Annotated in this window: 50 protein-coding genes and 1 pseudogene (1 of these 51 only partly in view); 14 read left to right on the top strand and 37 right to left on the bottom strand. The window is 55.9% G+C overall.

Translation table 11 applies throughout. The features are described from left to right. The 4 genes in view from H7R58_RS07455 to cecR are tightly spaced (each overlapping or abutting the next) and all read right to left on the bottom strand, a layout consistent with a single transcriptional unit that may run on beyond the window. A protein-coding gene (locus tag H7R58_RS07455; protein ID WP_106924578.1) for an ABC transporter permease crosses the window boundary here: on the bottom strand, window positions 1–1,088 show its 5' portion. Its footprint begins 46 nt before the window's first position; 1,088 of the gene's 1,134 nt are visible here — the first part of the coding sequence; it begins with the start codon at window positions 1,086–1,088; its stop codon lies off the left edge, out of view. Continuing rightward, window positions 1,078–2,817, bottom strand: coding sequence for an ATP-binding cassette domain-containing protein (locus H7R58_RS07460; protein ID WP_106924577.1), 1,740 nt, complete (start codon window positions 2,815–2,817; stop codon window positions 1,078–1,080). Before H7R58_RS07460 ends, H7R58_RS07455 begins: the two co-directional genes overlap by 11 nt. Next, window positions 2,810–3,805, bottom strand: coding sequence for a secretion protein HlyD (gene hlyD / locus H7R58_RS07465; protein ID WP_106924576.1), 996 nt, complete (start codon window positions 3,803–3,805; stop codon window positions 2,810–2,812). The genes H7R58_RS07460 and hlyD overlap by 8 nt, the downstream gene beginning before the upstream one ends. Next, window positions 3,805–4,479: a transcriptional regulator CecR gene (gene cecR / locus H7R58_RS07470; protein ID WP_182929250.1), complete on the bottom strand. Its 675-nt coding sequence runs from the start codon at window positions 4,477–4,479 to the stop codon at window positions 3,805–3,807. The genes hlyD and cecR overlap by 1 nt, the downstream gene beginning before the upstream one ends. 229 nt (window positions 4,480–4,708) lie before the next feature. On the opposite strand from cecR, the gene rhlE reads away from it, so the two are divergent. The 3 genes from rhlE to ybiB all read left to right on the top strand — a co-directional run bounded on the left by rhlE (window position 4,709) and on the right by ybiB (window position 9,410). After that, entirely contained in the window at window positions 4,709–6,091 is a 1,383-nt protein-coding gene (rhlE, locus tag H7R58_RS07475; protein ID WP_106924574.1) for an ATP-dependent RNA helicase RhlE, read from the top strand. 96 nt (window positions 6,092–6,187) lie between these two features. Further along, a complete protein-coding gene (gene dinG / locus H7R58_RS07480; RefSeq protein WP_182928308.1) occupies window positions 6,188–8,341 on the top strand; it encodes an ATP-dependent DNA helicase DinG in 2,154 nt (717 codons plus the stop codon). A 100-nt stretch (window positions 8,342–8,441) separates the two neighbouring features. Next, a complete protein-coding gene (ybiB, locus tag H7R58_RS07485) occupies window positions 8,442–9,410 on the top strand; it encodes a DNA-binding protein YbiB (protein ID WP_182929249.1) in 969 nt (322 codons plus the stop codon). A gap of 189 nt (window positions 9,411–9,599) precedes the next feature. Here the strand turns inward: ybiB and ybiJ are convergent, their stop codons facing one another. From ybiJ to H7R58_RS07510, 5 genes are all read right to left on the bottom strand, one after another. Next, window positions 9,600–9,860, bottom strand: a complete 261-nt coding sequence (gene ybiJ, locus H7R58_RS07490; protein WP_106924571.1) for a DUF1471 family protein YbiJ — start codon at window positions 9,858–9,860, stop codon at window positions 9,600–9,602. Between the two features lie 457 nt (window positions 9,861–10,317). Continuing rightward, window positions 10,318–10,995, bottom strand: coding sequence for a PKHD-type hydroxylase YbiX (gene ybiX / locus H7R58_RS07495; protein WP_182929248.1), 678 nt, complete (start codon window positions 10,993–10,995; stop codon window positions 10,318–10,320). A gap of 206 nt (window positions 10,996–11,201) precedes the next feature. Beyond that, window positions 11,202–13,484, bottom strand: coding sequence for a catecholate siderophore receptor Fiu (locus H7R58_RS07500; protein ID WP_182929247.1), 2,283 nt, complete (start codon window positions 13,482–13,484; stop codon window positions 11,202–11,204). Between the two features lie 272 nt (window positions 13,485–13,756). Beyond that, window positions 13,757–14,005 (bottom strand): YdgH/BhsA/McbA family protein, encoded by a 249-nt coding sequence (locus H7R58_RS07505; protein ID WP_182929246.1) that lies wholly within the window; start codon window positions 14,003–14,005, stop codon window positions 13,757–13,759. A gap of 83 nt (window positions 14,006–14,088) precedes the next feature. After that, entirely contained in the window at window positions 14,089–14,712 is a 624-nt protein-coding gene (locus H7R58_RS07510; RefSeq protein ID WP_182928307.1) for a flavin reductase family protein, read from the bottom strand. A gap of 96 nt (window positions 14,713–14,808) precedes the next feature. Between H7R58_RS07510 and rlmF the strand changes: the two genes are divergently transcribed. Then, entirely contained in the window at window positions 14,809–15,735 is a 927-nt protein-coding gene (rlmF, locus tag H7R58_RS07515; RefSeq protein WP_182934687.1) for a 23S rRNA (adenine(1618)-N(6))-methyltransferase RlmF, read from the top strand. A gap of 42 nt (window positions 15,736–15,777) precedes the next feature. On the opposite strand, the gene glnQ is transcribed toward rlmF, so the two are convergent. From glnQ to rhtA, 5 genes are all read right to left on the bottom strand, one after another. Further along, window positions 15,778–16,500 carry a glutamine ABC transporter ATP-binding protein GlnQ gene (gene glnQ / locus H7R58_RS07520; protein ID WP_106924566.1) on the bottom strand — a complete coding sequence of 241 codons (723 nt, stop codon included), beginning with the start codon at window positions 16,498–16,500 and terminating at the stop codon, window positions 15,778–15,780. Then, the gene (gene glnP / locus H7R58_RS07525) at window positions 16,497–17,156 is read right to left on the bottom strand and encodes a glutamine ABC transporter permease GlnP (protein ID WP_106924565.1); all 660 of its coding nucleotides are present in this window, start codon (window positions 17,154–17,156) and stop codon (window positions 16,497–16,499) included. Before glnP ends, glnQ begins: the two co-directional genes overlap by 4 nt. A 79-nt stretch (window positions 17,157–17,235) precedes the next feature. Then, on the bottom strand, window positions 17,236–17,982 hold the full coding sequence (glnH, locus tag H7R58_RS07530) for a glutamine ABC transporter substrate-binding protein GlnH (protein WP_106924564.1): 747 nt from the start codon (window positions 17,980–17,982) through the stop codon (window positions 17,236–17,238). Between the two features lie 362 nt (window positions 17,983–18,344). Continuing rightward, entirely contained in the window at window positions 18,345–18,848 is a 504-nt protein-coding gene (dps, locus tag H7R58_RS07535; RefSeq protein WP_106924563.1) for a DNA starvation/stationary phase protection protein Dps, read from the bottom strand. Window positions 18,849–19,140: 292 nt separating this feature from the next. Beyond that, window positions 19,141–20,028 carry a threonine/homoserine exporter RhtA gene (rhtA, locus tag H7R58_RS07540; protein ID WP_106924562.1) on the bottom strand — a complete coding sequence of 296 codons (888 nt, stop codon included), beginning with the start codon at window positions 20,026–20,028 and terminating at the stop codon, window positions 19,141–19,143. A 354-nt stretch (window positions 20,029–20,382) separates the two neighbouring features. Between rhtA and ompX the strand changes: the two genes are divergently transcribed. Further along, the gene (gene ompX / locus H7R58_RS07545) at window positions 20,383–20,892 is read left to right on the top strand and encodes an outer membrane protein OmpX (protein WP_052284753.1); all 510 of its coding nucleotides are present in this window, start codon (window positions 20,383–20,385) and stop codon (window positions 20,890–20,892) included. 74 nt (window positions 20,893–20,966) lie between these two features. Here the strand turns inward: ompX and H7R58_RS07550 are convergent, their stop codons facing one another. From H7R58_RS07550 to mntS, 3 genes are all read right to left on the bottom strand, one after another. Next, complete coding sequence (locus tag H7R58_RS07550; RefSeq protein WP_182929245.1) at window positions 20,967–21,923, bottom strand: nickel/cobalt transporter; 957 nt, start codon at window positions 21,921–21,923, stop codon at window positions 20,967–20,969. Window positions 21,924–22,038: 115 nt separating this feature from the next. Continuing rightward, complete coding sequence (locus H7R58_RS07555; RefSeq protein WP_182929244.1) at window positions 22,039–23,619, bottom strand: phosphoethanolamine transferase; 1,581 nt, start codon at window positions 23,617–23,619, stop codon at window positions 22,039–22,041. Window positions 23,620–23,875: 256 nt separating this feature from the next. Next, entirely contained in the window at window positions 23,876–24,001 is a 126-nt protein-coding gene (gene mntS / locus H7R58_RS07560) for a manganase accumulation protein MntS (protein WP_106924559.1), read from the bottom strand. Between the two features lie 181 nt (window positions 24,002–24,182). Between mntS and mntR the strand changes: the two genes are divergently transcribed. The 4 genes from mntR (at window position 24,183) to H7R58_RS07580 (ending at window position 28,081) form a co-directional block, all read left to right on the top strand. After that, a complete protein-coding gene (gene mntR, locus H7R58_RS07565) occupies window positions 24,183–24,656 on the top strand; it encodes a manganese-binding transcriptional regulator MntR (RefSeq protein ID WP_106924558.1) in 474 nt (157 codons plus the stop codon). Continuing rightward, window positions 24,653–25,762, top strand: a complete 1,110-nt coding sequence (locus H7R58_RS07570) for an anion transporter (protein WP_106924557.1) — start codon at window positions 24,653–24,655, stop codon at window positions 25,760–25,762. The genes mntR and H7R58_RS07570 overlap by 4 nt, the downstream gene beginning before the upstream one ends. 210 nt (window positions 25,763–25,972) lie before the next feature. Beyond that, window positions 25,973–27,349: a glycoside hydrolase family 1 protein gene (locus tag H7R58_RS07575; RefSeq protein ID WP_106924556.1), complete on the top strand. Its 1,377-nt coding sequence runs from the start codon at window positions 25,973–25,975 to the stop codon at window positions 27,347–27,349. 15 nt (window positions 27,350–27,364) lie between these two features. Continuing rightward, the gene (locus tag H7R58_RS07580; RefSeq protein WP_106924555.1) at window positions 27,365–28,081 is read left to right on the top strand and encodes a GntR family transcriptional regulator; all 717 of its coding nucleotides are present in this window, start codon (window positions 27,365–27,367) and stop codon (window positions 28,079–28,081) included. An 88-nt stretch (window positions 28,082–28,169) separates the two neighbouring features. Here the strand turns inward: H7R58_RS07580 and ldtB are convergent, their stop codons facing one another. Then, window positions 28,170–29,090: a L,D-transpeptidase gene (gene ldtB / locus H7R58_RS07585; protein WP_146145694.1), complete on the bottom strand. Its 921-nt coding sequence runs from the start codon at window positions 29,088–29,090 to the stop codon at window positions 28,170–28,172. Between the two features lie 219 nt (window positions 29,091–29,309). Between ldtB and H7R58_RS07590 the strand changes: the two genes are divergently transcribed. After that, complete coding sequence (locus H7R58_RS07590) at window positions 29,310–30,905, top strand: ABC-F family ATPase (protein WP_182934688.1); 1,596 nt, start codon at window positions 29,310–29,312, stop codon at window positions 30,903–30,905. Window positions 30,906–31,069: 164 nt separating this feature from the next. Next, window positions 31,070–31,384 carry a hypothetical protein gene (locus tag H7R58_RS07595; RefSeq protein WP_146145688.1) on the top strand — a complete coding sequence of 105 codons (315 nt, stop codon included), beginning with the start codon at window positions 31,070–31,072 and terminating at the stop codon, window positions 31,382–31,384. Between the two features lie 174 nt (window positions 31,385–31,558). On the opposite strand, the gene H7R58_RS07600 is transcribed toward H7R58_RS07595, so the two are convergent. Both H7R58_RS07600 and H7R58_RS07605 read right to left on the bottom strand, forming a co-directional pair. Continuing rightward, window positions 31,559–33,925 (bottom strand): glycoside hydrolase family 31 protein, encoded by a 2,367-nt coding sequence (locus H7R58_RS07600; protein ID WP_182929243.1) that lies wholly within the window; start codon window positions 33,923–33,925, stop codon window positions 31,559–31,561. A 14-nt stretch (window positions 33,926–33,939) separates the two neighbouring features. Beyond that, window positions 33,940–35,241: an MFS transporter gene (locus tag H7R58_RS07605; protein ID WP_106924551.1), complete on the bottom strand. Its 1,302-nt coding sequence runs from the start codon at window positions 35,239–35,241 to the stop codon at window positions 33,940–33,942. Between the two features lie 298 nt (window positions 35,242–35,539). Here H7R58_RS07605 and H7R58_RS07610 point away from each other — a divergent pair, with 298 nt between their 5' ends. After that, a complete protein-coding gene (locus tag H7R58_RS07610; RefSeq protein ID WP_182929242.1) occupies window positions 35,540–36,643 on the top strand; it encodes a LacI family DNA-binding transcriptional regulator in 1,104 nt (367 codons plus the stop codon). Here the strand turns inward: H7R58_RS07610 and H7R58_RS07615 are convergent. From H7R58_RS07615 to deoC, 15 genes and pseudogenes are all read right to left on the bottom strand, one after another. Beyond that, entirely contained in the window at window positions 36,610–37,875 is a 1,266-nt protein-coding gene (locus tag H7R58_RS07615; protein ID WP_182929241.1) for a DUF1479 domain-containing protein, read from the bottom strand. The genes H7R58_RS07610 and H7R58_RS07615 overlap by 34 nt on opposite strands. 197 nt (window positions 37,876–38,072) lie before the next feature. Then, window positions 38,073–38,882: a Cof-type HAD-IIB family hydrolase gene (locus H7R58_RS07620; protein WP_106924548.1), complete on the bottom strand. Its 810-nt coding sequence runs from the start codon at window positions 38,880–38,882 to the stop codon at window positions 38,073–38,075. A 240-nt stretch (window positions 38,883–39,122) separates the two neighbouring features. Then, window positions 39,123–39,311: an integrase core domain-containing protein gene (locus H7R58_RS25600; RefSeq protein WP_182929240.1), complete on the bottom strand. Its 189-nt coding sequence runs from the start codon at window positions 39,309–39,311 to the stop codon at window positions 39,123–39,125. Window positions 39,312–39,429: 118 nt separating this feature from the next. Beyond that, window positions 39,430–40,950, bottom strand: coding sequence for a carbohydrate porin (locus H7R58_RS07630; protein ID WP_182929239.1), 1,521 nt, complete (start codon window positions 40,948–40,950; stop codon window positions 39,430–39,432). 163 nt (window positions 40,951–41,113) lie between these two features. Next, entirely contained in the window at window positions 41,114–41,449 is a 336-nt protein-coding gene (locus H7R58_RS07635) for an L-rhamnose mutarotase (RefSeq protein ID WP_197974842.1), read from the bottom strand. A 7-nt stretch (window positions 41,450–41,456) separates the two neighbouring features. Further along, window positions 41,457–42,368, bottom strand: coding sequence for a dihydrodipicolinate synthase family protein (locus H7R58_RS07640; protein ID WP_320108695.1), 912 nt, complete (start codon window positions 42,366–42,368; stop codon window positions 41,457–41,459). 18 nt (window positions 42,369–42,386) lie between these two features. Beyond that, window positions 42,387–43,544 (bottom strand): lactaldehyde reductase, encoded by a 1,158-nt coding sequence (gene fucO, locus H7R58_RS07645; protein ID WP_106924543.1) that lies wholly within the window; start codon window positions 43,542–43,544, stop codon window positions 42,387–42,389. A 77-nt stretch (window positions 43,545–43,621) separates the two neighbouring features. Beyond that, window positions 43,622–44,926 (bottom strand): MFS transporter, encoded by a 1,305-nt coding sequence (locus H7R58_RS07650; protein ID WP_182934689.1) that lies wholly within the window; start codon window positions 44,924–44,926, stop codon window positions 43,622–43,624. 74 nt (window positions 44,927–45,000) lie between these two features. Further along, window positions 45,001–45,867 carry an amidohydrolase family protein gene (locus H7R58_RS07655; protein WP_182929238.1) on the bottom strand — a complete coding sequence of 289 codons (867 nt, stop codon included), beginning with the start codon at window positions 45,865–45,867 and terminating at the stop codon, window positions 45,001–45,003. Continuing rightward, window positions 45,864–46,814: an aldo/keto reductase gene (locus tag H7R58_RS07660; RefSeq protein ID WP_106924540.1), complete on the bottom strand. Its 951-nt coding sequence runs from the start codon at window positions 46,812–46,814 to the stop codon at window positions 45,864–45,866. Before H7R58_RS07660 ends, H7R58_RS07655 begins: the two co-directional genes overlap by 4 nt. Continuing rightward, window positions 46,811–47,989, bottom strand: coding sequence for a mandelate racemase/muconate lactonizing enzyme family protein (locus H7R58_RS07665; RefSeq protein ID WP_182929237.1), 1,179 nt, complete (start codon window positions 47,987–47,989; stop codon window positions 46,811–46,813). The genes H7R58_RS07660 and H7R58_RS07665 overlap by 4 nt, the downstream gene beginning before the upstream one ends. Continuing rightward, a complete protein-coding gene (adhP, locus tag H7R58_RS07670; RefSeq protein ID WP_106924538.1) occupies window positions 47,986–49,047 on the bottom strand; it encodes an alcohol dehydrogenase AdhP in 1,062 nt (353 codons plus the stop codon). The genes H7R58_RS07665 and adhP overlap by 4 nt, the downstream gene beginning before the upstream one ends. Before the next feature lie 11 nt (window positions 49,048–49,058). Next, window positions 49,059–49,559, bottom strand: coding sequence for a D-ribose pyranase (gene rbsD, locus H7R58_RS07675; protein ID WP_106924537.1), 501 nt, complete (start codon window positions 49,557–49,559; stop codon window positions 49,059–49,061). After that, window positions 49,556–50,494, bottom strand: a pseudogene (locus tag H7R58_RS07680) (ribokinase). Before H7R58_RS07680 ends, rbsD begins: the two are co-directional and overlap by 4 nt. Before the next feature lie 66 nt (window positions 50,495–50,560). Next, window positions 50,561–51,262, bottom strand: coding sequence for a deoxyribose-phosphate aldolase (deoC, locus tag H7R58_RS07685; RefSeq protein WP_106924536.1), 702 nt, complete (start codon window positions 51,260–51,262; stop codon window positions 50,561–50,563). 246 nt (window positions 51,263–51,508) lie between these two features. On the opposite strand from deoC, the gene H7R58_RS07690 reads away from it, so the two are divergent. Continuing rightward, entirely contained in the window at window positions 51,509–52,405 is an 897-nt protein-coding gene (locus tag H7R58_RS07690) for a helix-turn-helix transcriptional regulator (RefSeq protein WP_106924535.1), read from the top strand. 193 nt (window positions 52,406–52,598) lie between these two features. Here H7R58_RS07690 and H7R58_RS07695 read toward each other — a convergent pair whose 3' ends face one another. Then, window positions 52,599–55,031: a formate C-acetyltransferase/glycerol dehydratase family glycyl radical enzyme gene (locus H7R58_RS07695; RefSeq protein ID WP_182929235.1), complete on the bottom strand. Its 2,433-nt coding sequence runs from the start codon at window positions 55,029–55,031 to the stop codon at window positions 52,599–52,601. Window positions 55,032–55,036: 5 nt separating this feature from the next. After that, window positions 55,037–55,939 carry a glycyl-radical enzyme activating protein gene (locus H7R58_RS07700; RefSeq protein ID WP_182929234.1) on the bottom strand — a complete coding sequence of 301 codons (903 nt, stop codon included), beginning with the start codon at window positions 55,937–55,939 and terminating at the stop codon, window positions 55,037–55,039. A 133-nt stretch (window positions 55,940–56,072) separates the two neighbouring features. Between H7R58_RS07700 and fsa the strand changes: the two genes are divergently transcribed. Next, window positions 56,073–56,735 carry a fructose-6-phosphate aldolase gene (gene fsa / locus H7R58_RS07705; RefSeq protein WP_182929233.1) on the top strand — a complete coding sequence of 221 codons (663 nt, stop codon included), beginning with the start codon at window positions 56,073–56,075 and terminating at the stop codon, window positions 56,733–56,735. Window positions 56,736–56,784: the final 49 nt, after the last annotated feature.

Genomic DNA, 56,784 nt, shown 5'->3' on the forward strand with positions numbered 1-56,784 from the left:
ATCACCGCCGAAGCGATTAAAAACAGCGTATTGATAATCAGCACGACCGGAATATTTCCCGCCAGGAACAGGCTTTGCAGCGTGCTGACGAAATAACGCGCCGGGATGATATAGGTCACCACGCGGATCGCGGCCGGCATACTGTCTATCTGGAAAATAAATCCGGACAGCATAATCGACGGCAGAAACGCCGCGTTCAGCGCCACCTGCGCGGCGTTAAACTGATTGCGGGTAATCGTCGAGATCAGCAGGCCCATGCCGAGGGTGCTGAGTAAAAACAGGCTGGTGATAAAAAACAACACCACCAGCGAACCGCGATACGGCACGCCGAGAATAAACACCGACACCAGCATGCACAGCAGCATGGCCAGCATACCGAGGAAATAGTAAGGAATGAGCTTGCACAGCAGCAGCTCGACGCGGGTGACTTCGGTTGAAAGCAGCGCCTCCATGGTGCCGCGTTCCCACTCGCGGGCAATCACCAGCGAGGTCAGAATTGCGCCGATCACCGTCATAATGATGGTAATGGCGCCGGGGATAATAAAGTGCTGGCTGATGGCCGCCGGGTTAAACCAGTAGCGGGTTTGTACATCGATGAGCGGTTCAAATTCCTGGCCGCGGTCTTCGGCGCGCTGTTTCTGCCAGATTTGCCAGATGCCTTCGACGTATCCCTGCACAAAGTTAGCCGTATTGGGCTCGCTGCCGTCGGTGATCACCTGAATGGGGGCGTTGTCACCCGCGCGCGCCATGTGCTTATCAAAATCAACCGGAACCACGATCAGGCCGCGGATGCGTCCGGCCTGCATCATCTCAATCAACTGATGACGATTATCGCTCACGGTGGCATCAATATAGGGCGAACCGGTTAAGGTGTGGGTGAAGTCGAGCGCTTCTTTGCTCTGTTGTTCAAGCAGTACGCCGACGCGCAGCTTGCTGGAATCGAGGTTGATGCCGTAACCGAAAATAAACAGCAGCAGCAGCGGGATCACCACGGCAATCAGCCAACTGCTGGGATCGCGGACGATCTGCCGCGTCTCTTTGACGCACAGCGCGCGCACGCGCCGCCACGATAGCCCTCTAGCGCTCATTGGCGTGCTCCTTATCCCAGTCGTTGATAAGCGTAATAAAGGCCTGCTCCATGGTCGGGTCCGGCTGCTGCGCGTCGGCGGCCTGAGCTTTTAAATCGTCCGGCGTGCCACTGGCGATAAGCTTACCGCGATACACCAGGCCAATGCGGTCACAGTACTCGGCCTCATCCATAAAGTGGGTGGTGACCATCACCGTCACCCCTTTTTCCACCATGCTGTTGATGTGCAGCCAGAACTCACGACGGGTGAGGGGGTCAACCCCTGAGGTTGGCTCATCGAGAAACAGAATGTCCGGCTCGTGCATCAGCGAGCAGGCCAGCGCCAGGCGTTGCTTAAAGCCTAACGGCAGTGAGTCGGTGGTGTGGCGAGCGATCGCTTTGAGGCCAAAGGCGTTGCTCATGCTGTCGATTTTGTCATTCTGCGCGCGGCCGCGCAGGCCGTACACGCCGGAGAAGAAACGGAGGTTTTGTTCGACCGTGAGGTTGCCGTACAGCGAAAACTTCTGCGCCATATAACCCAGATGCTGGCGCGCCTTACCCGAGCTGACCTTCAAATCCATATTCAGCACCAGCGCGTTGCCGGAGGTTGGCACCAGCAGACCGCACATCATTTTGAAGGTGGTGGATTTCCCCGCGCCGTTCGGACCCAGCAGGCCGAAGATTTCCCCGCGCTTGACCGCAAAATTGACGTGGTCCGTTGCGGCAAAGTCGCCGAATTTTTTGGTCAGCTGTTTGGCTTCGATGACCGTTTCGTCCGGCGAACCGTCAACGGTATGCAGAATGGCTCCCAGCGGCGATTCTGAGGTCCCCGCGCCGCCGAGCAGATCGATAAATGCATCTTCAAAGCGCGGCGTGGTCTCTTCTATTTCCAGCGTTGGCATGCCGGGTGCCCGGCGCAAATCATCGGCACTGGCCGATTTTTTGAGGATCACGCGCACCGAACGCCCCTGAATCATCCCGTCGCTGACCGCGCTTTGCTTCAACGCGCGCTGCAGCAGCCTGCGGTTATTTTCCTGCGGGCTGTGCATTAAAAAGCTGCGTCCGGCCATGGTACGGGTGAGGGCAGTTGGTTCGCCCTGATACAGGAGTTCGCCTTCGTTCATCAGCAGCACGTCCTGACACTGCTCGGCTTCATCAAGATAAGAGGTGCTCCAGAGGATCAGCATTCCATCACCCGCCAGCTCGTGCACCATTTCCCACAGCTCGCGGCGCGAAATGGGGTCGACGCCAACGCCGGGTTCATCCAGCAGCAGCACCTTTGGCTCGCCGACTAACGTACAGGCCAGTCCCAGCTTTTGTTTCATCCCTCCGGAGAGTTTACCCGCCAGGCGTTCGGTAAAAGGCCCCAGCGCGGTGAACTCCAGCAGCCGCGCGAAGGTCTTTTCCCGCGTTTCGCCGGTCACGCTTCGCAGGTCGGCATAGAGGTTAAGGTTCTCCATGACCGTTAAATCTTCATACAGGCCGAATTTTTGCGGCATATAGCCGAGCACCGCGTGCAGGGCGCTATCGTTGGCAATCGGGTCCAGCCCCAGCACCGTCGCGCTGCCCTCATCCGGCTTCAGCAGCCCGGCGAGCATGCGCATCAGCGTGGTTTTTCCCGCGCCGTCCGGCCCGACCAGACCGGTCACGTAGCCGGCGTTGATCGTGCAGTCCAGCCGGGCGACCGCTGGCTTATCCATGCCGGCAAACCGTTTGACCAGCCCGCGCAGCTGAATCTGGCTATCACTCATGGCGCGACTCATCGCTAAAGCGCAGCGTGACCGGCATCCCCTGGCGCAGGCTGTCGTCGGCGTCGGTGACGATAATGCGCAGGCGGTAAACCAGATCGGTACGCAGGTCCGGGGTCTCTACCGTTTTGGGCGTAAACTCGGCGGTCGGGGAAACAAAACCGATTTTACCGTGGTACGGTTTGTCCGGGCGGCCGTCGGTATAGAGCAAAATTTCGCGCCCCGGCTGGGCCTGATTGAGGTTCTTCTCGTCAACATAGGCGCGCACCCACACCGGGCGGGTCAGCGACAGCGTCAGCACGGTGCTGCCCGCGCTGAGCATACTGCCTGGCTCAACCGCGCGGGTGAGCAGGGTACCGTCGGACGGTGCGGTGAGCGTCGTGTCATGTAAATCGAGCGTTGCCTGCGCCAGCTGGGCTTGGGCCTGTTCGAGGTTGGCTTTTGCCTGAGCGATCTCCTGCGGCCGGTTACCCGCTCGGTATTGGCTGAGCTTGTCCTGTGCCGATTTCAGCGACGCCAGCGCCTGGTCACGGGAAGAACGCGCGTTGGCCAGATCGTTAGCCGACAACAGACGGCTGTTCCACAGCCCCTGCTGACGCTGGAGGAAGCTTTGCGCATAATCGTAGGCAGCCTGCGCCTGTTTTACCGCCGCGGCGGCTTGGGCTATTTCTTCTGCCCGGTAGCCGGCCATCATCAGATCGTATTGCGCTTCGGCGGTAGCGACGTTCGCCTTCGCCTGCTGCAGCGCGTTTTCATACGGCGCTTTATCCAGTTGGCCAAGCGTCTGGCCCTGCTTAATCGCATCGCCCTCGTCGACCGTCAGCGATTGCAGACGCCCGCCAACGCGGAAGCTCATGTTGACGGTACGAATATCGACGTTGCCATACAGGGTCAGGCCGTTATTCTGCCGACTCTGATACCACCACGTCCCACCGCCAATCAGCGCGACGATGAGCGCTATGGCCAGAATAAGGACCACCGGTTTTTTCATCACTTCAGGCTCCTTTGCGTTAATCCTTGCAGAATGAAATCGATATGACAGGTAACGACCGCGAAAATTTGCTCGGCTTTGTCGGCGTCAAATTGTGTCCAGCCGGCGCGCATCAGAATCGTTTCCCGCCCCAGGCGAAACGCCAGCACTTCCCCCAGCAGGGCGTGGGTGTGGAGGATCATTTGCGTGCTGCTGGCATCGCAGCCGGTATAGGCGGCAATCAGTCGGGTCAGATGCGCATGCAGCGGGGCAATCACCTGATCGTGAATCCGCTGGTAGGCGGCGGTCGGCGACAGCTGCTCGCGTGAGATAAATTTGCTCAGGTTCAGCGTGTCATCCTGAGTCAGCAGTAAAATCATGTTGCGGCAGGCGTGGAGGATCAGCGCGCGTATGGCTTCTCGGTCCGGCTGCGGTTGGGCGAATAGCTGTTCAGCGGCTTCGGCGTGAGCCCGGAAGTTTTCGCCGATAAAATCAGCAATCCATTGGGCGCAGGCCTGGTATAAATCTTCTTTTGAGCCAAAATAATAGGTGATGGCGGCAATATTCTGCCCGGCCAGCGCGGCGATATCGCGGGTGGTCGCATGCAGGCCGTACTCGCCAAACTGGGCAAGTCCGGCGGCAATCAGCTGGCTTTTCGCCTGTTCGCCTTTGCTGGTAATCGGAGTGGGATTCATGATGCCACCAGAATTAATCAAACGATTGATTAAGATTATGCCGGGTTTTCCATCTTGTCCAGCGTGGTGAATAATCTTGTTTTACCGCGTGAAGGGGATAATTTATGCGGTGCATCACAAAAACTGCTACACTCCGCCCCTTCATGACATTGTGGTTTTTGTCATTCCCCTGTTTTTCTCTCCCCTCGAAAACTACACCGCATGCGGTCGGGGTGGGTGTGGAGTACTTATGTCTTTTGATTCTCTCGGGCTGAACCCCGACATTCTGCGTGCCGTTGCTGAGCAAGGTTACCGCGAACCCACCCCCATCCAGCAGCAGGCGATTCCTGCGGTACTGCAGGGCCGCGACCTGATGGCCAGCGCCCAAACCGGCACCGGTAAAACCGCAGGCTTTACCCTGCCGCTGCTGCAGTTGCTGGTTTCCCGTGAGCCGCACGTCAAGGGCCGTCGCCCGGTGCGCGCGCTGATCCTCACGCCAACCCGTGAGCTGGCGGCGCAGATTGGTGAAAACGTGCGTGAATACAGCCGTTACCTGAACATCCGTTCGCTGGTCGTGTTCGGCGGCGTCAGCATCAACCCGCAGATGATGAAGCTGCGCGGCGGCGTTGACGTGCTGGTGGCTACGCCGGGGCGTCTGTTGGATCTCGAACATCAGAACGCCGTGAAGCTCGATCAGATAGAAATCCTGGTGCTGGACGAAGCTGACCGTATGCTCGACATGGGCTTCATCCACGACATCCGTCGTGTGTTGACCAAGCTGCCGGCGAAGCGCCAGAACCTGCTGTTCTCCGCTACCTTCTCCGACGACATTAAAGCCCTGGCAGAAAAACTGCTGACCAACCCGCTCGAGATTGAAGTGGCGCGTCGTAACACGGCTTCTGAGCAGGTAACGCAGCACGTTCACATGGTTGATAAAAAACGTAAGCGCGAGCTGCTGTCGCAGATGATCGGCGAAGGCAACTGGCAGCAGGTGCTGGTATTTACTCGTACCAAGCACGGCGCAAACCACCTGGCGGAACAGCTGAATAAAGACGGTATCCGCAGCGCGGCGATTCACGGTAACAAATCGCAGGGTGCGCGTACGCGCGCGCTGGCCGATTTTAAATCCGGCGATATCCGCGTGCTGGTGGCGACCGATATCGCCGCGCGTGGCCTGGATATTGAAGAGCTGCCGCACGTCGTGAACTACGAGCTGCCGAACGTGCCGGAAGATTACGTGCACCGTATCGGCCGTACCGGCCGCGCGGCCGCGACCGGTGAAGCGCTGTCGCTGGTGTGCGTTGATGAGCACAAACTGCTGCGCGACATCGAACGTCTGCTGAAGAAAGAAATTCCGCGCATTGCGCTGCCGGGCTACGAGCCGGATCCGTCTATCAAAGCGGAGCCGATTCAGAACGGTCGCCAGCAGCGTGGCGGCAATGGCAACGGTAACGGCGGCGGCCGTGGTCGCGGCCAGGGTGGTCAGGGGCAGGGCGCAGGGCGTAGCCAACAGCAGCCGCGTCGTAACGACGGCGGCGCGCCGAAAGCCAAACCGCGCAGCGCGGAGGGTAAACCAGCAGGCGATAAGCCGCGTCCACCTCGCCGCCCGCGTAAACCTGCAGCAGCGCAGTAAACTGCGAGCCCGGCCGAAAGCCGGGCTTTCTTTTTTGCGGCGGCGTACAGAAAGTGCCACAATAGTGGCTGTTTATACAGTATCTCAGGTTTTCTCATGGCTTTGACCGCTGCGCTGAAAGCGCAAATCGCCGCCTGGTACAAGGCGCTTCAGGAACAGATCCCCGACTTTATCCCCCGTGCGCCGCAGCGGCAGATGATTGCGGACGTCGCTAAAACGCTTGCCGGAGAAGACGGGCGACATCTGGCGATTGAAGCGCCTACCGGCGTCGGGAAAACCTTGTCCTACCTGATTCCCGGTATTGCTATCGCCCGCGAAGAACAGAAAACGCTGGTGGTCAGCACCGCCAACGTGGCGTTACAGGATCAAATCTACAGTAAAGATTTACCGCTGCTGCGCAAAATTATCCCCGATTTGCGCTTCACTGCCGCCTTTGGTCGCGGCCGCTACGTATGCCCGCGTAACCTGACGGCGCTCGCCAGCAGCGAGCCAAACCAGCAGGATCTGCTGGCCTTTCTCGACGATGAGCTGACGCCCAATAACCAGGAAGAGCAGAAGCGCTGCGCGAAGCTGAAGGGCGATCTCGACAGCTACAAGTGGGACGGCCTGCGCGACCATACCGACATCGCGATTGACGATGATTTATGGCGTCGCCTGAGCACCGATAAAGCCAGCTGTTTGAACCGTAACTGCCAGTATTATCGCGAGTGCCCGTTCTTCGTCGCGCGCCGCGAGATTCAGGAGGCTGAAGTCGTGGTCGCAAACCATGCGCTGGTCATGGCGGCAATGGAGAGCGAAGCGGTGCTGCCGGAGCCGAAAAACCTGCTGCTGGTGCTGGATGAAGGCCACCATCTGCCGGACGTCGCCCGCGACGCGCTGGAGATGAGCGCCGAGATTACCGCACCGTGGTATCGCCTACAGCTCGACCTGTTCAGTAAGCTGGTGGCCACCTGCATGGAGCAGTTCCGCCCGAAAACCACGCCGCCGCTGGCGCTGCCGGAGCGACTTACCGCGCATTGTGAAGAGCTGTACGAGCTTATCGCGTCGCTGAATAACATTCTTAATCTGTATCTACCCGCAGCCCAGGAAGCCGAGCACCGATTCCCGATGGGCGAGCTGCCCGACGAAGTGATGGAAATTTGCCAGCGTTTGGCCAAGCTCACCGAAATGCTGCGCGGGCTGGCGGAGCTGTTCTTAAACGATCTCAGCGAGAAAACCGGCAGTCACGATATTGTGCGCCTGCATCGGGTGATTTTGCAGATGAACCGCGCGCTGGGGATGTTTGAATCCCAGAGCAAGCTGTGGCGTCTGGCGTCGCTTTCCCAGGCATCGGGGGCGCCGGTCACCAAGTGGGCTACCCGCGATCTGCGCGATGGGCAGATGCACGTCTGGTTCCACTGCGTAGGTATCCGCGTCAGCGAACAGCTTGAGCGCCTGCTGTGGCGCAGCGTGCCGCATATTGTTGTCACCTCGGCAACGCTGCGTTCGCTTAATAGCTTCTCACGCCTGCAGGAGATGAGCGGGCTGAGAGAAAAAGCAGGCGATCGTTTCGTGGCGCTGGATTCGCCGTTTAACCACGTCGAGCAGGGTAAAATCGTCATTCCACAGATGCAGTTTGAGCCGCTGATCGATAACGAAGAGCAGCATATTGCCGAAATGGCGGCCTATTTTCGCCAGCAGGTCGAGAGCAAAAAGCATCACGGTATGCTGGTGCTGTTTGCCAGCGGCCGCGCGATGCAGCGTTTCCTTGAGCACGTGACCGATCTACGTCTGATGCTGCTGGTGCAGGGCGATCAGCCGCGCTATCGGCTGGTAGAACTCCATCGCAAGCGAGTTGAGAGCGGCGAGCGCAGCGTGCTGGTTGGGCTACAATCTTTTGCGGAGGGGCTGGATCTGAAAGGTGAGCTGCTAAGCCAGGTGCATATTCATAAAATCGCCTTCCCGCCGATCGACAGCCCGGTGGTGATCACCGAAGGCGAATGGCTGAAAAGTCTCAATCGCTACCCCTTTGAAGTGCAAAGTCTGCCCAGCGCATCGTTTAATCTGATTCAGCAGGTGGGGCGACTGATTCGTAGCCACGGTTGCTGGGGCGAAGTGATCATCTACGATAAGCGGCTGTTGACCAAAAACTACGGTAAGCGTTTACTGGATGCGTTGCCGGTTTTCCCGATTGAACGTCCGGAAGTGCCGGAAGTTAAACAGAAAGCTATCACGGCTAAGCCAAAATCACCGCGCCGTAAAAAACGCTAGCCCGGTGTGTAGGCCTGAAACGCATAGCGCCATCAGGCGGCCGCCGCACATTGCCGGATGCGCTGCGCTTATCTGGCGACGACGAGCAAAGGAGCAGTAAATGGATTATCGCAAAATCATCAAAGAAATCGGTCGTGGAAAAAATCATGCGCGTGACCTGGACCAGGACATCGCGCGCGGCCTGTACACCCAAATGCTTGATGGTGATGTTCCGGATCTGGAAATGGGCGCTATTTTGCTCTCCATGCGCATTAAGGGGGAGGGCGAAGCGGAGATGCTTGGTTTTTATGAGGCCGTGCAGCAGAAAACCATGCGCCTGACGCCGCCGGCGGGTAAACCGATGCCGATTGTCATTCCCAGCTATAACGGCGCGCGCAAGCAGGCCAACCTGACGCCGCTGCTGGCGATGCTGCTGCATAAGCTCGGTTTTCCGGTCGTGGTGCACGGGGTCAGCGAAGATCCGACGCGGGTCATCAGTGAGACTATCTTTGAGCTGCTGGGCATTGAGCCGACGCGTCATGCCGGGCAGGCGCAGGCAAAGCTGGATGGCCATCAGCCGGTCTATATTCCGGTTGGCGCGCTGTGCCCGCCGCTGGAACGGCAGCTGAATCTGCGCTGGCAGCTTGGCGTGCGCAACAGTGCGCATACGCTGGCCAAGCTGGCGACGCCGTTTGCCGAAGACGCGGCGCTGCGCTTGTCCAGCGTCTCGCATCCGGAGTACGTGGGCAAAGTCGCAAAATTCTTTGCCGATATCGGCGGGCGCAGCCTGCTGATGCATGGCACCGAGGGCGAAGTATATGCTAATCCGCAGCGCTGCCCGCAAATCACATTGATTGATGCGCAGGGCGCACGGGTCATTAACGCGCGTCAGAGTGAGCAGTGCGAAGAGATTGTGGCGCTGCCAGCGGCGAAAGATCCGCAAACCACGGCGCAGTGGATCGAACGCTGCGTGGCGGGCGTCGAGCCGGTGCCGCAGTCGTTGAAAATTCAGCTGGCTTGTTGCCTGCTGGCGGCCGGAGAGGTTAGTTCGCTTGAAGACGGCCTTGACCGCGTCGCGCTCGCCTATTAAACCCGCTGGCTGTCCTCCCGAGCCGGGCATAGCCCGGCTCGTCTTATACCGCGCAAGCGGCCTTCCTGCGTAAATTCCACGCAAAAAAAAGCCCGGCGTGGCGGCCGGGCAAAAAAGGGTATCAACAAGTCAATGAGGGTTGGAGCACCCGCGAGAGGTCAGCTCACGGGGTATAACAGAGGGTGGCGATTATTTATAGATAACCGCAGTACCGCTAACTTTGTTGTTGGTGTTAGCAGACGTGATGGAGTAGCCGGTTGCGCCAGCAGCGGCAGCTTTCTGCGCCAACTGAGCTTCCATACCATCCAGAGTCGTCGCGCCGTCAACGGACACGGTACCCATTGCGTTCATTTTTTGTGCCTGAGCCTGGGTAACAGGCTGGGCAGCGAAAGCGCCAAAGGACAGGGCAGACAGGGCGATGGCAGCAACAGCATATTTAATGGTTTTCATAATTAATCTCTCGCAGGTTATGTCGTACAGGGGACGATGTTTTCGTCGATGTGATAAGTATCACGTTTTTATTTGGCGGAATAAATCGAAGAGAATTGATTACCATGCTCAAAAAAATTGAATGATTATTAATTTATTGATTATTAATAAAATATTCACGTCATGAATGTGTTTGCGTTGAATCCAGCGGAAGCGGGGGGGTCGAAGGCACAATTTGCTACTTTTTTTGCCAAAAAGCGTGCTCGTAAAGATAATCGATTGCTCTGTATGTTGCGGTATGGATTTGTAATAAAAGCTGGGTTGCTGGGCCTGTTCTGGAATTATATTCTCATACAGGCGTTGAATGTAAACTTTTATCTGTCGTTTATCAAGTTGTCTGGCGCGGCCTTTTTCATGGCCGCCGGCGGTATTTTTTGCGGCGCGTCTTCTTCATATATTTTGAGAAATATTCGCCTGTTTAGATCTCAGACCACTCGCGCAGCAGGTTGTGATAGAGATTAAGCAGGGAAAGTGCCTCCTCCGACTCACCGTGACGGCTGTTCAGCGATTGAATATTTCGGTCCAGTTCGAACAGCATGGCGCGGCGTTTATCGTCGCGGATCATCGACTGAACCCACATAAACGATGCTACCCTCACGCCGCGCGTGACCGGCGTGACGCAGTGCAGGCTGCTGGAGGGATAAAGTACCAGGTCGCCTGCCGGAAGCTTCACCGAATGCTGCCCGAAGGTGTCGTTGATGATCAGTTCTCCACCGTCATAGCTCTCCGGATCGGATAAAAACAGGGTGGCGGACAGGTCGGTACGCATCCAGCCGCTTTCGGGGTGTTGGCGCACCGCGCCATCGACGTGAAAACCGTAGGTTTCCTGTTGCTGATAGCGGTTGAATAGCGGGCTGGAAAGGGTTTTCGGCAGCGCGGCGGCAAAGAACAGCGAATGGCGGTTTACCGCTTCTTGCACCAGGGCCTGCAGTGCCCGATAGCGCTCGCTGCGGGTATCGACCTGCTGATTATGCTTCACCTGCGCCCCCTGTGCGCCCACGGTCGCCCGGCCATCAATCCACTGCGCCTGGTTAAGTTCGGCAACAAGATGACGAACTTCATCGGTGCTCAATACGCCGGGAATACGGTACATCATGGGAGTCTCTCCTGAAAAAAGTGGGGCCTGTGCCTCAATGCCTGTCAGTTAAGCGAGATTCGTAGGCCGGATAAGCAAAGCGCCATCCGGCACACTGCGCGCTGATTGCCGGATGGCGGCGTAAACGCCTTATCCGGCCTACCGTTCCTGCTCCTGAATTCAACGCCTTAACTGACCAGCATTAGGCCAGCGCCCCACATGATGCCTTAGAAATGAACGTTCGCCGTCAGTACGAAGGTGCGTGGTTCGCCCGGATGGTAGCGATAGCCGCTCTTGTTGATGGAAGCCACATAGTCGGTATCGAACAGGTTATAGACGTTCAGCTGCAGATCGAGATTGCTGTTGACGCGATAGCCCAGTCTGGCGTCGGCCACCCAGTAGCTTTCGGTGAACGACGGCGTGCCCACCGCACCATCGGAGCCGCGGTGCATGCTGCCAATATAGCGAGCGCCTGCGCCCACGGAGAGGGCATCGGTCGCCTGATACTGGTTCCACAGCGTGAAGGCGTGCTCCGGCGTGTACGGCAGAGAAGTGCTGCCATCCTGCGCGACGTTCGCGCCTGTACGTACCGTCGCACGCTGTTGGGTAAAGCCGCCAATCACCTGCCATTCTGGAGTGATATTGCCGGCAACGGACAGCTCGTAGCCTTCTACGCGCTTAGTGCCGTACTGTGAGTAGGTGCCGTCGTCGTTAGCTTCGACATCGTTTTCAATGTCGGTACGGAATAGGGCGGCCGACAGCAGCAGGCGTTTATCCAGCACTTCCCACTTGGTGCCAATTTCGCTGGTTTTCGCCTTCTGCGGTTTAAAGTCGGTGCGGTTGGCGCTGTTGCCCGTACCGCCAGCGGCCAGGGCAAAGTTGCTGCCGCCCGGAGGCTGCTGGGAGATAGCGTAGTTAACGTAAACGTTGCCGTTCTGCGTCAGGTGATAGAGCGCACCGGCCTTCCAGTTCACGAGGTTGCCCGATTTGCTGGCGTCAACGGTGGTGACCGGTGAATTTTTCGCGACGCCCGCGGGGCAAGCTACCGCGCCGCGGGCAGTGCCGCCGCACAGCGATGCGCTGTCGTACTCGGTGCGATAGCTATCCAGACGGATACCGCCGTTCAACTCAAAATCACGGGTAATTTGCAGCGTGTCAAAGGCGTAGATACCGAAGGTATCGGTCTGACCATTCGCATTGGCGCCGCTGCGCTGGAGGCTGCCCAGAGAAATGCTGCTATCAGGGTGATAGAGGTTCACTGCCGGAGCGGTAAACGGATACACACCGTAGTTGGTCTGCTGTTCGCGGGTAAACTCTACCCCGGTACTGATATCGTGGCCGATTGCGCCGGTAGAGAACTTCGAGGTCAGGTTGGTCTGGTTAGTGAGAATTTTGTTGCTCACATCCTTGGTATTGATGTTACGTGTCCAGGTCCAGGTGTCGACGTTATTTGGATTTGGGCGAGTAATGTTCGTGGCCCCCCCCATCATCGCCGTCATCATATAGTCCTGCTTGATCTGCGACCAGCGGGTAGTGTTGCGAAGGGTGGTGGTGTCGTTGAAGTCGTGCTCAAAACGCATCGTCGCCGTATCGGTGGTCGAGTCGTCGTAGTCGGAGCGAGTGCCGTAGAAGTTATGGGTGTCCACTTTACCTGAGTGATTCAGCGCCGAAGTGGCGGCATTGGGTGCGGAGTAGCCCGGCAGCCCAACGGTTGGCACGCCGCCGTCCGGGGTGTTGTTCTGCGTCACGTGCAGGTAGTTGAGGTACAGACGGTTTTGCGTGCCGAGGCCGAACGCAATGGACGGTGCAATACCGTAGCGCTCGTTTTTAACGTTATCGCGCCCGGCATCGTGGGTTTTTTCACCCATCAGATTTAAACGCACCGCGGCGGTTTCACCGATCGCTTCATTCAGGTCCAGCGTGCCACGACGATACCATGCGCTGCCGACGCTGGCGGAGGCATCGATCCCGGAGTCCAGGCGCGGCTGTTTGCTGATCATGTTGATCGAACCGGTCGGCGCGCTGCGCCCGTAGTCGGACCCTGAGGGGCCTTTGATCACTTCCACCTGCTGGGTGTTAAATGTGTCGCGCGTCACGCTGCCAATATCGCGAATACCGTCAATATAGATACTGTTAGACGTATCGGCTCCGCGCATGTAGATGGTGTCGCCCGTTGACGAGCTGCCGTTTTCACCGGCAAAGAAAGCCCCGACGCCCGGTACGTTTTTCAGCGCATCGGTCAGGTTTGTCGCCCCTTGATCCTTCAACACCTGCTCAGAAATCACCGTGACGGTGCGGGTGGTATCCGCAATTGGACGGCTGAATTTCGGGTCGGCCGATTGAGTGGGGGCATACAGGGACGGAGTTTGGGCTTCAACAACCAGCGTATCACCCGCGTTTTTCTCTTTCCCCTCATCGGCCTGGGCGGCGGGGGTCAGGCTGATACAGAGCCCGGTAAAGAAGGTGAGAGAACGAAAGCTGCCAAACGGAGTAGTGCGATTTTTTTCCATATCAATGAGCATCTTATAATTTAAAAAGCCATTAAAAAAATGACAGTAGGGATCGTCTCGTCCCCTTTGCCACTGCAGGTTGCTTAAAATTTATTAAATGAATTTGATAATGATTTTGATAAGCATTATCAAGTCGTGTGACTTTTTATCACTCATTGGCAGAAAAATAAATATATTGATTTACAGTTTCTTCATTTTTTATACATAAAGTTTACACGATTCAGTCGAATGGCCCTGAGGGAGGCGTCAAGCCATCCGCTCACGATGGCCGTTTACCGGTACAACGTCGCAGAACCGAACAGCTTGTTTTTTCCGCCGGCAACGTCAACGACAAAGGCTATCGCGCCAGCTTCGTGCGCCTTTTTGGCCAACTGCTGCTGAAGATCGTCAAGGTTGCTGGCGCCGCTGGCCGTTACGGTACCCACCGGGCGAAACGGAACGCCTGGAGCAGGAGCGGATTGGGCGCAGACGGTGGTTGTAGCGAGGAGCGCGGCGGCGAAAAGCAGGTGAAAGGTGTGCATTTGTATCCCCTCCTGAAAGCAACAGGGAATACCTTAATTGTAGGCGGCGGGCAGGAAAAAGCAGCCACCGACGTGTCTGTTTTTTATTTATCGCGACGGGCATCCGGGCGAATTAAATCGAAGCGATGGCGCTCATCGATGGTGTAGTAGGCGGAGGGCCCACCCGCGCGCAGGACCGGCTGTGCGCGGGCGGTCTGATAGATTCCGTCCTCAAGCAGCGATTCATCGATATGAATACCGACCACTTCACCCAGCACCAGCCAGGTATCGACGGCGGTACCGTCGGCGCCCGTTAGCTGAATGCACTGCGAGAGGCGACACTCGAAGTTGACCGGGCTCTGCGCTACGCGCGGCGCGCTGACCAGACGGCTCGGTGCGGCGGTCAGCCCGGCGCGGGCAAATTCATCCTCGCCGTGGGGCAGGGTAGCGGAGGTTTCATTCATCGCCACCGCCAAATCACGGGTCGTCAGATTCCAGACGAACGCTTTGGTTTCCATAATATTCTGCACGCTATCTTTCCAGCCGCTGCTGGCAAAGCCGATAATCGGCGGGCGATAGTTAAAGCAGTTAAAGAAGCTGTAGGGGGCAAGGTTGCGCCGCCCTTCGACGTCAACGGAAGAGATCCAGCCAATAGGCCGTGGCCCGACGATGGCGTTTAGCGGGTCATGAGGCAGCCCGTGGCCGTGAGAAGGCTGATAAAAGTACATGACGTACCCATAATTAAGAAGCGGTAATCCAGACTCCCTTATTTACCGCGCCGCCGTCAACGGGTATCTTACGGCGCATTACGACAGGAGAAAGTCATGAGTAGCCAAAAACCGGGGTTGCATCCGCGCAACCGCCATCACAGCCGCTACGACCTGGACGCGCTGCGTCAGGCCTGCCCCGCGCTGAGCGATTTTATTATCCTCAACCCGGCCGGGGAGCAAACCGTGAATTTTGCCGACCCGCAGGCGGTGAAAACGCTGAATAAAGCGCTGCTGGCCCATTTCTACGGGGTGAAAGAGTGGGATATTCCAGACGGGTTCCTCTGCCCGCCGGTGCCGGGGCGCGCCGATTATATCCATCATCTGGGCGATCTGCTCAGCGATGAGAGCGGCAATGTGGTCAAGGGAGCCAGTATTCTGGATATCGGCGTGGGTGCGAACTGTATTTATCCGCTGATTGGTGCGCACGAGTATGGCTGGCGCTTTACCGGCAGTGAAACTCATCCTCAGGCGTTTGCCAGCGCGCAGGCTATCCTGAGCGCAAACCCGTCGCTGAACCGCATGATTCGCCTGCGTCGTCAGAAAGACGGTGCCGCGATGTTTAACGGTATCATCCACAAAAACGAACAGTACGACGCGACTCTGTGTAATCCGCCGTTCCACGATTCTGCCGCTGCCGCCCGCGCGGGTAGCGAGCGTAAGCGCCGTAATCTGGGGCAGGAGCGTGACGATGCGCTGAACTTTGGCGGCCAGCAGCAGGAACTGTGGTGCGAAGGCGGTGAGGTGGCTTTTATTAAGCAAATGATTGCTGAGAGTAAAGGCTTTGCCCGCCAGGTCATGTGGTTCACATCGCTGGTGTCAAAAGGTGAAAACCTGCCGCCGCTGTACCGGGCGTTAACCGACGTCGGTGCGGTGAAGGTGGTGAAAAAAGAGATGTCGCAGGGGCAGAAGCAGAGCCGCTTTATTGCGTGGTCGTTTATGGATGACGAACAGCGCCGCCGTTTTCTGGCGCGTAAACACTAAAAGAAAAACGCCGTTTATCCCGGCGGGATAAACGGCGTGCTATCAGGAAACGTGCTGCAGGAACTCTTGCAGACGCTGGCTCGGTGGGTTCTTCACCAGCTCCTGCGGGTTGCCGTCTTCGGCAATCCGGCCTTTATCTATAAAGATCAGGCGCGATGCCACTTTCTCAGCAAAGCCGATTTCGTGGGTAACGATAACCATCGTCATCCCTTCCTCCGCCAGATCCTGCATGACCTTCAGCACTTCATGACGCAGCTCCGGGTCCAGCGCTGAGGTCGGCTCATCAAACAGCATCATTTTCGGCTTCACCGCCAGCGCACGGGCAATAGCCACGCGCTGCTGCTGGCCGCCGGACAGCTCGGAAGGGTAGTGGTGCGCGCGTTCCGCCAGCCCCACTTTCGCCAGCAGATCTTTCGCCAGTTTCTCCGCTTCATCTTTGTTCAGACCGCGTACGCGGGTGGGGCCAAACATCACGTTTTCCAGCGCCGTCAGGTGTGGGAACAGATAGAACTGCTGGAACACCATCCCGGCTTCCTGACGAATCAGGCGCTCGTCAACTTTGGGATCGTTGACTTTCAAACCATCAACGAACAGATCGCCGCTGGTGATTTCTTCGAGTTTGTTAATGCAGCGCAGCAGGGTGGATTTACCGGAACCGGATGGTCCGATAATGACCACCACTTCACCCTGTTTGATGTTCAGGTCAATGTTGTGCAGCACCTGGGTTTGGCCGAAGTGCTTAGAAACGTTTTTAAATTCAATCACAGGATTTTCATCCTTCTTTCAAGAATGCGGAGCACGATGTTGAGTACCTGGGTGATGATCAGGTAGATAACGCCGACGGCGGTCCAGATTTCCAGCGCGCGGAAGTTTCCGGCGATAATTTCCTGGCCGCTGCGGGTCAGCTCGGCTGCACCGATAACGATAAACAGCGACGTATCTTTGATACTGATGATCAGCTGGTTGCCTAATGCAGGCAGCATACGACGAACGGCCAGCGGCATAATCACATGGCGAATGGTTTCGCGACGCGACAGGCCGAGTGCCAGGCCTGCTTCGCTGAAGCCTTTATGGATGGACAGCACCGAGCCGCGAGTAATTTCAGCAATATACGCACCGGAGTTGATCATGATGGTGATCACTGCCGCGGTGAAGGTATCGATACGAATGTCCGGGAAGGCCATCGGCAGCGCGAAGTAGATGTACATGACCTGTACAACGATAGGCGTACCGCGGATCACTTCGATAAATACGAGGGCGATGTGGTTTGAAATCCAGCCGCCGTAAGTGCGGGCTAGACCGGCCACCAGACCGATGATGATACCGCCCGCGAGGCCGAGGATCGAAATCCACAGAGTCATTTTGGCGCCGTCCAGAAGAATTGGAATGGCAGGCCAGATGACGCTCCAGTCAAACTGCATGATGATAATCCTGTTACCGTGGTTCAAAAATAGCAGGGGCGAAAGGCCGCCCCTGAGTTTGCATCAGATTTTGGAATAATTATTTAGGTTCGGTACCGAACCATTTTTTGTAGATTTCGTTGTAGGTGCCGTTCTCTTTGAGCGTTTTCAGCGCGCCGTTCACTTTCTCACGCAGCTCGTCGCTGCCTTTAGGGAAGGCGATACCGTACTGCTGTGCTTCCAGAGACTCGCCGACCGCTTTGAACTGACCGTTACCGGCAGTTTTGATGAAGTACAGGATGTTCGGCGTATCGTGCAGCACGGCGTCAGCACGGTTTGTGCCTAACTCCATATAGGCGTTATCGATGTTCGGGAACTGGCGCAGATCTTTGGTTTTGATGTTGGCTTTCGCATAATCAACGGAGCCTGTGCCGCTTTTCACTGCGACCACTTTGCCATCGAGATCTTTCACGCTCTTGATGTCGTTATTATTGCTTTTCACCATCACCAGCAGGCCGCTTTTGTAGTAGCCGTCGGAGAAGTCGATCGCTTTTTTGCGTTCTTCGGTAATGGTGATACCGGCCAGCGCTAGATCGATGTTTTTCGTTTGCAATGCAGGGATGATACCGCTGAAGTCCATCGGCTTCAGGGTGTAATTCAGCTTCAGTTCTTTCGCAATAGCCGCCCACAGGTCAACATCAAAGCCGACATATTGATTACCCTGTTTGAATTCAAACGGGACGAATGCAGTATCGGTTGCGACGACCAGTTGTTTCTCCGCGGCCTGAGATGAAACCGCAAAAGCCAGGGTGAGTGCTGCCAGTGAAACTTTAAACATTGACTTCATAGCATTTCCTTTTATATCCACGGGGCGATCCCCTGCGAGAACAATCGTCTTATGAAAAAATCGTGCCAACTTGGCAATTAGTTGTTTCTTAACAAATAATGCTTTTCGGTCTGCACAAAAGCGGCAGGAAAAAAGTGCATTTGCACCAAAGGTGGGCACCAAAGTGGTGCGCAAAAAGTCTGTTGTTAAGTATGGCGTTTTTTAGCGCAAACGCTGGGGGGAAAACAATCTTTTATTAACGATTGTGTGAGGTGATTATTACAATTTATTTACTTCGGCGGGGATTATGCACGAACACCTGCACTTTTATGGTGCAAGCCCTTCCGGCGGGGGAGCCGGAAGGTCATAAGATTTTTCTATGGTTATTCGATATTCGCTTCAATGAACCACAGGAATTTATCCAGATCGCGGGACGCGGCGGTAAAGATATCAGCGGTATCTTCATCTTTCGCTTCGCTAATGGCTTTACGCACGTCGTTCGCGACGATGGCATAGCGTTCGGCCAGCGCTTTCAGGTGATCCTGAACGCTGGAGATATCCAGCGGATAGCTTTTCAGCGGCGTCTGCGCATTAATGACCTGGGTTGTGCCGAGCGCCACGCCACCAAGCTGTACGGCGCGCTCTGCCATGGTATCCAGATGATCGGTCAGCGCAGTGCGGAAGCCATCCAGCATTTCGTGCACGGCAATAAAGTTCGCGCCGCGCATGTTCCAGTGGGCCTGTTTGGTAATCAGCGACAGATCGATAAACTGAAGAACCTGACGGTTGAGTAACGCAACGGTCGCCTGTTTTTCGCCGTCCGGAACGTCGTTACGCGTATAGAGCAGTTGGGCGTTTTTTGCTTTAACCAGTTTTGCAGTACTCATAATCATATATCCTCTTGATCCGATACACATATAAAGACGGGTGTATCTGCGTCCTCATGAATTAACGGAAACAAGTATAGCACCGTGAGCGAGACGGTATTTTCTGATTCTGCCTATAGGTATGATAGTGAGCGTGATTGGATTGATTAACTTATTTAAAAACAGTTGGTTAATTGGTGTTACTGGTGCGCTATATATTTAGGAATTTATTTTAATTGATATAAAATAAGAATCCATGCAGTTTCTCTGGGATATTATGCATAGTGGCTTGCACTATGCATAATAAAAGAATTTAGCTGACGTCAACCTGTTTGATTTTACTTTCCTGTCGCATTGTCAGCGTTGATCCCATCGAAGCAATAATGATAGCGCCCAGCGCCATCGACTGGCTTAACGTCAGCGTCTCGCCGAGGAAAATCATCCCCGACAGCGCCGCGAGCGCGGGTTCCATGCTCATCAGGGTGCCAAAGGTTCGCGTCGGCAGGCGGGTCAGCGCAATCATTTCCAGCGAGTAGGGCAGCGCGGTAGACAGGACGGCAATGGCTAACCCCAGCGGCAGCAGCGACCAGTGCCACAGCGCGTCGGCGGCCTGTAGTGCACCTAACGGTACAAAGACCACGGCGGCAATCAGTGACCCCATCGCGACGGTCGCCGGGCCATGTTCTTCACCCGCGCGGCGGCCGGTCAAAATGTAAACCGCCCAGCCAGCGCCTGCGCCCAGCGCCAGCAGCGCGCCGGTCAGGTCGACGTGCGCCACGTCCTGGCCGAGCGGCAGCAGGAACCACAGGCCCATCACCGCCAGGATCACCCAGATAAAGTCTACCGGGCGGCGCGATGAGAATAACGCCACCGCCAGCGGCCCGGTAAACTCCAGCGCCACGGCAATGCCTAGTGGAATGCGCTGCAGCGACAGATAGAAGAGGTAGTTCATCGCGCCAAGCGACAGCCCGTAAAACAACAGCGGCAGGCGCTGTTCGCGGGCAAAACGTAGACGCCAGGGTTTAAACACGACCACCAGAATCAGGGTGCCAAGGGCCAGACGCAGGGCGGTGACGCCCGGTGCGCCAATTAAAGGAAACAATGACTTAGCCAGCGATGCGCCGCTCTGAATAGAGATCATTGAGATCAGGAGAACGAGGATGGGTAACCATGACGGTAGCTTGCGAGGCGTGCTGGACATCTTTTTCCTGTCAGTATTTGTCAAAAGAGGTAAAAGCGGCAGTGTAATTGAAATAGTCGGCTACGGTTGAGGAATTGTTGAAAAAAAAACGCCCCGGAACGAGTAGAATTTGCATAGTCGATGATTATTTCGTCTGTCAAATTAGGAATTGTCTGGAAAATTGAGCGCAGTTTTTACCGAAGTAAACCGAAGATTTAACGTAAAAACATGTGTGAAATGAAGGTGATAGGCGGTGATGGAAAATTTTTGTTACATCAAAGCTGCCCTTAGACATCATCAGGACCAAAGAGTTTCTTAACAATTTTTGATATATTTAAAACTTACGGACTTATTAGAAGCACATTTGAGGTGGTTATGAAAAAAATTGCATGTCTTTCAGCACTGGCCGCTGTTCTGGCTGTTTCCGCAGGTACTGCCGTAGCTGCAACCTCCACTGTTACCGGTGGTTACGCACAGAGTGATATGCAGGGCGTCGCTAACAAAGCTGGCGGCTTCAACCTGAAATATCGCTACGAAGCTGACAACAGCCCGCTGGGTGTGATCAGCTCCTTCACCTACACTGAAAAAAGTGACACCCAGAACGGCGTGTACACCAAAGGTCAGTACTACGGCATCACTGCGGGTCCTGCTTACCGTCTGAACGACTGGGCAAGCATCTACGGCGTAATCGGCCTGGGCTACGGTAAAGCACAGGGCAACCAGTTCCCGGATAACAACAGCACCAGCGACTACGGTTTCTCCTACGGCGCAGGTCTGCAGTTCAACCCGATCGAAAACGTTGCTCTGGACTTCTCCTACGAGCAGTCTCGCATTCGTAGCGTTGACGTTGGTACCTGGATCGTTGGTGCAGGTTACCGCTTCTAATCACTTCGGTGATACAAAAAGGGGTCTCAGGACCCCTTTTTTAATGCCTTTTTTACACCCCGTTCCCGTCACATTCAACAGCCCGCCGCAATATAGTCTCCGTTTGCGCTAATCGGTATCACCGTCAGAAACAGCACCGTGGCAAACAAAATCAACATGATCCCGCCGGCTATTTTCACCGCAGGAATAACCCATTGCCCGCCGAACGCGCCGCCAAACAGGGCCACCGTGCGCTCTCTGGCATAGCGCACTGCCAGCGATAGGCCGAGAATTGATAGTGCGGTCCCCAGCGCCATCGTCATCACCGCAGCGATTCCCCACGTCACAATCCCCAGCGCGTTGGCAAACATCAAAATCATGATTGCACCGCTACACGGCCGTGCGCCAATCGCCAGAATGACGCCAAGGCGCGTTTTCCAGTCGCTCTGGGTTAGCGCCGAACCCACGCCGTGGTGATGCCCACAGCCGCAGTTTTCATCATGCTGATGCTGTGGCCTGAGCGCCGTAATGGACATTTTACGGGGGCGAAGACCTTTCAGAGACTGATAGATGACGAACAGCCCGAACGCGCCAATCATCAGCGCGCTGATTTTTTCAACGTACCAGCGGCTGGTGCTGAGATCGCCTGACGCAAGGTTGAAACCGACCGCCAGAATAAAGACAAAAAGAATCGCGCTGATGCCCTGCATCAGGCTACCGAGAAACGGCACCACACGCGCGGCGAGCAGGCTCTCTTTGTTGGTGCTGAGGTAGGTTGTGACAATAAACTTACCGTGGCCCGGGCCAACGGCGTGCAGCACGCCGTAAAAAAATGCGCCAAGCAGCAGCCACAGGCCGCCGCTGTATTCATGGTTATTGAGCTGCAGCAGGTACATGACCAGGTAGCGGTGCAGGGTAATTTGCGTGGCGAGACACCACTGGATAAAGGCGTTCCAGTGCGCGTGCAGAGCGAACGTCGCGCTGAGCAACAACAGTATCATTAGCCCGGCAATAGGAAAGCGCCAGTCGCGCGTGAGGCGTTGTGCGATCATGATGAGGCCTGCTTCAGGTGGTCGTAAAGCAAGTATAGTAAGGCGATAGCGGGGGCGTTTGCTACCCGTTTACCGGGACAAAAGGTAAACGGGAAGTCAAAGAAACGTCGTGGAATTAGCTCTTTGGATCAAACAGATCGGTCTTGAGCGTGTCGTAATCCACTTTTTGTAACTGGAAGTTAGTGATGTAGACCTTCCCGGCTTTTTGCGACGAAATAAAACGATACTTCGGCGCGATCTCTTTGGTTTGGATCCCGGTCCACTGCGTGAAGAAGCTCAGAAAATCATTGGCTGAACGTCGCGCTTTGATGAGCTTGTGCGCTTTATCATCGCTGGAAAGTACCATAAACGGCACCTGGAAGTTCTGCTGGTATTTATCGTCGTGGGCCAGGTACTGCACCGCTTTGCCGCGTTCTTTAAAGGCCAGACCGTGGTCAGAGAAATAAACCATCGAGAAGCTGTCCGTCGTGCGGCGCAGCTGATCGTAGAGCTGATTCAGCAGGCTGTCGGTTTGCGTCATGCTGTGAAGGTAGCATGAGGTCTCCTTTGACTGTACGAACTGCGCGTACTTGCCCTGGGTGCGGTCACAGGCCTGCGGATGGGAGCCCATAATATGCAGCACAATCAGCTGCGGCTGACTGCGCGGAGTGGAGAGTACCTGTTCGGTCATCTTCAGCAGATCTTCATCGCGGGTATTTTTATCCGCCTCAAAGTCACCGCTTTTCAGGAAGTGCACTTCATCGGCACGCTTGGCGATACTGGCGATCGCCGTATCGTACTCGCCAATCTGCCCTTGGTTCGAGAACCACCAGGTCTGGAAACCGGCACGGTTGGCGAGGGTGACGAAGTTATCCTGATACTGCGGCTTGCCGTCGACGACGCGGTTCAGCGTCAGGCCCAGCGACTTCTGCGTCGAACCGCTGGCTGCGACGTAGTTGGTAAACAGATAGCCGTTCACCGAGCTGGCGAACGGCGTGTTGTCCCAATGGCCGCCAAAGGCACCCAGCGCATCGCGGCGCGCGCTCTCGCCAATGACCACCACGTAGGTGTGATATTTCGGCTTCACCGCCAGCACGTTCCAGGTGTCTTTCATCCCAGACAGCTCGGCCATGCGGCGCTGTTCGTCAAGCACTTCGTTATTGTTGACGATAATGTCTTTCACGAAACGGAAGGCCGGATAGCCGCTGTCTTTTAGCTTGAAGACGCCGCCGTAGGCTTTGTTTTGTATCGGCTGCACAAAAAACACGCCAATACAGAAGATGAGGCACAGGGTGTCCATCAGGTGCCAGCGCGTTTTATCGATCGCTTTACGCCGTACGGCAATGACCCCAAGCGCAAAAATAAACACCGCGACCAGATAGCTGTACCACGGGAAGATGGTAAAAATTTCCGTCGACTCTTCTACGTTAGTGGCGTGCAGCGCCAGCAGGGTGTTGAAGTTCGGTGCACCGTAGGCCTGGCTGAACGGAAAGTAGAGCGCGGCGACGAGTGAATAAAGCCCCAGTATCACCTTTTGCACGTTGGGCGACGTGCGCCACAGGAGATGCAGCACGCCGGTAAACGCGACGGCATACAGTAGGCTGAAGGGATACCCCAGCGCCAGGTTTATCAGGATTGATTGTAAAAAGTACAATCCTGTCCACGGGCTAACGGCGAGCCCACGTGCAGCAAGGGTTTCTTTCAGGGTTAGATTCATAGATTACAACTATCAAAACGCCATGTGCGGCCCCTGGCGTCAAGGGGTCTTTATTGGCCAGACCATGCGCAAAGAGGGGACGCAAAGGACAGGGCTGCAAGAAGATAAAGCGAGCTTATTATTGGGTCAACTACTGATAACGAATTGTTTTGGGAGGGCGCTTACAAAACCAGAAAATAACCGGGGTTTTTGGGCGCAAACGGGTAGATTGCCAGCCAAATATGACAACGAGATGAAGCGGCGTTTCGCACGCCGCTTAGTGGGACGGTTTGTCCTGCTGCGGCTTGTTGTTAATCAGATCGCACAGCATACCGATCAACATTAACCGTACTTTAAAAGGAGAGTGGCTAAACACGCTGATACACCTCTTGAATTCGTTCATGGTTCCTCCTGCTTTCTGGCCCATCATTCCGTGATGAGTGTTTGCATTACATACAGATATAGCACAGGCTATATTTTATAGCTATGGCTAAAACGTTAAATTTTTGTGCTTGAGTCACAATCCATTACAATGGGCGCACTTTTGATGACGCGTTCCGGCGTCGCACAGATGAGGAAGCTTTATGGGCCGTCGCGCAGGTACGCCAATAACAAAAAAAGTGACGCAGCTGGTGAATGTTGAAGAGCACGTTGAGGGGTTTCGCCAGGTACGCGAAGCGCATCGCCGCGAACTGATTGACGATTACGTTGAGCTGATTTCCGATCTAATTCGCGAAGTGGGCGAGGCGCGACAGGTGGATATGGCAGCGCGTCTGGGCGTCTCGCAGCCCACGGTGGCGAAAATGCTGAAGCGTCTGGCGGGCGTAGGGCTGATTGAGCAGATCCCGTGGCGCGGCGTGTTTTTAACGCCAGAGGGCGAAAAACTGGCTCAGGAGAGCCGTGAGCGCCATCAGGTCGTGGAGACTTTCCTGCTGGCCCTCGGCGTTAGCGCCGATACCGCGCGCCGCGATGCGGAAGGTATTGAACATCATGTCAGCGAGGAAACGCTCGACATGTTCCGTCAGTTCACCCTGAAGCACGGGCAATTCGTGGAATGAACCTCCCTTTTCTTCGGTCGCTGGCGGGCGACCGTTTTCTGCACCTGCTGATTCTCGTCGGCGTCCTGCTGAGTTTTTTTGTTCCCTTCGCCCCCGCGCGCTGGCCGGCGGCCATCGACTGGCACACCATTATTACCCTCAGCGGGCTGATGCTGCTGACCAAAGGCGTAGAGCAAAGCGGCTATTTTGATGTCCTGGGGCGCAAAATGGCGCGCCGTTTTGCCACCGAGCGTCAGCTGGCGGTGTTTATGGTTCTGGCGGCGGCGCTGCTGTCGACCTTTCTGACCAATGACGTGGCGCTGTTTATCGTGGTGCCGTTGACCCTGACGCTAAAAAAATGGTGCGCGCTGCCGATTAACCGGCTGATTATTTTTGAGGCGCTGGCGGTGAACGCCGGTTCGCTGCTGACGCCGATTGGCAACCCGCAGAACATCCTGCTGTGGGGGCGATCGGGTCTCTCTTTCCCGGCCTTTACCCTGCAAATGCTGCCGCTGGCGGTGGCAATGTTAGCCACGCTGCTGGTGCTATGCTGGTGCTGTTTCCCGGCGAAAAAGCTGGCGTTTCAAAGCAGTGAACGCACGCCTGACTGGCAGCCGCTGTTGGTATGGAGCTGCCTGGCCTTCTACCTGATTTTTCTTGCCGCGCTGGAAATGAAGCAGGAACTGTGGGGGCTTATCGTCATCGCCGTGGGTTTCCTGCTGTTGGCTCGGCGAGTGGTGCTGAGCGTGGACTGGACGCTGCTGCTGGTGTTTATGGCGATGTTCATCGATGTTCATCTGCTGACCCAACTACCGGTGCTACAGCAGGCGTTTGGCGGGGCCAGCGCGCTTTCCGGCATGTCGCTGTGGCTGACGGCGATTGGCCTATCGCAGGTGATTAGCAACGTACCGTCGACTATTTTGCTGCTGAACTATGTGCCGCCATCGACGCTGCTGGCGTGGGCGGTCAACGTTGGTGGCTTCGGGCTGCTGCCCGGCTCGCTGGCAAACCTGATAGCGCTGCGTATGGCGGCAGACCGACGCATCTGGTGGCGTTTCCACCTGTACTCTATTCCGATGCTGCTGTGGGCGGCTGTGGTGGGGTACGGCCTGCTTTTGCTTTTCTAACGCAGGCCTGACAAGCGAAGCACCTTCAGGCATTGTACGGCACGCTGCCGGATGGCGGCGTTGCCTTATCCGGCCTGCCTATCTTCTCTTCCTGTGGGAAAATTCTCTTCGATCTCACATAAAACGATCTTCCCGGTTGCGTGTTTTTTCGGCTTTACGGTATATGACTAGTCATTAAATTTAAATGACTAGTCATATAGGAGCCGAACCATGAAACCATCACTGCCCGCCCATTTCCTGTGGGGGAACTCCGTTTCCAGTATGCAGACCGAAGGCGCCTGGAATGAGGGCGGAAAAGGGATGTCGGTATACGATATTCGCGAGCCAAAAGAGTTTGCTTCTGACTGGAAGGTGGCAACCGACGCCTACCACCGCTATGAAGAAGATTTCGATCTGATGAAAGATCTGGGCATGAACTGCTACCGTTTCCAGATTGCCTGGAGCCGCGTCTGTCCGAGCGGCGATGGTGAGTTCAATGAAGAGGGCATTGCCTTCTATGAGCGTTTCATCACCGGCCTTATCGAGCGCGGTATTGAGCCGATGATCTGCCTGTACCACTTCGATATGCCGCTGGCGCTGGCCGAAAAATACAACGGTTTTACCGATCGCCGCGTGATGGAAGCGTTTATCCGCTACGGCAAAAAGATGATCGATTGCTTCGGCGATCGGGTGACCTGGTGGCTGACCTTCAACGAGCAGAATCTTTACCATATGCCGGAAACGTTCCTGATCTCCGGCTATATGCGCGGTGACAAAACGCTGCGCGAGCTGTATGAAATCCAGCATCACGTGATGATGGCGCATGCGCACCTGACGCATTACCTGCACGACACCAAACCCGGCAAACTGATGGGGGGCATGCTGGCGCACGCCCAGGTATACCCGGCCACCTGCAAGCCGCGCGACGTATTCTGCGCGCAGCAGCTCGACGAATTCTTCAATCAGAATCTCCTGCGCGCCTTTGCCGGTGAAGGCTATAGCCCGGAAGTGCTGCACTTTGTTAAGCAAGCGGGGTTCAGCGACATCTATCGCGAGGACGATCTGGCGGTGCTGGCGACCATGAAGAACGACTATATGGCGTTCAGCTACTACGCCAGCCGCACGCTGGACAGCGATCCGATCCCGGAAGGTACGCCGGTCAATAACTACATGCTGTTTGGCGACAAGCCGAACCCGCACCTGAAGGCCACCGAGTGGAACTGGCAGATAGATCCGCTCGGTTTTCGCAGTATTATTACCCGCTATTACAATGACTGGCGCCTGCCGGTGTTTCCGATTGAGAACGGCATTGGGGTGATTGAGCAGTGGGACGGCGAAAATCCGATCGCCGATGATTATCGTATCGCCTATCATCGCGACCATATCAACGCCATGAAAGCGGCGATTTTTGAGGATGGCGCCCAGGTTATTGGCTATCTGGGCTGGGGGCTGATTGATATTCTTAGCTCGCAGGGCGATATGCGTAAGCGCTACGGCGTGGTCTACGTCAATCGCGAAAACCACGATTTAAAAGACCTTAAGCGCGTGCCGAAGAAAAGCTACGACTGGCTGAAGCGGGCGATTCATAGCAACGGCGAAGAGATGTAATCACAGGAGCGGGGCATGGCAGCGAAGTACATCGCGATAGCGCGGGAAATTAAAAAACGGATCATCAGTCGGCAGTACGCTGCCGCCGATCCCTTACCTGACCAGTTTGCGCTGGCGGCGGAGTTTGGCACCAGCCGCATGACCATTCAGCAGGCGATGCGCCAGCTGATCGTGGAAGGGCTGGTCTACACCCGTCAGGGGCAGGGGACGTTTATCCGCAAAAATTTCCTCCAGCTTTCTCAGTGGGATATTCACGGCAGCGACTACGCCGGAGCGACCGAAACCTGGGGCCATCTGGGTAAAGTTGAAAGCCAGGTAATCCGCTTTGAGCTGCGTTTTCCTACCGATAAAGAGCAGGCTTCGCTGCTGATTAACGCCGATGCGCCGGTGTACGATTTTGTGCGCCTGCGCTTGCTTAACGGAGAACCGCTGTCGCTGGACACCACGGTGATGCCGGTGTCGCTGGTGCCGGGGCTGAGCAAGGCGCATCTGGAAAGCTCGGTGTTTCGCTACGTGCAGGACAACCTGGGGCTGAAGATGATGGGGTCTTATCGCGTGGTGCGCGCGCTGAAGCCGAGCGAGCTTGACCAGCAGCATCTTCACTGCGAAGCCAGCGATCCGATTCTGGAAGTTGAGCAGGTGATCTACCTGGATGACGGGACGCCGCTGGAGTATGCGCACTGCCACTATCGTTACGATCACGGCGGGATTGTAATTGTGAATAACGGATAAAAAAATGGCGGGTTTATCTCCCGCCATTTTATCTTTGCGTTTATCCGGCCTACGGACATGTAGGCCGTCACCGGGCAATCCGGATGGATTAGTTCAGACGAACCGGCATACCGGAACGGTTTTTCACTGCCTGGTCAACGATGCTCTGGTCAACGTCGGACTGGCTGGTTACTGCCTGTACGGCTTTGGTCAGCGTCACAGGTACCGTTTCACCGCCTTCGAACTGTGCTTCGGTGGTGGACAGCGGGTTGTGAACTTCGATGTAGCGGCTGCCATCGGGTTCGGTCGTGGCTTTCACCGGCTCATCAATAAACTCTACGCGAGTGCCAACCGGCACGTTTTCGAACAGGAATTTGATGTCTTCGTTACGCAGACGCACACAGCCGTGGCTTACGCGCAGGCCGATACCGAAGTTGGCATTGGTACCGTGAATCGCATACAGACGGCCGATGTACAGCGCGTACAGGCCCATCGGGTTATCCGGACCGGCCGGAACCACTGCCGGCAGCGGGTTGCCTGCCGCAGCATATTCTGCGTGCATTTTCGCCGTCGGGGTCCAGGTCGGGCCCGCTTTCTTACGTTCAACCTTGGTTGTCCAGTTGATCGGGGTATCTTTACCCAACTGGCCGATACCGATTGGCAGCACGATCACGGTGTTGGTGCCTTTCGGATAGTAGTACAGACGCATTTCCGCGCTGTTAATGACGATACCTTCATGCACGGTATCCGGCAGGATCAGCTGCTGAGGAATATTCAGCACGCTGCCGCCTTTCGGCAGGTAGGTATCCACGCCCGGGTTAGCTTCCAGCATGTTGGACAGACCCATCTGGTACTGGGCGGCGAAGTACTCCAGCGGCTGCTTGTTGTCCTCAGGGATCGTGATGACCTGATTCTGACCGACAATACGGCTGCCATCGGTCGGCAGCGGGTATGTTACCGCTGAAGCCGAATTGCAGAAACCTACGACAGCGAGCGCCGCAGCGAAAAGCGTTGTTAATTTCATGTTCATGTTGTGCGAGGTATCAGTGCCATTACGGCGGTTGTTTGGGAATTCAGACTGTTGGTAGGAGCGCATTATATGTGCATTCGCCGTCACAGGGAATTCGGATGTGTACGAAATCACATTTTTTTCACTTACCTTACAGTTTAGCCTTCTCGCGAAGGCGGGCGCTTTTTATTCGTAACTGTGGCATAATAGGGAGTTTGTCACATTCTTCAGGATACTCCCGTGTTAGTTACCAGCAACCTCACCATGCAGTTTGGCAGTAAGCCGCTGTTCGAAAATATCTCCGTCAAATTTGGCGGCGGCAACCGTTACGGCCTGATTGGCGCCAACGGGAGCGGCAAATCTACCTTTATGAAAATTCTCGGCGGCGACTTAGAGCCGACGCTGGGCAACGTGTCCCTCGATCCGAACGAGCGCATCGGTAAGCTGCGTCAGGATCAGTTCGCCTTTGAAGAGTTCACCGTGCTCGATACCGTGATCATGGGCCATGGCGAACTGTGGGAAGTGAAACAAGAGCGCGACCGCATCTACGGCCTGGCGGAAATGAGCGAAGAAGACGGCTATAAAGTGGCCGATCTCGAAGTACTCTACGGTGAAATGGACGGCTACTCTGCGGAATCACGCGCGGGCGAACTGCTGCTGGGCGTGGGGATCCCGCTGGAGCAGCACTACGGTCCGATGAGCGAAGTGGCGCCCGGCTGGAAGCTGCGTGTGCTGTTGGCGCAGGCGCTGTTCTCTAACCCGGATATTCTGTTGCTCGACGAACCAACGAACAACCTGGACATCGACACCATTCGCTGGCTGGAGCAGACGCTGAACGAGCGTGACAGCACCATGATCATCATTTCGCACGACCGTCACTTCCTGAACATGGTCTGCACCCACATGGCGGATATGGATTACGGCGAACTGCGCGTTTACCCGGGCAACTACGACGAATACATGACGGCGGCAACCCAGGCGCGTGAACGTCTGCTGGCCGACAACGCCAAGAAGAAAGCGCAGATTGCCGATCTGCAGTCCTTCGTCAGCCGCTTTAGCGCTAACGCATCAAAATCGCGTCAGGCAACCTCCCGCGCGCGTCAGATTGATAAAATCAAGCTGGAAGAAGTCAAAGCCTCCAGCCGTCAGAACCCGTTCATCCGCTTTGAACAGGATAAGAAACTGTTCCGTAACGCGCTGGAAGTGGAAGGTCTCACCAAAGGCTTTGAAGACGGCCCGCTGTTCAAAAACTTCAACCTGCTGCTGGAAGTGGGCGAGAAGATTGCCATTCTGGGCGCCAACGGCGTGGGTAAATCCACCCTGCTGAAGACGCTGGTTGGCGACATGCAGCCGGATAGCGGCACCGTGAAATGGTCCGAGAACGCGAGCATTGGCTACTACGCGCAGGATCACGAGTACGAGTTCGAAAACGATCTGACCGTCTTTGAGTGGATGAGCCAGTGGAAGCAGGAAGGCGACGATGAGCAAGTGGTTCGCAGCTTCCTGGGGCGTCTGCTGTTCAGCCAGGACGACATCAAGAAGCCGGCGAAGGTCCTGTCCGGTGGTGAAAAAGGCCGTATGCTGTTCGGCAAACTGATGATGCAGAAACCCAATATTCTGGTGATGGATGAACCGACTAACCACCTGGATATGGAATCGATTGAATCACTGAACATGGCGCTGGAAATGTATCAGGGCACGCTGATTTTCGTTTCTCACGACCGTGAGTTCGTCAGTTCCCTGGCGACCCGCGTGATCGAGATTACGCCGGAGCGCGTGGTCGACTTCACCGGCAACTACGAAGATTACCTGCGCAGCAAAGGTATCGACGGTTAATGCCAGATCGCTTCCCGATGGCGCTCGCGTCATCGGGAATTGTTACCACATCATTTATCACAAACAATTCATCAACAACGTTCCGAAACCCCCGCCACACCATAATTCCTGCACAATTTTATGAAGAAATGGCTCCTGCACATTCATTGATGGCGGAAGAGACGATGCAAGAATTCATGCTCTACACCAGCACGGACGACAGAACCCTTTATCGTTACCTGATACGGCAGCGCGGCCCCGTTTTCTACATAACAATGAGTCGGATGGAAAACGACGTTGAAGCGGAACAGCTTGGTACCCGGGTAGTCAGCAACATCACCCGCCAGGACGCGATTGAAGAGTGTCTGGCGCACTGTCGACGACGAAGCCATACTGAGGTCTGGAGACGGCGAAAAGCGTTGCTGGCCGGGGTGCGAAACTGGCTAGTGTGCAGCGTGGCGATGCTGACTTTTATTCGTCTGGCCATTGTCAAAAGTTAACCCTACCGCTCAACCTTTGAACGGGGCCGATGCTGATGATCATTATGCTGCTGGTGGTCAATGTCGTTTTGTACGGTGTGCTGATTGGTTTTTTGATTGCAGCGGCGTGAGAGACGCAAAAAAATGCCATGAGCGGTTACACTCATGGCGTGCTTTGTTACCAATGGAAAAAAATCAGCGGTTTATCCACTCTGTCGCGGCGACGCCGTTAATCAGTAGCTGACGTTTTTCATTGGCAGGCAGCGTCACCTTCAGCGCCTTCCACGCCGGACGATAATCGCCGCGCGCGTTGACCTTCAGGTCAATGGTACTGCCGGTGCAGACCATTTCCCATTCCAGCCACAGCGCGTTGCCCTGCTGGTATCCCCACGACTCACCGTCATCTTCAAACAGCAGGCCAGACGTGCTGCCCATGCCTTTCAGCGGGTACAGCTTGAGCTCGCGCTGCGTATCCTCGGCGGCGTTCACAAAGGTAATGCGCTCGCTCATTGGGATACCGGCACCGGCGCGAACCAGCAGCGGCAGTTTTTCCAGCGGTGCGTCGAGGGTGATCCACTGGCCGCCGCTGAACCAGGCACCGGTGTAGAAATCATACCAGCCTGCCTCGTTGTCCGGCAGCCAGACGCGGCGCTCGCGTTCACCGGCTTCCACTACGCTGGCCACCAAAATGTCGCGGCCGAGCAGGAAGTCGTCACACTCTTCAAAGGTCTGCGCGTCGTGCTCGTGGTCGAGGAACGTCGGGCGCAGCATCGGTTCATCGTCGGCGTGCGCCTGCCACATCAGGGTGTAGAAATACGGCAGCAGACGATAGCGCAGCTCAATGGCGCTGCGAATCGCCGGGGTGACGGCTGGGTACATCCACGGCTCGTTAACCGTATGGTCATCGTTCCATGAGTGGATGGTGAAACGCGGATGCATCACGCCGTTCTGCACCCAGCGTACAAACAGCTCCGGGTCCGGTTTATCGCCGGAGAAACCGCCGACATCGTGGCCAAGGTTGTACAGCCCGGACAGGCTCATGCCCAGCCCCATACGGGTGTTGTAGCGCAGGGTGTCCCAGTTGGTGCGGTTATCGCCGCTCCAGGTCTGCACGTAGCGCTGCATCCCGGCGCAGCCGGAACGGGAGATCAGATACGGGCGCTTGTTCGGCGCAAAGCGCTGTTGGGCTTCCATTGAAGCGCGAATCATCAGCAGCGGCATCACCGGGCGAATATGTTTAATGGCAATCTCTTTGCCAAAGCCGTGGCAGCGCGCTTCGCCGTCCCAGACTTCAAACTCGTTGTTATCGTTCCAGGTCGAATCTATACCCATCTCCAGCAGCTGGCTGGTCACGCCGTTCTGCCACCAGGCCACGGTCTGCGGGTTGGTGAAGTCGAGATGTGAACCTTCATCGTCCCAGAAGCTGGAGCGCTCCGGGCCGTCGCTTTCGGAATCGCGAATAAACAGCGCCTGTTCCGCCACCTCGTCGTAGCGCGGGTGATCCTGCAACAGGCACGGCTTAATGTTCGCCGCCAGATGCAGACCGGCATCGTGGAACGCCTGGCTCATCACCTTCGGCTGCGGCACTTTGTCGTCGTTCCAGTTGAACACATAGCGCTTGCCGTTAATCGAGGTGTAGCCGGAAGAGAGCTGGAACGAGTCGCACGGAATGGCATGCTCATCGCACAGGCGAATAAAGTTCATCAGCTGGTTTTGCGCATCCGGCGCGTCGGTGTAATGCATGGTGGAACCGCTGTAGCCGAGGCTCCATTTTGGTCCGAACAGCGTTTTACCGGTCAGGCGAACGAAGGCTTTGGTCACGTCGAGCACGCGCTCGCCGGTAAACAGGTAGTAATCGATATCCCCGGCCTCTGCCTGCCAGCGGCGGTAGGCGGTGTGATAGTTATCAATTTCGTTACCGAGATCCAGCCAGCAGCTGCTGAGGTTGTCGTAAAACAGCCCGAAACTCACGTCGTCGCGGCGGGTGATGGTAAACGGAATATGTTTGTACAGCGGGTCGGTGCTGACCGCGTTGTAGCCCATCGCGTCGAGGTTGCGCATTTCGTAGCGCTTGCCGCCACGCTGTAAATCTCCGGCTTTATCGCCGAGGCCATAAAAACGTTCGTCTTTGCGGCGGCTCTGATAGTGCGCCACGCCGTCGCCGTGGGCGTTCACCAGATAGGCGCTGGTGGGACGGTCGTTGACCAGCGGCTGCCACTCGCCCTCGGCGTTGCGGTAATGCCATTCAATCCATAGCGGCTGGTGGACGGTAGCACGTAAGGATTCGGTCGCCACCGTTACGGTGTCGTCCTGCTGGCTCAGCGTCCAGGTCGGCAGGGTAAAGCCGCTGAGATCCTCACGGTCACGCCCTTCCCACGGCACATCCTGCGATGGGGCGATACTCCAGGTGCGATCCAGCGCCAGCTCGCCTTTGCGTTTTAACAGTACGCGGAACAGATTCTCTTCCAGCACGTACAGGCACAGGGTGTGCTGGCCGTCGACCCGCAGTTCGACGTGATGGGTTGACTGTTTTTGCAGGGTCCAGTTTTTCAGCGTTTTCATGTCTACATCCACTCTCAGGCGCGTTTTGCGCGACGTTCAGCAATAAAAGAAACCAGGAAGATGGCGCCAATCAGGTCAAAGAAACCCATGGCGATAAACAGCGGGTTGAAGCCGATTTTGTCGGCGGTCACCCCGATAATCAGGGAAAAGATGAAGCTCGCGATCCACGCGGCGGAGCCACGCATACCGTTCACGGTGGCCATCTGGCCTTTATCGAAAGACTCCACCACCAGCGCGCTCAGCATGCAGGAGATAATCTGGTGGCCGAAACCGCCAATCGACATCAGCACCACGGCGACGATAGGATCTTTAGTGAGCGCGACCACGGCGAGCGAGACCATCAGGAACGCGCCGGTCACGGAGCTTGCCACGGTGGAGTTAACGCGTGAGAAGCCAAACAGACGCACATACAGGCGGGTTAAGTAACCGCTGGCGACGCTACCGAGATCGGCGGCGAGGAAAGGCAGCCAGGCGAACAGGGCGATCTGCTTGAGATCCATGTTGTACTGCTTGGCGAAGTAGAGCGGCATCCAGAAGCTGAATACGGCCCAGGCCGGTTCCGCCATAAAGGCCGGGATCGCGATGCCGTAGAAGCGTTTGTTTTTGCCGACGGTTTTCAGCGCGGTAAGGAACGGCAGCTTGACCGGCGGCGCTTCGTTATCCTGGCGGATATAGTCCAGCTCGGCCTTGCCCAGGTTCGGGTGTTTGTCCGGGTTATGGTAAAACGCCCACCACAGCACGACCCAGGCAAGTGCCAGCAGACCGGTAAACATAAATGCGCCCTGCCAGCCGAAGGAGGCGTGGGCAAAGTAGATGATCGGCGGCGCCAGCATTGCGCCGATAGAAAAGCCTACGCCCGCCCATCCTGCCGCTACCGGGCGCTCGGATTTCGGGAACCACTCGCCAATCGTTTTGGCGTTTGCCGGGGTCGCCGCTGCTTCCGCGCCGCCCATAAAGAAGCGCAGCAGCGCCAGATGTATCCAGTTACCGGCCCCCGCATGCAGCAGACAGGCCAGCGCCCACAGGCTGGCGCAAATCATAAAGCCCAGCTTGAGGCCAATCACATCAATCAGCCAGCCGCACAGCGGCTGGAACAGGGTGTAGGCGATCTGGAAGGCACCGACGATCCAGGAATACTGCTCGGTGGTGATGCCGAGGCTGTCTTTCAACTCTGGCGCGAGGATCCCCAGCGAGTTACGAGTGATGTAGTTGACGGTAACGCCGAGTAAAAAAAGCACCAGCATCCACCAGCGCAGGTTTTTGACGACGCGGCGGGTTTTACTGGTGGCCATTTCATTATTGATACCCTGACTCATAGGGATCTCCACAGGATGATGTAGGGAACGGTGCGGCAACTATGTGGGAAGCTGTTACACCACTTTTTTAAGGTTTTGATCGTTATTGCTTTTGTTGTTTTTGACTTCCACCGTTCTTGTATGGAAGTTGTTCTACCAATTCACCTTAAGAGACAAAAAAATCCGGGGAAAGCGGGTTTTGTGCACGTTTTTTCATAACAGGCTGATATACATTGCACATACGTATTTCAGCCCATGCGGCATCAGGATTTTCAGTCATGAAAATTCTTTCATTTGCGAATTAGAGGCGGATCACAAAATGGAAAAGAAGCTGAAAATTGCCGAAATCGCCGCGCGAACGGGGCTGTCGGCCAGTACCGTGTCGCGGGTGCTGGCCGGTAAAGCCAACACCAGCGCCCGCGCCCGTGAGCAGGTGCTGGCCTGCGCACGGGATCTGGGGGTAATGGACGGGATGGCGGCAGGCAGAATGCTGCTAAATAGCCTGATTGTGTTCGCGCCGCCGCGTGCGTTTGACGAGCGGTCCGACATCTTTTACTACCGTGTGATCCAGAGCATCAGCAAGGCGCTGTCGCCGCATGAGGTTCGCCTGCGTTACTGTCCGCTGGATGAGAACGATAGCGATCCGGCGCTGTTTCTTTCGCGCATGAACGAACCGGAAACGCAGGCGGCGATCCTGCTTGGTATCGACTCCCCGCATATTCACGATCTGGCCGCCGATCTCGCCAAGCCCTGCGTGCTGATCAACTGTCGCGACGAACGTATGTGCTTGCCCGCCGTCGCCCCGGATCACCGGATGATCGGCGCTTTTGCCGCCCGATACCTGTTCGAGATGGGCCACCGTGAGGTCATGAACGTGATGTGCCTGCGCCGCTACACCATGGAGCAGCGGCTGGCGGGGATTAAAGAGTCGTGGCGGGCGCATAATCTGACGTTTCAGCATGAGCGCGACCTGCTGAATATCAGCAGCTTCAGCGCCAAAGGCGCCGAGGAAAAGGTGGGGGCGTGGCTGGATGCCCGGGGTAACCGTCCGCTACCGACGGCGTTTCTGGTCGGCGGCGATTTTATGGCGGCGGGGACCATCAACGCGCTGCGCCAGCGCGGACTGCGGGTGCCGCAGGATGTTTCGGTCATGAGCATTGACGGTTTTAACCTGGCGGCGATTGAAGATGTCCCGCTGACGGCGGTGCATGTGCCGCGCGATGAGCTGGGCGTTGAAGCGGTGCAGATGCTTCAGCAGCGGCTGATTCGCCCGGACGCGCCGATGGGCTCGTTACTGCTGCACGGCCGTCTGGCGGTGCGCGAGTCGGTACGGCGGGTGCGCCCCGGTAAAGGACACACCGCTGTAGAACGGGAAGGGTTGTACGACAATCAGACGTCGATGCCGAGCGCGCGTTTACCGTAAACATTGAGATCGGCGAGGGTAAAGCGTCCCTGCCACCCGGCCTCGTAGTCTTCGCGCGGGAAGTCGCCCGGCGAGGCACCACGCTCCAGCGCTGCCTTCACCTTGTGGGCGTAGGCGAGGTTTTTCGCGCACATCGGTGCTGCCGGAATATACATCACGTTACCCCAGCCTTGCTGGTTGTCGACCGGTGCCACCGAGTGAATCACGTCGCAGTGCCACCATACTGAATCCCCGGCCTCAATGGCGGGAATGGCGGTCAGCGCGCTGATTAACAGCGGGTGCCACTTCTCCGAGATTGGCAGTACTTTCCCCGGCGCAACGCCGCACAGTTCATCTTCCGGAACGTCATCAAGCAGCGGGCGCAGTAGCACATAAGCCATCGCTTCGGGAATCGGCACCACGTGCAGCAGACCCTGGTCAGGAATCATATCCGACAGCGCCGTCCAGCCCTGGAAGGTGCGGAACACCGAGCATTTGGTGGTGTTATCAACGGTATACTCTTCTACATCGGTACGGTACGCCGCGTTCCACGGATCGTACTGCTCGACGTTGCCGTTAAACACGTTAGCAAACACCTGCTGATAGGCTGGCAGCAGCCAGCGCTCCAGCGCGCCGGAGTCGGTGTGCGCGCCCAAACCTTTCGACGTGGTGCCCGGCGGGCGGCGTCGAATACGGTCCGGGTAGATAACGCTGATATCCGGGTTAAACCACTGCTTACCCTCGCTTTCTACCTGCCACAGGCGGTTAAGGAACGACTGTGCCAGCGCCATCTCTTCGCTCTGGCGCGCCTGCATTTGCGCCTGTGACCAGTAGATCGGGTAGATTTCCGGGCGTGAAGCATCGAGCGAGCCGAAGAAGGTGTCACCAGGCCCTTTGTAGACGTCGTCAAAACGGTTGAGGTCGAGATAGTCGAGCATCGAACGATCCCAGGCCAGCGCCCGTTCGCGCGGGAAATGACCTTTGATCACCGCACAGCCGCGGCGTTTCACCTCGGCGCGCGTGGCTTCGCTGATTTTCCCGGCCGCCAGCGTCTCAAAGGGGATTATTGGCCACACCGGCTGTCCCTGCGCCTTCAATGCGTTAATTTCCGCTACCCGGGCCTCAATTGTGGCACTCAGGCGGTCGAAGACGGCCTGCACGTCGCCAATCTGCGCGCGCAGCGTCTGCTTCATCTGACGAATGGCCGACGTGGGATCGGCAGGGAGCGTTTCGTGGGTAAAGGTAACCGTCATATCAACCTCGCAATCTTTCGTTCGAAAGCAAAATGAATTACAGGTGATACTTTAAGTTAAAAATAAGTTAATGCAAGTTTAAATTTTAGAGGGTGTGACCGGGCGAGTCGGCCGGATAAGGCGAAGCCGCCATCCGGCACTGTGCACGATGGTGCCTGATGGCGGCTTCGCCTTATCAGGCCTACAAAGGGAGAAAATCAGAAGGGGGCATTGCCGTCCAGCACGGCCTGGATCACGTTCAGCGCGCCGTCGTGGTTATTGTCATCGGTACGATAGCCAGCAATCGCTTTTATGCTGTCGACGGCGTTATCCATCGCAAAGGCATATTTTACCAGCTTGAGCATTTCCGCATCGTTACCGCTGTCGCCGATGGCCACGCATTGCTGCGGGGAGCACTGCCAGCGCTTCAGCAGGCGGCTGATGCCGTTGGCTTTATGCAGCCCCGGAATAATCAGATCGACGAAGCCAAAGCCGCTGGTAACCGGCTTCATAATACCGTCGAGAGAGACGTGCAGCTTATCGACCAGCTCGGGAATATCGCTGTCCGGTAGATTGAGCGAGAACTTAAAAATTTTGTCGTCAACGGCGTGGAAGTCGGCCACGCGCTGGAGGCGATAGTAGTGTTTTGACATGAGCTCAACCAGCGCTTGCGGCGCACGGTCGCTGATATAGGCGCTTTCCAGGCCGCAGGCGACAAAGTGCATCTGCGGGTCTTTTAACAGTTCGCCAAGCACCGCCTGGTACTCATGACGCGTCAGTTCGCCGTGGAAAAGCTGCTGCCCGTGCTCGTATACCAGCGCGCCGTTTTCGGCGACATAGGAGATGCAGTCGCGAATTTCCGGGAAAAAGGTAATTAATTGATAGTACTGGTTGCCGCTGGCGACAACGAATTCAATGCCACGCTGTTGAAGCTGTTCAAACTGCGCCAGAAACCGCGAACGGTCGTAGGTCTTGGCGTCATTAAGAAAAGTTCCGTCCATATCAGTGACGATAACTTTAACGGTCATGCGGGATGCTCCTGGGGTAACTTCGGCCAGAAACAATTTAATTACAATGTGAGCTAAAGCACAAATTTATTTCATTTGAAAGTGGGGATGGTGCGCGGTGAACTCTGAATCCTGAACCCGTCCATCTCCCTGAAAGGGAATTTCCTAGCGGTATACGGCGTCGATGGCGCTCAGCTCCTGATAACACTTCAACCATCTTATTATTCTGATTGGAGTTAAACATTGGTCTAAGGTTACCTCTTATTTCAAGAGAGACGACGTGTCTGGTGATCCATGAGACGAGTCTAGATGATATTCGCTGCGCCACTTGTCGAGATTGTCCTGCACATTTTCCAGTGACAGGAACCAGTGAATGTTCAGGCATGCATCTTGCCAACTGCTGTTACATGACTCAATAAATGACGGCTTTCCGTGGAGTGAGAAGTCCATCGTGACACCGTGCTCATGCCCCCTTTTATCCAGACTTTTTGAGATAAACTTGCCGCCGTTACCCGTCTGGATATGTACCGGCAGACGCTTATCCAGCGCCTGGGCTCCGGTCTCTTAGTTAAAAGAAAGCCTCCATTTGTATCCCAAAGCTCCATTCACCGCCGGCGGTGAAATCTTTCTGGCCTAAGGTGTCGTGCTTGCTGTAGTTATCCAGCGCTTTATCCCAGTCCATCCAGGTGGCAAAAAGGCGTATCTCAGGACGACTGAAGAACGGCGAAATATTATCGGCGCGGAAGGTTGGCGCAAACGTCAGCTTGTAAAAATTGCCGCGAACCTTCTGGTAGTCCTGATAACCATTGGGATCCAGATCCATATACTGCCAGGTGGCTTCATACGCCAGTACGAAGTTGGTGGTGAGGTTCTGCATCAACCGCCCATTAAGTGTCAGCCAGCGATAGTCATCGTTTTTGACGTAACGGTTGCGGCTGGATTGCGCCAGGATTGAGGGCGCAAAGTCCCAGTCAGGCGCCAGATTTACGATGCCATAGCTGGCGAAACGCGCAGTGGTCGCCTCGGCAAGCAACGCCGGATCCGTACCGATATTCTTGACCTCCGCGCCCAGCCCATGTCCCACGGAAAGTGCGCTTCTGGATTCCCCGGCGGCGAGGCCGTAAAAGCTGTCTGTCTTATAACCTAGCAGCCCCATATAGCCTCTGCTGGCCGCATTGAAGACCTTAATGCCATTCAGCGTTTCGCGGTCGTTGTTATCTTTTGCCTCCATACCGCTGAGAAGTATCTGGACCGGGCCAATGTAGTTGTTGGCGGTCAGAATATAGTTCTGGACGTCGTTATTGATGACGTCTACGTCGCCGAAACTACGGCCAATAAAGGAGAAGTTACTCCGCGCATTGTCGCTCCAGCGAATGTCATAAATGCCGCCGCCGGTACCATTGAGTGCCATGATTTTCGAGTCCAGCCAGGGAATTTCGTAGTTATCGCGGTCAACGCGTTTCCCGGCCCAGAGCGTGGTGTCTTTAAACGCGCCGGTAAAGCTCGGCAGCGAGGCGATCTCCGCAAACGCCTGGCTCACGTTGAGCGTGCTGGACTCGGCGGTCCAGTCGTTATAGCTCTTTTGCTGGTCCGCAATCATGGTCATAAAGCGCGTGGTGGCACCGTTATCCAGACGCTGTTTTTTCTCCAGGTAGACTTCAACATAGGTGTCTGGCTCATTGCCCAGGCGTCCGACGGCCCCGCCGGTCTGTCCCGCGGGGGTCAGGTATGGCCCCCCCTGCGCATGGCGGGCGTTTTGCGAGGTCATCAACCCGGAACGGGCATAGCCGTGCAGCTCAAAATAGCCGTTATCGTCCGGCGTATTTTTCTCAATTTTTTGGGTTCGTTGATCGAGATCTTTGGCTATTTTTTGCGTTTTCTCCATGTCCTGAATATTCTGCCGCAGCTGCTGGCGTAGCTGGACATTTTCTTGTTCGGCGGCCGCAGCGCGAAATTCTGACTGCTGTAAACGGTGTTCCAGTTGATTCAGGCGTTCTTCAACTGATAATTGTTGAGAGGATATGGCATAGGGAATAGTGAGGACATTAACGAGCGCAAGGCTAATTAATTTAGCTGAAAAGAGTTTCATATTATTCTCGTGGTTGCTATCGAATACAAAAGTAAAAAGAAACCCTGCGTAATTGAAATTACGCAACAGCGGGGTCGATATTAAAAAGCCCTAGCGGGCCTGGCTGACATTTATATATCCATGCCTTTTATTGTCAGCGGCCCGATAAGGTTACATCGGATGATTAATCCAGGTGGTATACCTCTTCCATCTCAACCCAGAGAGAATCTTCCGGTTCACCTTCCAGCGACTGTTGGCAAGGAGACGTTTCCTGCCACCATTCCTGTGTTTTAAGGTGTGCCGCCATTTTGGCCTGATCGGCCTGATAGTCATCTCCGGTATATTCCAGATAGCTAAACAGAAAACCGTTTTTATGATAAATAGAGAAATTCTGTAAATTGCAGACCTTAATCATCTCATTCACTTCAGGCCAAGGGTTGGCATGCAACTTTTTATAATAATCGAGCTTTTCGGGACGCACGCGAACGACGCATCCGAAACGACGTAGTTTTCCCATCATGGCTTCCTTATTTAAGTACGCCAGCGCGCTGTAATATACTTTTTATCTCGCTTTTGCACTCCTCGGTAAGCGGTGAAGCAGGTGGCAAAGAGAACACGGGGATATCGAGGCCAATAAGCTGCAATGCATATTTAACGACATTGTAGAAAGGTAAGTCCAGATTATAGAGTGGGGGGATCCACGACAGTGATTGCTGTAATTCTACCGCTGTCGCAAAATCCTTTTTCTTCCAGGACGCGAGGATCCCGCAGGTAAGCTCCGGGGCAAAGTTAGCGCTGGCAGGAATACAACCGTCCCCCCCCAGAATCAAGGTTCCCAGCAGGTATTCATCGTAGCCGGCAAAAACCGCAAAATCAGGCCGCACGCTTTTGATGGCATGGATAGTTTCACGGATGTGCGAGAGCGTGTCGACCGTGTCCTTCAGGCCCACGATGGTAGGGCAACTTAGTGCCAGCTCACGGATGACATCTACCGGGATCGGTTGCCCGGTCAGCGCCGGAAAGTTATAGAGCATTATCGGCAGCTCAAGCGCGCGGGCAATCGCTTTGTAGTGATTAATGAGGTTCTGTTCGCTGAGCGGGTTGTACCACGGATTGACCACCACAACCCCCGTTGCGCCACAGTGCTGGGCATGCAGACCGGCATTAATCGTTGCCTGGGTGCCGCAGCAGGCGATGCCGATAAGGACCGGTTTGCGTCCGGCAACATGCTGAATGCAAAACTCGGTGACTTCGCGGCGTTGATTTTCCGACATATGGGCAAATTCGCCAGCGCTGCCGAGGAAGAAAAGGCCATCGACAGGTGTTGTCAGCAGATGGTCAATTAAGACACTCTGCGCCTGGCTGTCGAATTCACCGTCGGCGTTAAATAGGGTCGGTACCGGGGGAATGACACCGCTAAAATAGGCTTGGGTCATCATTTTTCTCCTGAAAAAAGTTCAGCCATGAAATGCCTGAAGATAAAGAGCAGCAATATCTGCCAGTGAAGACGGGCGCGGGTTGCCCGAGGTGCAGACATCATCGAATGCAGCCTGAGAGAGCGCGGCGATATTTTCTTTTTTCATCCCGGCTTCGCGCAGCGATGTCGGGATGCCCACGATCAGATTTAGCCGTCGTACGGCATTGACGGCAGCCAGACGAACGTCTTCAAGGGGAAGTGAATCGGCATTTTTTACCCCCATCGCGCGAGCGATATCGCGGTACTTTTCACCGCTAAATTCAGCGTTCCAGGCCATTACCCATGGGAGCAGAATGGCGTTTGCGACACCGTGAGGCATGTTGTAAAACGCGCCTAAGGGGTGCGCCATGCCGTGAACCAGTCCCAGCCCGACGTTTGAAAAGCCCATGCCGGCGATATATTGCGCCAGCGCCATCTGCTCGACGCAGTCTGGATCCCCGGTAACGGAACCCGGCAGCGCCTGCGCGATAAGCTCGATGGCCTTCAGGTGCAGCGCATCGGTCAGCGCCCAGGCACCGAGCGTGATGTACCCTTCAATGGCGTGGGTCAGCGCATCAATACCGGTAGACGCTTTCAGGCCCGCGGGCATGGCGTCCATTAAATCGGCATCCACAATCGCCACCTGCGGAATATCATGCGGATCGATACAGACGAATTTTCGCTGATTTTCATTATCGGTGATGACGTAATTAATGGTGACCTCGGCCGCCGTGCCTGCCGTTGTGGGGATGGCAATAATCGGTACGCAAGGGTGTGTTGTCGGAGAGAGGCCTTCCAGACTGCGCACGTCGGCAAACTCAGGGTTAGCGATAATAATCCCAATCGCTTTGCAGGTATCCTGCGGTGAGCCGCCGCCAATGGCGATCAGATAATCCGCGCCGCTTTCTTGAAACGCCTTAACGCCAGCGGTAACGGCCTCGATGGGGGGATTAGGTACCACGTCATCATAAAGCGCCCATGCTTTACCGGCCTCGTTCAGCAGGTCGGTAATTTTGCGGATGATGCCGGACTTGACCAGTCCCTTATCCGATACCAATAGCGCTTTATTAAATCCCCGACGCGAAATTTCCGCAATTAACTGGTTACGGCTGCCACGGCCAAACCAGGCGGTTTCATTTAATATCATTCGGTGTGACATATTATCTTTCCTTAAATCAGGTGTAAGCGAACCCGTCGCACTCAAGAGTGAGTGCGGTTGTTGCTAGTCAGTTTTATTTATTTTACCGATTTAATCGGTAGCACGAAGAATGAGGATGCAAATACAAAAATAATGGCTGCAATAAAGAGTGATGAATAATTATTATCGAATGCCGACAGTAGCCAGGCGGATAAAATAGGGCTGAATGATTGCGGTAATACGGTGGCAATGGTCAGAATGCCCATATCTTTTCCCGCCTGTTTGCCGCCGCCGGGCAATACCTGGGTCATTAGCGCCATGTCGATGGACGTGTAGGCGCCGTAACCCAGACCAAGGATCGCAGCATAGATATACATGCCGGTAAGCGTCGGCATTATCAGCGGTAACATCAGACCCGCGGCCATCAGCACGCTGGAGGCGAAGACAAAAATTTTACGCCGCTGCCATCTGTCGGAGAGAACGCCAGAAATCAGGCCAGAGAACAATAATGTGACCAGCGTTATCACCGAAATGGTGCCGATGGCGTAGTTAGATTCCTGAACGCTCAGGCCGATATAGTCCTGCAGGATATACAGCTGATAGGTGACAACGCCCTGATACCCGAGGTACATGGTGAAGCGGCCAAAAAACGCCCAGCCAAAATCAGGGTACTCGCGCGGGCTGACCCAGAAGCTTTTGAAAAACGTTCCCCACTGGAAAGGTTCTGTGGGCAACGTGCGGGCCGACGGCTCCCGGTTGATCAGCACAAAGGCAAGGCAGCAGGCCGCAATAGCAAGGCCAAACACCAGGTAGCCGAGCTGCAGATTCCAGGCCAGATACCCGGCAAGGATGATGCCAACGGTACCGCCAGCGGTTGAGCCCGCGCCCACGAACCCGGACGCAATCCCCCGGTTTTCCGGCCGGAAGCGATCGGCGACAACCGTGGCAAGCGGCCCGTTCATACAGTTCAGCAATACGGCGGCCATTAGCCAGAACGCGGCAATGCCGGCAACCGTGGTGGCCATTGAAATACCAAAAATCGCCAGCCCGCCGAGCAGCGCGCCGCCCACAATCCACGGTGAGCGTCGCCCCCAGGTGGAGCGACAGCGGTCGGATAACGCACCCGCAATCGGCTGGGCAAGGATGGTAAAGAGCAGGGCTGTCGTCATGACGATCGCCAGGTTGTTGGCCTTATTGGCCGGATCGATTTGCGCAATATGGTTCGGCAGCAGCACCGAAATAACCCCACAGTAGAGCGCGAGCAGGACAAAGAAGTTGGTAAATAATGATACCAGTAAAATTCGTTTTTTCGTTCCGGTGACCGTTAATGTGTTTTCAACAGTATTTTTATTGTATTTGTTACTAGCATCCAGTGGCGCTATTGCGTTGCTATTATCAGACATGCTTATTTCCTCAATTATAGTTTTCAGTAGGGAAAATGAAATAAACGACATCCAGAGGTAGAGTCAGGTAATCGTTACCCTCCTGAGGACAGTGAATAAATTCGCCGGGCGTTTTGCGCCGTAATGGCGCTACGTTGCTGTGCGGATATCGGCAAAAGCTGCAATGACTCTTCCACGCATTTACGCCATCGGGTATATCCGCCCGCAAGGTTGACCACGGGCCAGTCCCCGCCGAAAAGACAGCGTTCGGTGCCGAAGATATCGATGGCATGCAGGATCCAGGGGATCAGCTGCTCTTTTTTCCAGTTCTGCCAGTCCGCTTCGGTGGGTAGGCCGGAAAGCTTGCAACTGACGTTCGGGTAGGCCGCGATCCGCATAATGCCTTGTTGCCATTCCAGCATGCCGTTCTGCGTAATATTGGGTTTACCCATATGGTCGAGCACCACATGTGCCTGTGGGCAGCGGTGAAATAGCCAGTTCAGCAGGTTGTCAGCGGCAAGGAGCTGATCTGCGCGGATACACAGATCGATGACCCATCCCTCCTGCGCGGCGGCCAACAGTCCGGCCCGATAGTCTGCATCGTAAAAGCGCTCAAGCGGCTCATTTTGTAGCGAACGGCGAATGCCAACGACTAATGGCCATTCCCGGAGCTGGCGTAGAAAAGGGCGTACTGCCTCGCCGTGTTCCAGCGGTGCGCAGGCGACAATCCCGGCCAGGACGATAGGGCTGTGTTCCGCTATCCGGTGAAGCCAGATAACCTCTTCGAGAGCCTGGTCGATAAGGCAATCCGCCTGAACAACAATCGCCATGTCCGGCGCGCCGTCAACGTTGGCCAGCTGTTCGGGAAGATACGGCTGGTTTAGCGCCGGCAGATCGTTGAGCCACGGGTAAGATAAACACTGTGGGTTCCACAGATGGAGGTGGCTATCTATCAGCGTCATTTTTGGGCTTTGCCTCCGTTTCCTGGCAGCATGTCCCAGCCAATATTCAGCACTGGTGCCATCAGCGCATCAATTTTGCCCATTAATTCCGGGTCGAGCGGCTGCGTGCTCCAGCGAATATTGTCCAGCATATTTTCTGCACTGGCGGTGCCAATCACGGTGGTGGCAATACCGTTTTGCGCTGCGGTAGTTAAGGCAAACTGCAGGGCTGCCTGGGCAATATTGACGCCATTGCGGTCACACAGTGCCGTGACCGCGCGGCACACTCGCTGCACATCGGTGTGCGCTGGGTGCCACTGCGGCGCGCCGTCACGGGTCAGTAATCCCATTGCCAGCGGGGACGCGTTCAACACCCCGATTCCCGCCTGATTAAGCCGACGAGCGACGTCGCCTAAACGGCGATCCTGCAACGTCCAGGTGCAATAGGCCATCACCGTGTCGACCTGCTGCTCAGTGGCGATACGCTCGAGCAAATCCAGCGTATACCCGGTGATCCCAACGTGGCCCACCACGCCGTCTTGTTGCAAAGCACGCAGCGTCGGCAGCGCTTCATCAATCAGCTGTGACAGGTCGCCATATTCAATATCGTGGCATTGGATTACGTCGATATGGTCAGTTCCCAGGCGAGAGAGACTCTCATCAATACTGCGCAGGGTGGCTTCGCGGGAAAAATTCCACTGGCTATCACCGTAGCGGCCCACTTTGGTTGCCAGCGTATAGTGCTTTCTTGGTACACCTTTTAACGCTGCGCCAAGCGCCGTTTCTGCTTTTGTTAGCCCGTAGTAGGGCGCAACATCGAAATAGTTCACCCCGTGGGCCAGCGCGGTTTCGACGGTTTCATTGGCCTGCTGCTGTGAGACCGGGTGATAGATGCTGCCGAGTGATGCTGCCCCCATGGACAGTACCGGAACCTGAATACCGGTTTTGCCTAACATGACTGTTTTCATTTTTTGTCTGCTCCCGAACGTAATGTGTCGTTCTCGGTGGTGCGCAGAGATAGCCGTAATCCGGCCCGCTCTGGGCGGACGTGTGGGCCCTGTGCGACAGTCCAGCTCCCTTCCGCATGCGGTTTTGCCAGCGCTGCTTCATCCAGTGAAATCCCCAGCCCCGGGGCATTGCCCAGCACAATGCCGCCATTTTCAATGCGCTGGTCGACGCTCACCCCGGTGGGGAAAGTGAGATCCTGAACTTCGCAACTCAGATGGTTGGCAATGGCCGCTGCGGCGTGTGCGACCGGGTTGGTGTTGTAACCGACCGGGCTGACGGGCAGGCTAAAGGCCTGCGCCAGATTTGCGATGCGCAGAAAGTGGGTTATTCCCCAGCACATACCGGCCTGTAAAACGTCCACGGCGCGTTCGCGTATCAGCGGTTCAAATTGTTCAATGCCGGTCAGGTTCTCCCCAGTGGCAACCGCGCAGTGAACCTGCTGACGGACGGCGGCGTGGCCTGCGGCATCCCAGCGTCTTACCGGCTCTTCTATCCAGCTCAGATCGAGCGCTCGCTCAAGACGCGAGACGTAGCGCACCGCCTGTTTGGCGCTCATGGATTCGTTGACGTCAATCATCACCGAAGGGGCGGCGGTGTTACGGCGATACACGTCGCGCACCGCCAGTAAACGCTCCAGATCCTGCTCGACGTCCAGGCCGCCTTTCAGTTTGAACGCGGTAAACCCGCGCTCGGCGAAACGTTGGTGTAGCGCGACCAGTTCGTCAAGGGAGAGCGGATAATCGAGCCCGGAAGCATAGCCCGGCACAAAAGCCTGTCTGGCCCCCAGATGCCGCCACAGCGGTTCATCGGCGATCTTTGCTTTTAAATCCCACAGCGCCATATCGACGACGCCGATGGCCCCAAAGACGCTACCTGCATGGCCGCTTTTAAATACCCAGGACAGCATGCGGTCATAGAGCGCGGTAACCGCGCGGGGATCTTCGCCTTCAATGGCCGGGAAGATACGCTCGATATCGGCATGGCCTCCCGGCGCGATACCACAGATGCCTTCGTCAGTTTCCAGCACCAGAAAAGGGATTTCGGTGACTCCGGAGATCAGGCTACCGTTGATATCGCCGATCGGCCTACCCCAGTTATGCAGCGCTTTGAGCGTGCGCCAGCCGGTGATTTTCATGCTTCAGACTCCTGGTATTGGGTACTGGCCGTTTTGGCCGTCTGGCGCATATCAATCACCATTCTCCCTTGGATTGCGCCGCGTTCCATCTCGTTAAAAATGTCGTTGATTTCATCCAGACGACGGGCCTGAACGACCGGATGTACGCGTCCTGCCAGCGCATGATCGAAAGCTTCCGCCAGATCCTGACGTGTACCGACCAGGCTGCCGACGATTTCGATGCCGTCCAGCACGGTTTTGACAATGTTCAGGTCGAGATCGCCCGCCGGGACGGCAACGCAGACCACGCGGCCTCCGGCTCGTACGCTGTTGACCGCCTGGTTGAAGGCCGAGCGTGCGACGGCCACCACCACTGCGGCATGCGCGCCGCCTGCGGTCAGCTCGTTGATGCGAGCAGGGACGTCTTCCTCCCGCGCATTGATGGTGTACTCCGCACCGGATTCGCGCGCGAGCTGGAGTTTGTCGTCCTGGATATCAATGGCAATCACGCGGGCATTAAAAACGTTGCGTGCAAACTGAATGGCCATGTTGCCGAGCCCGCCAGCGCCCCAGACCGCGACCCATTGCCCAGGACGTACCGTGGAGACTTTTATCGCTTTATAGGTTGTCACCCCGGCGCAGGTAATGCTGCTGGCAATGAGCGAGTCGAGCCCCTCTGGCACCTTCACGGCGTAATCGGCTTTCACGATGCACTGCTCTGCCATCGCGCCATCGACGCTGTAACCAGCATTTTTGACCTTGCGGCAAAACGTTTCACGACCGCTGACGCAGTACTCGCAAACGCCGCATCCTTCATAAAACCACGCGACGCTGACGCGATCGCCAATGCGCAGGCTGGTCACATCGCCAGCGATCGCGCGCACGATGCCAATCCCTTCGTGCCCCGGAATACGACCGGGAACGGGGCCGAAATCGCCCTGCACGACGTGCAAATCGGTGTGACAAACGCCGCAGCATTCCACTTCGACCAGCGCTTCACCGGCTTTGAGATCCCGGAGCGCTATCTTTTTGATCTCGACTTTTCCGGGGTGGCGCTGGCTAACAACGGCTGCTTTCATAATGATTCCTGTTAGTTGAGTTCCGGAACGACGTTGTCCAGAATGCGCTGGCGTCGGGCAACGTAGGCCGGCAGCGGGGCAACACCGGAGGCGTCGGTAAACCAGGCAAACGGATCGGTGCTGGCGACGAGCGCAAAATTAGCCCACGGGTTAAACGAACCCGAGCGAATGATGACTTTGGCCTGCTGCGCTAGCTGCTGGCACAGCGTTTCATGGCTGGCTTCGCGGAATTCGGCGCCGGAGCCGGTATAAACCGCCTGAAGGTCGCGGTAGAGCTGCGGGTTGCAATCACGTACTTCGCTGGCGAAGTGGACTTCTTCGACGAAGATCTCTTCGCGCAGCACCTGCAGGATGGTCATGACGTCGATGGTTCCCGGCCAGAAGCCCAGGTCGATGCGGTGGGCATTCGCCGGGATTGGAAAGCCCGCGTCGGTTACCAGAACAATGTCGGTGTGGCCCAGGGTCGCCAGCGCGCCCGCCAGCTCAGGATGCTGAATTCGTCCGGTTCTCATCGTGCGTGCTCCTCGGTTGTTGCCTGTGTCTGTAGGAAGGCTTCAACGTCGGCACGCGTGTGGTATGACGGCACGGTTTCCCAGGCGGTGCAGCACAATGCGGCGGTGGCGTTGGCAAATAAAACGGCATCGTGAAGCGACTGATTTTCATCAAGAGCGGTCGCCAGCGCCGCATTAAAGCTGTCACCTGCGCCGTTGCTGTCGACCACCTCAACCCGACAAGGGGCAACCTCGAGGGTTTCGTCGCGGGAGTAGACCGCCGACCCTGCATCGCCCAGTGTCATTACGACGTAGCGGCAGCCGGTATCTAACAGCAGATCGGCGATTTCCCGGTTACTACGCGGATCGTCCGGCGGCAGCCCCAGGGCGACGCGGGCTTCGGTTTCATTCGGGGTTAGGTAGTCGATGGCGCTTAAATCAAGCTGACGCAGATCCTGGGCGGGCGCCGGATTCAGGATGGTGGTTTTCCCCAGACTATGGGCGCGACGCAAGCCGTACAGCGCGGTTTCCAGCGGAATTTCCAGTTGGGCCAGGGCAACATTGCACTCAGCTAAGGAGGCAATGGCTTCATCAACGCGAGCTGGGGTAAAGAGTTTGTTGGCCCCCATATCCACCACGATGATATTTCGCGCCTCGCGATCTTTGACGATCAACCCGGCGCCGGTCGGCAACTCTTGGGTGATGCTCAGCGCCTAGATATCAATGCCTTCATCCTGCATTAAACCGACGAACTCATAGCCAAATGCATCATCACCGACAACGCCCGCATAGGCGACATCTGCACCTAAGCGTGCGGCCTGCACCGCCATGTCCGAGCCTTTTCCGCCCCAGGTCTGGCGAAAATCGCGGCCAATCAGCGTTTCGCCTGCCAGTGGGATACGATCGGTGGTCATCACTAACGCTTTTGCATAACTACCGAGAATAAATACACTCATCACATACTCCATTCTCTGTACTGCTTTTGAACGGGACGCCGCGTTGCCACGGTGTCCCGGGATAAATCAATAGCCGTTGATATCGCCTACCAGGCCTTTCACCAGCTCTGGCCCGGAGCTGGTGCCCACCAGTTCCGCCCCGGCAATAAACATCTCTTTCATTTTTTCTATCGTGTTGACTTTACCGGAAACTTTCACGCGGCACGGGGCCTGGATATTCGCTTTGAGAAGTTGAACATCTTCTACCGTGGCTGCGCAGCCGCCTTTGCCCCAGCCGCTGGATTGTTTCACCCAGTCAATACCGGCTTCGTATGCATAACGAGTGGCTTTGATTTTCATTGCTTCTTCAGTGATGAAGCCGAACTCCAGCATGGCTTTTACTTTCATACCCAGATCGTGAGCAACGTGGGTGACTTCTTTCAACTCGCGGAAATAGAGCTCGTCCAGACCACCGAGCAAAAAGCCTGGGTTCGGCGGGAAATCAAATTCGTCAGCGCCTTCTTTCGCCAGTTCACGCACCAGGGCGACTTTCATGGCGGTGGTGTCGTTGGCCTGCGGGAAGTTCACGGTGGTGGCAACGCGGATCCCGCTGCCTTTCAGCACATCTTTCGCCAGAGACACCCAGCATGGCGCGATCATCGCAGCATCGAATTGATACTGCTGACAAATTTCCAGGTGCTTTAATAACCCTTCACGCGTCAAATCCGGGTTTACATTGGTGAACTGAATTGCCTTCGCAACCTGACGGGGATCGTTAAAATCAATCATCTACAACTACTCCTGTTTGCTAGGTCACCGCACAACACTATGCGGTTGGGATAACGCTACTTTAGGCAGGTCGGCGATGAGGCGTGATAGGTAGAATTCTCTGCAACATGGACAAAATTTTCATGTCAATGAAGTTGTGAAGTGGTTCAAAATTTTGTCTGGAATTCGGGCGTGTTACGGGCGTTTTGATATTGACCGTGCCACGCTGTACGCCCTTATACAGGGTGTTCAGGTAGGCAGGAGCTAATGGGAAGAGAAACGCAGAAAACCCGCATCGTGGCAAACTGGTATCGTGAGTCGGATGAGTTTTCGACGCTGGTGAACTATCGTATTTTGCGCGCCGGGCATATTCAGACGGCTGAAAACTTTCATGTCAGACGCCAGTCAGTTGTGGGGCATGAGCTGATTTTTTGCCTCAACGGCAGTGGGTTTATCCGGATGGAAAATACCCTTCATCCCGTGAAAAAAGGCGGGCTAGCCTGGCTGCCAGTACGCTGGCCGCATGAACATTTCCCCAATAAAGAGGAACCATGGGAAATTCTGTGGGTGCGAATTGAGGGGGGGAAGCTCAATAACCTGATGCAAATCCTCGAGGTGTCGCGCAACCCGGTTTTTCAGTTTGAACAGCCAGACAAAGTGACTGAAATTTATAACCATATCTTTAGCATGATGCATACACATACGCTGGTGGCGGACGCGCGCTGCGATCTTCTTTGTGCGCAGCTCATTTTTATGCTGCTGGAAAACCGCAGTTTTGAAGCGGAAAGAACGCCTATTATTTTACACCGCGGATTAGGCAAGCTGATTTATCAGATCCACAGTCACTACAGTGATGAATGGGATATTGAAAAATTTATGCATTACTGTCAGGTGAGTAAGCCCCAACTTTTTCGTTTATTTCAGGCCACATTTAATCAAAGCCCGCTAAAGTGGCTAAAAAACTATCGGTTGTCGCAGGCGCGACGGCTTCTGGTTGAAACCAACGATTCAATTAGCCGTATTGCTGCTCTTGTGGGGTATAACGATCCGCTGCATTTTTCCCGTGATTTTCACCGTGTGTCCGGTTTTTCCCCTAGTGAGTTTCGTCGTAAGGAACAGCATCTTGATGTTTTAGTTGAAAATCAGCACCGTACCGGTCCATAGGTCAGTAAACGATAAATGGTCTTCTGATCTTATCCCGCAATAGTGGACACGCAACTAAGTGAGTAAACTTTCAACCATTGGTGACTCACATAACAACACCAGCATCAACCACCAAAAAAGGTGAGAAAAATGGCTCCGTGCGGTTCCCTCTCCCCATTGGGGAGAGGGTTAGGGTGAGGGGGAAAACACCGAACTACAGTGTGTGCTCCGTACGGGCAATAATATCATCCTGCGCATCCGGCGACAGCGCGGTAAAGAACGCCGAATACCCCGCCACGCGCACCACTAAATCACGGTACTGATCCGGATGTTTCTTCGCTTCCAGCAGCGTTTCGCGCGACACGATGTTGTACTGAATGTGCCAGCCTTTGTGTACTTCAAAGAAGGTGCGCAGCAGCGCCATCAGTTTCTGCTTATCGCTCTCGTTTTCCAGCGTTGCCGGGTTCAGCTTCTGGTTAAGCAGCACGCCGCCAAGAATGGATGCCGTCGGTAACTTACCAATAGAGCTGATCACCGCGGTTGGCCCCAGATGGTCGGTACCGGAAGCCGGACTGGCGCCTTCGGCGAGCGGCGTTTTCGCCTTACGGCCATCCGGTGTAGCCATAGTCTGGGCACCAAACGGCACGTTGGCCGAAATAGACGAGGTGCCGGCGTAGTAGTTTCCGCCAATCGGGCCGCGGCCGTAGCGCGGGTTATGGTACTGCTTCAGTTCGTCGATATAGGTCTGATAGGCGCGCGCCAGCAGGGTATCAACGCTGTCATCGTCGTTGCCGTACTTCGGCGCGCCGTTGATCAGGCGCTGACGCAGCTGTTCGTGGGTCAGACCCTCGTAATCGTCCGCCAGCGCTTGTGCCAGCTGCTGCTGACCTATCGCCCCCTGATCGAATACCAGCTTTTTGACCGCCGCCAGGCTGTTGCCGAGGTTGGCGATGCCCACCTGCAGGCCGGAAACCCAGTCATACTTTGCGCCGCCCTGTTTGATGCTTTTCGCCCGCTCGATACAGTCGTCAACCAGCGCCGAGCATAGAATATCGTGCACGTTTTCTTCCAGCATGGTGTCGACCACGTACTCAATCTCAATCGATTTACGCGTGTAGTAGCGGATCTGATTATCCCAGTCGGCCAGCATCTGGTCGAAGTTGGCGAAGTTGCCCTGCGACAGCGCGTGCTCCTGTGGCAGGAACACCTTACCGCTGGTGGCATCGCGGCCGCCCTCCATCGCCGCCAGCATCACGCGGGCAAAGTTGATAAAGCTCATGCCGGTACAGCGATAGCCCCATTTACCGCCGACGGCGGTTTCGATGCAGCCGATTGCCGCGTAGTCGTAGGCATCTTCCGGTTCGACGCCGAGCTTAATAAATTCCGGGATGACGATTTCATCGTTATTGAACGCTGGCATGCCGAAGCCGCAGCGAATCACCTGCACGCAGGCGTCGAGGAAATCGTTGCTCATGCCAGCGTGGTAGCGCACGCTCAGGTTTGGCTGGGTGGAGCGCAGGCGGCCGCAGGATTCGAGAATTGCGTAAGAGAGCGGGTTGACCGCGTCCTGCGCCTCGCCGTTTACCCATTTTTGGCCGCCGATGGTGACGTTCTGATACAGCGGGCTACCGGCAGAGGCTTTGGAGTGCGAGCCGGAGCGAATTTTGTTCACCTCCAGCAGCTTCAGCCAGCAGCTGTGCAGCAGTTCAATGGCGTGCTCGCGATCCAATGACTGTTCCAGCTCAACGTCGCGGCGATAGTAAGGGTACAGATACTGGTCCATACGGGCGAACGACACGGAGTGTCCATTCGACTCAATTTGTAAAATCAGCTGAATGAAATAGCATAGCTGCAGCGCCTGCCAGAAGGTTTTTGGCGGCTGGTGGGCAATCACGTCGCAGTTTTCCGCTATCGCCAGCAGCTCATCGCGGCGGCTGGCCCGCGTTTCTTCGGCGGCCATGTTACGCGCCAGCTCGGCGAAACGGGCAATGTGCAGGCTTACGGCTTCAAGAACGATATCGATAGCTTTGAGGAACTGCTCACCGTGCAGGTCTTCCAGCACGGTCAGGTTAATGCGGGTACGGCGTTCGGCCACTTTCGCGCGCATGCCGTCGAGGCCCTTTTCCAGCAGCAACGGGTAGTTTACCGCCAGGTGAGCGTCGCCCGAGGTCATATTGCCTTCAGCTTTGATGATACCGGTCGCCAGCAGCGCTTTTTGCTCATCGGTGAACATACCGTAGCAGCGGTCTTGTACGGTCTGGCCGCGCCACCATGGGCACACTTCGTGCAGCACGCGTTTGTTCTCTTCGCTGACGGCGAAGCCCGCGCCCGGACGGTCGGCGAGATCGTCGATCTCTTTTTCAATCCAGCTGACGGTATATTCCGGGAAGATCGGCGCGGCGCGCACTTCACTGGCTTGGTTGCCGATGATCAGCTCGTCGTGTTTGATCCAGATAGTCCGCTCTGCCAGGTGGTGGGCCAGCGCCAACGCGCGGCGGACCGGAATCGGCTTGTCCAGGTGCTGCTGGTACGCTTCGGTATAGTGGCGTGCGCGTTCGGTGCACACCGGCGGCTTAACAATATGCACCAGCGCGTTTTTGTGGGCCTGGATGCGGTCGGTCAGTTTATCGAGCGTCAGAGTGGTCATGGTTTTTATCCTCGTAGTGTCGCCGTTAACCCTTTTTCGTGCGCGTACTGTTGGGCAAAGTCCAGCAGCGCTGGGTCATTCAGCGGCTTGTCGGGTGCAAAGTAGGGAAGACCGAGCAGGGAATATTTGTTGATTCCCAGCGTGTGGTACGGCAGAAAATGAATGTCGCGCACGCCGGGCATTTCATCGGCGGCAAAATCGGTAATCGCTTTAATGGAGGCGGTATCAGCGTTGAAGCCCTGAATCAGCGGCACGCGCAGGGTGACTTTTTTGCCGGCTGCCGACAGGCGTTTCAGGTTATCGAGTACGCGCCTGGCCGAGCCGTCGGTCCACTGTTTAAAGCGCGCCTCGTCAACGTGCTTGAGGTCGGCGAGGAACAGGTCGATATACGGCAGCGCCGGTTCGAGATAGCGCCACGGCACATGCAGGCAGGTTTCGACCGCCGTGTGGATGCCTTGTTCATGCGCGCTTTTCAGCAGCGTCAGCGCCAGTTCAGGATTCATAAACGGCTCGCCGCCGGAGAGCGTCATGCCGCCGCCGCTGCGATCGTAAAAGGGCTTATCGCGCAGAACGGTCGCCATGATGTCTTCGGCGCTTTTCGCTTCGCCGCAGACGGTCAGCGCCTGCGTTGGGCAACAGTGTGCCAGCGCGTCGAGATGCGTTTGATTCAGCTTTTCGCGATGAATAACCAGGCCGTTAAGGGCACGGGTAATGACCGCAGGCGCCGCCTGTTGACACAGATCGCAGCCCTCAAGGCACAGGCGCGGGTCAAACAGCAGATCCTGTTCACGGGCGCGGCTTTCCGGGTTTTGACACCAGCGACAGCCGAGCGAGCATCCTTTCAGGAAAACCACGGTGCGGATGCCTGGACCATCGTGGGTGGAATAGCGCTGAATGTTGAAAATCATAGCGTGCCCTCATCTTTCGTATAAAGATTAAAATACTTTCGAATGAAAGTTATCTTGACGTGCGTCAACTTAAGAAGAGGTTTTGCTGTGGTAGGGTTATTCCATGCTCAATATCACGCTTTAAGGAATCATCATGGAACTCTATCTCGACACCTCTGACGTTGCGGCAGTTAAAAAGCTGGCGCGCGTGTTTCCGCTGGCGGGCGTTACCACCAATCCAAGCATCGTGGCTGCGGGCAAAAAGCCGCTGGATGCGCTGCTGCCGGAGCTGCTTGACGCCATGGGCGGTAAAGGCCGTCTGTTTGCCCAGGTCATGGCGACTACCGCCGATGGCATGGTGGCAGATGCGCATACGCTGCGGGCGATTATTCCGGATCTGGTGGTCAAAGTGCCGGTAACGGCAGAAGGGCTGGCGGCGATTAAAATGCTGAAAGAAGAGGGGATCCAGACCTTAGGCACCGCCGTATACGGCGCCGCGCAGGGGCTGCTGTCGGCGCTGGCGGGTGCAGAATATGTCGCGCCTTATGTCAACCGCGTGGATGCACAAGGCGGCAACGGGATTCAGACGGTGTGCGAATTACAGGATTTGCTGACTCTGCATGCACCGCAGTCGAAAGTGCTGGCGGCCAGTTTCAAAACGCCACGCCAGGCGCTGGATTGCCTGCTGGCGGGCTGTCAATCGATTACTCTGCCGCTGGACGTGGCGCAGCAGCTGATTAGCTACCCGGCGGTAGACGCGGCGGTGGCGAAGTTTGAGCAGGACTGGCAAACGGCATTCGGACGGACGTCGCTGTAAAAGAAAATACCGGATGGTGGGCAAGCGATTATCGGTTCCCTCTCCCCGT

The organism is Klebsiella sp. WP4-W18-ESBL-05, assembly GCF_014169075.1.
GTDB classification, from domain to species: Bacteria; Pseudomonadota; Gammaproteobacteria; order Enterobacterales; family Enterobacteriaceae; genus Kluyvera; species Kluyvera ascorbata_B.

What these genes read in the sequence shown, in the direction of transcription:
- H7R58_RS07460 (WP_106924577.1), bottom strand. Translation starts at nt 2,817, where the DNA reads ATGAGTGATAGCCAGATTCAGCTGCGCGGGCTGGTCAAACGGTTTGCC.
- hlyD (WP_106924576.1), bottom strand. Translation starts at nt 3,805, where the DNA reads ATGAAAAAACCGGTGGTCCTTATTCTGGCCATAGCGCTCATCGTCGCG.
- cecR (WP_182929250.1), bottom strand. Translation starts at nt 4,479, where the DNA reads ATGAATCCCACTCCGATTACCAGCAAAGGCGAACAGGCGAAAAGCCAG.
- rhlE (WP_106924574.1), top strand. Translation starts at nt 4,709, where the DNA reads ATGTCTTTTGATTCTCTCGGGCTGAACCCCGACATTCTGCGTGCCGTT.
- dinG (WP_182928308.1), top strand. Translation starts at nt 6,188, where the DNA reads ATGGCTTTGACCGCTGCGCTGAAAGCGCAAATCGCCGCCTGGTACAAG.
- ybiB (WP_182929249.1), top strand. Translation starts at nt 8,442, where the DNA reads ATGGATTATCGCAAAATCATCAAAGAAATCGGTCGTGGAAAAAATCAT.
- ybiJ (WP_106924571.1), bottom strand. Translation starts at nt 9,860, where the DNA reads ATGAAAACCATTAAATATGCTGTTGCTGCCATCGCCCTGTCTGCCCTG.
- ybiX (WP_182929248.1), bottom strand. Translation starts at nt 10,995, where the DNA reads ATGATGTACCGTATTCCCGGCGTATTGAGCACCGATGAAGTTCGTCAT.
- H7R58_RS07500 (WP_182929247.1), bottom strand. Translation starts at nt 13,484, where the DNA reads ATGGAAAAAAATCGCACTACTCCGTTTGGCAGCTTTCGTTCTCTCACC.
- H7R58_RS07505 (WP_182929246.1), bottom strand. Translation starts at nt 14,005, where the DNA reads ATGCACACCTTTCACCTGCTTTTCGCCGCCGCGCTCCTCGCTACAACC.
- H7R58_RS07510 (WP_182928307.1), bottom strand. Translation starts at nt 14,712, where the DNA reads ATGTACTTTTATCAGCCTTCTCACGGCCACGGGCTGCCTCATGACCCG.
- rlmF (WP_182934687.1), top strand. Translation starts at nt 14,809, where the DNA reads ATGAGTAGCCAAAAACCGGGGTTGCATCCGCGCAACCGCCATCACAGC.
- glnP (WP_106924565.1), bottom strand. Translation starts at nt 17,156, where the DNA reads ATGCAGTTTGACTGGAGCGTCATCTGGCCTGCCATTCCAATTCTTCTG.
- glnH (WP_106924564.1), bottom strand. Translation starts at nt 17,982, where the DNA reads ATGAAGTCAATGTTTAAAGTTTCACTGGCAGCACTCACCCTGGCTTTT.
- dps (WP_106924563.1), bottom strand. Translation starts at nt 18,848, where the DNA reads ATGAGTACTGCAAAACTGGTTAAAGCAAAAAACGCCCAACTGCTCTAT.
- rhtA (WP_106924562.1), bottom strand. Translation starts at nt 20,028, where the DNA reads ATGTCCAGCACGCCTCGCAAGCTACCGTCATGGTTACCCATCCTCGTT.
- ompX (WP_052284753.1), top strand. Translation starts at nt 20,383, where the DNA reads ATGAAAAAAATTGCATGTCTTTCAGCACTGGCCGCTGTTCTGGCTGTT.
- H7R58_RS07550 (WP_182929245.1), bottom strand. Translation starts at nt 21,923, where the DNA reads ATGATCGCACAACGCCTCACGCGCGACTGGCGCTTTCCTATTGCCGGG.
- H7R58_RS07555 (WP_182929244.1), bottom strand. Translation starts at nt 23,619, where the DNA reads ATGAATCTAACCCTGAAAGAAACCCTTGCTGCACGTGGGCTCGCCGTT.
- mntS (WP_106924559.1), bottom strand. Translation starts at nt 24,001, where the DNA reads ATGAACGAATTCAAGAGGTGTATCAGCGTGTTTAGCCACTCTCCTTTT.
- mntR (WP_106924558.1), top strand. Translation starts at nt 24,183, where the DNA reads ATGGGCCGTCGCGCAGGTACGCCAATAACAAAAAAAGTGACGCAGCTG.
- H7R58_RS07570 (WP_106924557.1), top strand. Translation starts at nt 24,653, where the DNA reads ATGAACCTCCCTTTTCTTCGGTCGCTGGCGGGCGACCGTTTTCTGCAC.
- H7R58_RS07575 (WP_106924556.1), top strand. Translation starts at nt 25,973, where the DNA reads ATGAAACCATCACTGCCCGCCCATTTCCTGTGGGGGAACTCCGTTTCC.
- H7R58_RS07580 (WP_106924555.1), top strand. Translation starts at nt 27,365, where the DNA reads ATGGCAGCGAAGTACATCGCGATAGCGCGGGAAATTAAAAAACGGATC.
- ldtB (WP_146145694.1), bottom strand. Translation starts at nt 29,090, where the DNA reads ATGAACATGAAATTAACAACGCTTTTCGCTGCGGCGCTCGCTGTCGTA.
- H7R58_RS07595 (WP_146145688.1), top strand. Translation starts at nt 31,070, where the DNA reads ATGCAAGAATTCATGCTCTACACCAGCACGGACGACAGAACCCTTTAT.
- H7R58_RS07600 (WP_182929243.1), bottom strand. Translation starts at nt 33,925, where the DNA reads ATGAAAACGCTGAAAAACTGGACCCTGCAAAAACAGTCAACCCATCAC.
- H7R58_RS07605 (WP_106924551.1), bottom strand. Translation starts at nt 35,241, where the DNA reads ATGAGTCAGGGTATCAATAATGAAATGGCCACCAGTAAAACCCGCCGC.
- H7R58_RS07610 (WP_182929242.1), top strand. Translation starts at nt 35,540, where the DNA reads ATGGAAAAGAAGCTGAAAATTGCCGAAATCGCCGCGCGAACGGGGCTG.
- H7R58_RS07615 (WP_182929241.1), bottom strand. Translation starts at nt 37,875, where the DNA reads ATGACGGTTACCTTTACCCACGAAACGCTCCCTGCCGATCCCACGTCG.
- H7R58_RS07620 (WP_106924548.1), bottom strand. Translation starts at nt 38,882, where the DNA reads ATGACCGTTAAAGTTATCGTCACTGATATGGACGGAACTTTTCTTAAT.
- H7R58_RS25600 (WP_182929240.1), bottom strand. Translation starts at nt 39,311, where the DNA reads ATGGACTTCTCACTCCACGGAAAGCCGTCATTTATTGAGTCATGTAAC.
- H7R58_RS07630 (WP_182929239.1), bottom strand. Translation starts at nt 40,950, where the DNA reads ATGAAACTCTTTTCAGCTAAATTAATTAGCCTTGCGCTCGTTAATGTC.
- H7R58_RS07635 (WP_197974842.1), bottom strand. Translation starts at nt 41,449, where the DNA reads ATGATGGGAAAACTACGTCGTTTCGGATGCGTCGTTCGCGTGCGTCCC.
- H7R58_RS07640 (WP_320108695.1), bottom strand. Translation starts at nt 42,368, where the DNA reads ATGATGACCCAAGCCTATTTTAGCGGTGTCATTCCCCCGGTACCGACC.
- fucO (WP_106924543.1), bottom strand. Translation starts at nt 43,544, where the DNA reads ATGTCACACCGAATGATATTAAATGAAACCGCCTGGTTTGGCCGTGGC.
- H7R58_RS07650 (WP_182934689.1), bottom strand. Translation starts at nt 44,926, where the DNA reads ATGTCTGATAATAGCAACGCAATAGCGCCACTGGATGCTAGTAACAAA.
- H7R58_RS07655 (WP_182929238.1), bottom strand. Translation starts at nt 45,867, where the DNA reads ATGACGCTGATAGATAGCCACCTCCATCTGTGGAACCCACAGTGTTTA.
- H7R58_RS07660 (WP_106924540.1), bottom strand. Translation starts at nt 46,814, where the DNA reads ATGAAAACAGTCATGTTAGGCAAAACCGGTATTCAGGTTCCGGTACTG.
- H7R58_RS07665 (WP_182929237.1), bottom strand. Translation starts at nt 47,989, where the DNA reads ATGAAAATCACCGGCTGGCGCACGCTCAAAGCGCTGCATAACTGGGGT.
- adhP (WP_106924538.1), bottom strand. Translation starts at nt 49,047, where the DNA reads ATGAAAGCAGCCGTTGTTAGCCAGCGCCACCCCGGAAAAGTCGAGATC.
- rbsD (WP_106924537.1), bottom strand. Translation starts at nt 49,559, where the DNA reads ATGAGAACCGGACGAATTCAGCATCCTGAGCTGGCGGGCGCGCTGGCG.
- deoC (WP_106924536.1), bottom strand. Translation starts at nt 51,262, where the DNA reads ATGATTGATTTTAACGATCCCCGTCAGGTTGCGAAGGCAATTCAGTTC.
- H7R58_RS07690 (WP_106924535.1), top strand. Translation starts at nt 51,509, where the DNA reads ATGGGAAGAGAAACGCAGAAAACCCGCATCGTGGCAAACTGGTATCGT.
- H7R58_RS07695 (WP_182929235.1), bottom strand. Translation starts at nt 55,031, where the DNA reads ATGACCACTCTGACGCTCGATAAACTGACCGACCGCATCCAGGCCCAC.
- H7R58_RS07700 (WP_182929234.1), bottom strand. Translation starts at nt 55,939, where the DNA reads ATGATTTTCAACATTCAGCGCTATTCCACCCACGATGGTCCAGGCATC.
- fsa (WP_182929233.1), top strand. Translation starts at nt 56,073, where the DNA reads ATGGAACTCTATCTCGACACCTCTGACGTTGCGGCAGTTAAAAAGCTG.